The 57,671-nt window shown below is 38.9% G+C and carries 56 protein-coding genes and 1 riboswitch (1 of these 57 running past the window's edge); of the genes, 32 read left to right on the plus strand and 24 right to left on the minus strand.

Annotation, left to right across the window (positions count from 1 at the left end):
- Positions 1-97 precede the first annotated feature (97 nt).
- The 7 genes from IEW69_RS16225 to IEW69_RS16255 all read right to left on the minus strand — a co-directional run bounded on the left by IEW69_RS16225 (position 98) and on the right by IEW69_RS16255 (position 6,138).
- Positions 98-1,456, minus strand: a complete 1,359-nt coding sequence (locus IEW69_RS16225) for an MBL fold metallo-hydrolase (RefSeq protein WP_188627936.1) — start codon at positions 1,454-1,456, stop codon at positions 98-100.
- 75 nt (positions 1,457-1,531) lie between these two features.
- Positions 1,532-1,945, minus strand: a complete 414-nt coding sequence (locus IEW69_RS16230; RefSeq protein WP_037440937.1) for a DUF6691 family protein — start codon at positions 1,943-1,945, stop codon at positions 1,532-1,534.
- 18 nt (positions 1,946-1,963) lie between these two features.
- On the minus strand, positions 1,964-2,521 hold the full coding sequence (locus tag IEW69_RS16235; protein ID WP_037440934.1) for a YeeE/YedE family protein: 558 nt from the start codon (positions 2,519-2,521) through the stop codon (positions 1,964-1,966).
- Positions 2,522-2,629: 108 nt separating this feature from the next.
- Positions 2,630-3,421 (minus strand): sulfite exporter TauE/SafE family protein, encoded by a 792-nt coding sequence (locus IEW69_RS16240; RefSeq protein WP_037440931.1) that lies wholly within the window; start codon positions 3,419-3,421, stop codon positions 2,630-2,632.
- A 68-nt stretch (positions 3,422-3,489) separates the two neighbouring features.
- Entirely contained in the window at positions 3,490-4,131 is a 642-nt protein-coding gene (locus IEW69_RS16245; protein ID WP_051759900.1) for a Crp/Fnr family transcriptional regulator, read from the minus strand.
- A 397-nt stretch (positions 4,132-4,528) separates the two neighbouring features.
- Positions 4,529-5,545, minus strand: a complete 1,017-nt coding sequence (locus IEW69_RS16250; RefSeq protein WP_188627937.1) for a nucleotidyl transferase AbiEii/AbiGii toxin family protein — start codon at positions 5,543-5,545, stop codon at positions 4,529-4,531.
- On the minus strand, positions 5,545-6,138 hold the full coding sequence (locus IEW69_RS16255; protein ID WP_188627938.1) for a DUF6088 family protein: 594 nt from the start codon (positions 6,136-6,138) through the stop codon (positions 5,545-5,547). The genes IEW69_RS16250 and IEW69_RS16255 overlap by 1 nt, the downstream gene beginning before the upstream one ends.
- A gap of 262 nt (positions 6,139-6,400) precedes the next feature.
- Between IEW69_RS16255 and IEW69_RS16260 the strand changes: the two genes are divergently transcribed.
- The 7 genes from IEW69_RS16260 to IEW69_RS16290 all read left to right on the plus strand — a co-directional run bounded on the left by IEW69_RS16260 (position 6,401) and on the right by IEW69_RS16290 (position 14,605).
- Positions 6,401-7,420, plus strand: a complete 1,020-nt coding sequence (locus tag IEW69_RS16260; RefSeq protein WP_188627939.1) for a replication initiation protein — start codon at positions 6,401-6,403, stop codon at positions 7,418-7,420.
- Positions 7,421-7,985: 565 nt separating this feature from the next.
- Positions 7,986-8,591, plus strand: a complete 606-nt coding sequence (locus IEW69_RS16265; protein ID WP_188627940.1) for a nucleotide-binding protein — start codon at positions 7,986-7,988, stop codon at positions 8,589-8,591.
- Positions 8,592-8,633: 42 nt separating this feature from the next.
- Positions 8,634-8,882, plus strand: a complete 249-nt coding sequence (locus IEW69_RS16270; RefSeq protein WP_188627941.1) for a hypothetical protein — start codon at positions 8,634-8,636, stop codon at positions 8,880-8,882.
- A gap of 618 nt (positions 8,883-9,500) precedes the next feature.
- Positions 9,501-11,672: an ATP-dependent endonuclease gene (locus tag IEW69_RS16275; protein ID WP_188627942.1), complete on the plus strand. Its 2,172-nt coding sequence runs from the start codon at positions 9,501-9,503 to the stop codon at positions 11,670-11,672.
- Position 11,673: 1 nt separating this feature from the next.
- Positions 11,674-13,575, plus strand: a complete 1,902-nt coding sequence (locus IEW69_RS16280; RefSeq protein ID WP_188627943.1) for a UvrD-helicase domain-containing protein — start codon at positions 11,674-11,676, stop codon at positions 13,573-13,575.
- Between the two features lie 7 nt (positions 13,576-13,582).
- Entirely contained in the window at positions 13,583-13,990 is a 408-nt protein-coding gene (locus IEW69_RS16285; RefSeq protein WP_188627944.1) for a hypothetical protein, read from the plus strand.
- Between the two features lie 24 nt (positions 13,991-14,014).
- Positions 14,015-14,605, plus strand: coding sequence for a hypothetical protein (locus tag IEW69_RS16290; RefSeq protein ID WP_188627945.1), 591 nt, complete (start codon positions 14,015-14,017; stop codon positions 14,603-14,605).
- 87 nt (positions 14,606-14,692) lie between these two features.
- On the opposite strand, the gene IEW69_RS16295 is transcribed toward IEW69_RS16290, so the two are convergent.
- Entirely contained in the window at positions 14,693-14,920 is a 228-nt protein-coding gene (locus IEW69_RS16295) for a DUF7695 domain-containing protein (protein ID WP_188627946.1), read from the minus strand.
- A 359-nt stretch (positions 14,921-15,279) separates the two neighbouring features.
- Between IEW69_RS16295 and IEW69_RS16300 the strand changes: the two genes are divergently transcribed.
- The 7 genes from IEW69_RS16300 (at position 15,280) to IEW69_RS16325 (ending at position 26,049) form a co-directional block, all read left to right on the plus strand.
- Entirely contained in the window at positions 15,280-15,570 is a 291-nt protein-coding gene (locus IEW69_RS16300) for a plasmid mobilization protein (RefSeq protein WP_188627947.1), read from the plus strand.
- Positions 15,551-17,113, plus strand: a complete 1,563-nt coding sequence (locus IEW69_RS16305; protein ID WP_188627948.1) for a relaxase/mobilization nuclease domain-containing protein — start codon at positions 15,551-15,553, stop codon at positions 17,111-17,113. The genes IEW69_RS16300 and IEW69_RS16305 overlap by 20 nt, the downstream gene beginning before the upstream one ends.
- 371 nt (positions 17,114-17,484) lie before the next feature.
- Positions 17,485-17,793 carry a DUF6660 family protein gene (locus tag IEW69_RS17110; protein WP_373284103.1) on the plus strand — a complete coding sequence of 103 codons (309 nt, stop codon included), beginning with the start codon at positions 17,485-17,487 and terminating at the stop codon, positions 17,791-17,793.
- An 81-nt stretch (positions 17,794-17,874) separates the two neighbouring features.
- Entirely contained in the window at positions 17,875-22,245 is a 4,371-nt protein-coding gene (locus IEW69_RS16310) for a CusA/CzcA family heavy metal efflux RND transporter (protein WP_188627949.1), read from the plus strand.
- The gene (locus tag IEW69_RS16315) at positions 22,245-23,495 is read left to right on the plus strand and encodes an efflux RND transporter periplasmic adaptor subunit (protein ID WP_188627950.1); all 1,251 of its coding nucleotides are present in this window, start codon (positions 22,245-22,247) and stop codon (positions 23,493-23,495) included. The genes IEW69_RS16310 and IEW69_RS16315 overlap by 1 nt, the downstream gene beginning before the upstream one ends.
- Before the next feature lie 56 nt (positions 23,496-23,551).
- On the plus strand, positions 23,552-23,971 hold the full coding sequence (locus IEW69_RS16320; protein WP_188627951.1) for a Fur family transcriptional regulator: 420 nt from the start codon (positions 23,552-23,554) through the stop codon (positions 23,969-23,971).
- A gap of 146 nt (positions 23,972-24,117) precedes the next feature.
- Complete coding sequence (locus tag IEW69_RS16325) at positions 24,118-26,049, plus strand: heavy metal translocating P-type ATPase (protein WP_229663661.1); 1,932 nt, start codon at positions 24,118-24,120, stop codon at positions 26,047-26,049.
- Between the two features lie 138 nt (positions 26,050-26,187).
- Here the strand turns inward: IEW69_RS16325 and IEW69_RS16330 are convergent, their stop codons facing one another.
- Entirely contained in the window at positions 26,188-26,517 is a 330-nt protein-coding gene (locus tag IEW69_RS16330) for a YnfA family protein (RefSeq protein WP_188627953.1), read from the minus strand.
- Positions 26,518-26,911: 394 nt separating this feature from the next.
- Between IEW69_RS16330 and IEW69_RS16335 the strand changes: the two genes are divergently transcribed.
- From IEW69_RS16335 to IEW69_RS16345, 3 genes are all read left to right on the plus strand, one after another.
- Positions 26,912-28,108, plus strand: coding sequence for a sulfite oxidase (locus IEW69_RS16335; RefSeq protein ID WP_188627954.1), 1,197 nt, complete (start codon positions 26,912-26,914; stop codon positions 28,106-28,108).
- A gap of 158 nt (positions 28,109-28,266) precedes the next feature.
- Positions 28,267-28,797 carry a DUF305 domain-containing protein gene (locus IEW69_RS16340; protein WP_373284104.1) on the plus strand — a complete coding sequence of 177 codons (531 nt, stop codon included), beginning with the start codon at positions 28,267-28,269 and terminating at the stop codon, positions 28,795-28,797.
- Between the two features lie 3 nt (positions 28,798-28,800).
- Entirely contained in the window at positions 28,801-30,192 is a 1,392-nt protein-coding gene (locus IEW69_RS16345) for a beta-propeller fold lactonase family protein (protein WP_188627956.1), read from the plus strand.
- Positions 30,193-30,198: 6 nt separating this feature from the next.
- On the opposite strand, the gene IEW69_RS16350 is transcribed toward IEW69_RS16345, so the two are convergent.
- The 5 genes from IEW69_RS16350 to IEW69_RS16370 all read right to left on the minus strand — a co-directional run bounded on the left by IEW69_RS16350 (position 30,199) and on the right by IEW69_RS16370 (position 34,566).
- Positions 30,199-31,194 (minus strand): YeiH family protein, encoded by a 996-nt coding sequence (locus tag IEW69_RS16350; RefSeq protein ID WP_373284105.1) that lies wholly within the window; start codon positions 31,192-31,194, stop codon positions 30,199-30,201.
- 107 nt (positions 31,195-31,301) lie between these two features.
- Positions 31,302-32,051, minus strand: a complete 750-nt coding sequence (locus tag IEW69_RS16355) for a substrate-binding domain-containing protein (protein WP_188627957.1) — start codon at positions 32,049-32,051, stop codon at positions 31,302-31,304.
- 11 nt (positions 32,052-32,062) lie between these two features.
- A complete protein-coding gene (locus tag IEW69_RS16360; protein ID WP_188627958.1) occupies positions 32,063-32,983 on the minus strand; it encodes a molybdate ABC transporter substrate-binding protein in 921 nt (306 codons plus the stop codon).
- A gap of 19 nt (positions 32,984-33,002) precedes the next feature.
- Complete coding sequence (locus IEW69_RS16365; protein WP_188627959.1) at positions 33,003-33,458, minus strand: DsrE family protein; 456 nt, start codon at positions 33,456-33,458, stop codon at positions 33,003-33,005.
- Positions 33,459-33,477: 19 nt separating this feature from the next.
- The gene (locus IEW69_RS16370) at positions 33,478-34,566 is read right to left on the minus strand and encodes a c-type cytochrome (protein WP_188627960.1); all 1,089 of its coding nucleotides are present in this window, start codon (positions 34,564-34,566) and stop codon (positions 33,478-33,480) included.
- Positions 34,567-34,710: 144 nt separating this feature from the next.
- Between IEW69_RS16370 and IEW69_RS16375 the strand changes: the two genes are divergently transcribed.
- From IEW69_RS16375 to IEW69_RS16385, 3 genes are read left to right on the plus strand one after another with little or no spacing between them, the layout of a single operon-like run.
- Positions 34,711-35,610 carry a LysR substrate-binding domain-containing protein gene (locus IEW69_RS16375; protein ID WP_188627961.1) on the plus strand — a complete coding sequence of 300 codons (900 nt, stop codon included), beginning with the start codon at positions 34,711-34,713 and terminating at the stop codon, positions 35,608-35,610.
- Positions 35,603-36,109, plus strand: a complete 507-nt coding sequence (locus IEW69_RS16380) for a hypothetical protein (protein WP_188627962.1) — start codon at positions 35,603-35,605, stop codon at positions 36,107-36,109. The genes IEW69_RS16375 and IEW69_RS16380 overlap by 8 nt, the downstream gene beginning before the upstream one ends.
- A 40-nt stretch (positions 36,110-36,149) precedes the next feature.
- Positions 36,150-36,539, plus strand: coding sequence for a YidH family protein (locus IEW69_RS16385; RefSeq protein WP_008245456.1), 390 nt, complete (start codon positions 36,150-36,152; stop codon positions 36,537-36,539).
- Between the two features lie 160 nt (positions 36,540-36,699).
- On the opposite strand, the gene IEW69_RS16390 is transcribed toward IEW69_RS16385, so the two are convergent.
- From IEW69_RS16390 to IEW69_RS16405, 4 genes are read right to left on the minus strand one after another with little or no spacing between them, the layout of a single operon-like run.
- Positions 36,700-37,992, minus strand: a complete 1,293-nt coding sequence (locus IEW69_RS16390; protein WP_055910878.1) for a voltage-gated chloride channel family protein — start codon at positions 37,990-37,992, stop codon at positions 36,700-36,702.
- Positions 37,993-38,010: 18 nt separating this feature from the next.
- Positions 38,011-39,291: a phosphopyruvate hydratase gene (eno, locus tag IEW69_RS16395; protein WP_008245454.1), complete on the minus strand. Its 1,281-nt coding sequence runs from the start codon at positions 39,289-39,291 to the stop codon at positions 38,011-38,013.
- A gap of 58 nt (positions 39,292-39,349) precedes the next feature.
- Positions 39,350-39,730, minus strand: coding sequence for an EamA family transporter (locus IEW69_RS16400; protein ID WP_308420601.1), 381 nt, complete (start codon positions 39,728-39,730; stop codon positions 39,350-39,352).
- Positions 39,731-39,768: 38 nt separating this feature from the next.
- Positions 39,769-40,323 carry a phosphatase PAP2 family protein gene (locus IEW69_RS16405; protein ID WP_188627963.1) on the minus strand — a complete coding sequence of 185 codons (555 nt, stop codon included), beginning with the start codon at positions 40,321-40,323 and terminating at the stop codon, positions 39,769-39,771.
- A 42-nt stretch (positions 40,324-40,365) separates the two neighbouring features.
- Positions 40,366-40,434, minus strand: a riboswitch (Fluoride riboswitch).
- Between the two features lie 227 nt (positions 40,435-40,661).
- Between IEW69_RS16405 and IEW69_RS16410 the strand changes: the two genes are divergently transcribed.
- Together IEW69_RS16410 and IEW69_RS16415 are read left to right on the plus strand one after the other, a co-directional pair.
- The gene (locus tag IEW69_RS16410; RefSeq protein WP_008245450.1) at positions 40,662-41,000 is read left to right on the plus strand and encodes a four-helix bundle copper-binding protein; all 339 of its coding nucleotides are present in this window, start codon (positions 40,662-40,664) and stop codon (positions 40,998-41,000) included.
- Between the two features lie 290 nt (positions 41,001-41,290).
- Entirely contained in the window at positions 41,291-41,821 is a 531-nt protein-coding gene (locus tag IEW69_RS16415) for a MepB family protein (RefSeq protein WP_188627964.1), read from the plus strand.
- A gap of 278 nt (positions 41,822-42,099) precedes the next feature.
- Here the strand turns inward: IEW69_RS16415 and IEW69_RS16420 are convergent, their stop codons facing one another.
- Both IEW69_RS16420 and IEW69_RS16425 read right to left on the minus strand, forming a co-directional pair.
- Positions 42,100-43,623, minus strand: coding sequence for a TlpA family protein disulfide reductase (locus tag IEW69_RS16420; protein ID WP_188627965.1), 1,524 nt, complete (start codon positions 43,621-43,623; stop codon positions 42,100-42,102).
- A gap of 358 nt (positions 43,624-43,981) precedes the next feature.
- Positions 43,982-44,386 (minus strand): hypothetical protein, encoded by a 405-nt coding sequence (locus IEW69_RS16425; protein WP_188627966.1) that lies wholly within the window; start codon positions 44,384-44,386, stop codon positions 43,982-43,984.
- Positions 44,387-44,856: 470 nt separating this feature from the next.
- On the opposite strand from IEW69_RS16425, the gene IEW69_RS16430 reads away from it, so the two are divergent.
- The 10 genes from IEW69_RS16430 to IEW69_RS16475 all read left to right on the plus strand — a co-directional run bounded on the left by IEW69_RS16430 (position 44,857) and on the right by IEW69_RS16475 (position 51,845).
- Positions 44,857-45,435, plus strand: a complete 579-nt coding sequence (locus IEW69_RS16430; RefSeq protein ID WP_188627967.1) for a recombinase family protein — start codon at positions 44,857-44,859, stop codon at positions 45,433-45,435.
- 52 nt (positions 45,436-45,487) lie between these two features.
- Entirely contained in the window at positions 45,488-46,030 is a 543-nt protein-coding gene (locus IEW69_RS16435) for a hypothetical protein (protein WP_188627968.1), read from the plus strand.
- 317 nt (positions 46,031-46,347) lie between these two features.
- Complete coding sequence (locus IEW69_RS16440) at positions 46,348-46,974, plus strand: ATP-binding cassette domain-containing protein (RefSeq protein WP_188627969.1); 627 nt, start codon at positions 46,348-46,350, stop codon at positions 46,972-46,974.
- Positions 46,975-48,069, plus strand: coding sequence for a hypothetical protein (locus IEW69_RS16445; protein ID WP_188627970.1), 1,095 nt, complete (start codon positions 46,975-46,977; stop codon positions 48,067-48,069).
- Positions 48,070-48,243: 174 nt separating this feature from the next.
- Entirely contained in the window at positions 48,244-48,573 is a 330-nt protein-coding gene (locus tag IEW69_RS16450) for an ArsR/SmtB family transcription factor (RefSeq protein WP_188627971.1), read from the plus strand.
- Positions 48,574-48,624: 51 nt separating this feature from the next.
- A complete protein-coding gene (locus IEW69_RS16455; protein ID WP_188627972.1) occupies positions 48,625-49,095 on the plus strand; it encodes a DUF6428 family protein in 471 nt (156 codons plus the stop codon).
- 10 nt (positions 49,096-49,105) lie between these two features.
- Positions 49,106-49,591, plus strand: coding sequence for a GNAT family N-acetyltransferase (locus IEW69_RS16460; RefSeq protein ID WP_188627973.1), 486 nt, complete (start codon positions 49,106-49,108; stop codon positions 49,589-49,591).
- A 6-nt stretch (positions 49,592-49,597) separates the two neighbouring features.
- The gene (locus IEW69_RS16465; protein ID WP_188627974.1) at positions 49,598-50,023 is read left to right on the plus strand and encodes an arsenate reductase ArsC; all 426 of its coding nucleotides are present in this window, start codon (positions 49,598-49,600) and stop codon (positions 50,021-50,023) included.
- Positions 50,023-51,108: an ACR3 family arsenite efflux transporter gene (gene arsB / locus IEW69_RS16470; RefSeq protein WP_188627975.1), complete on the plus strand. Its 1,086-nt coding sequence runs from the start codon at positions 50,023-50,025 to the stop codon at positions 51,106-51,108. The genes IEW69_RS16465 and arsB overlap by 1 nt, the downstream gene beginning before the upstream one ends.
- Complete coding sequence (locus IEW69_RS16475) at positions 51,108-51,845, plus strand: metallophosphoesterase family protein (protein ID WP_188627976.1); 738 nt, start codon at positions 51,108-51,110, stop codon at positions 51,843-51,845. The genes arsB and IEW69_RS16475 overlap by 1 nt, the downstream gene beginning before the upstream one ends.
- Positions 51,846-52,034: 189 nt before the next feature.
- Here IEW69_RS16475 and IEW69_RS16480 read toward each other — a convergent pair whose 3' ends face one another.
- The 4 genes in view from IEW69_RS16480 to IEW69_RS16495 are tightly spaced (at most 27 nt apart) and all read right to left on the minus strand, a layout consistent with a single transcriptional unit that may run on beyond the window.
- Positions 52,035-52,667 carry a TlpA family protein disulfide reductase gene (locus IEW69_RS16480; RefSeq protein ID WP_051760163.1) on the minus strand — a complete coding sequence of 211 codons (633 nt, stop codon included), beginning with the start codon at positions 52,665-52,667 and terminating at the stop codon, positions 52,035-52,037.
- A gap of 1 nt (position 52,668) precedes the next feature.
- Positions 52,669-53,781 carry an efflux RND transporter periplasmic adaptor subunit gene (locus IEW69_RS16485; protein WP_074964088.1) on the minus strand — a complete coding sequence of 371 codons (1,113 nt, stop codon included), beginning with the start codon at positions 53,779-53,781 and terminating at the stop codon, positions 52,669-52,671.
- A gap of 27 nt (positions 53,782-53,808) precedes the next feature.
- Complete coding sequence (locus IEW69_RS16490; RefSeq protein ID WP_229663660.1) at positions 53,809-56,976, minus strand: efflux RND transporter permease subunit; 3,168 nt, start codon at positions 56,974-56,976, stop codon at positions 53,809-53,811.
- 10 nt (positions 56,977-56,986) lie between these two features.
- On the minus strand, positions 56,987-57,671 hold the end of the coding sequence (locus tag IEW69_RS16495; protein WP_083401144.1) for a TolC family protein. 692 nt of this gene lie beyond the right edge of the window; 685 of the gene's 1,377 nt are visible here — the last part of the coding sequence; its start codon lies beyond the right edge, outside the window — the gene reads right to left on this strand; it ends in the stop codon at positions 56,987-56,989.

A 57,671-nucleotide genomic window follows, 5' to 3' on the forward strand; every position in this document is an offset into this window, starting at 1 on the left:
AAAAAAAAATATGGTCTCATGCGGTCATTGTTTTATAAAGACATCAAGGTATAGTTGTAAATATACCTTGATGTTTTGGAATGCGAACCTAATTGGATTAGTGCTTGCCGATAAATTCTTTGATTCGGTCACTTAAATCAAACACATTAGCATTTAGCTTATTTTCCAGTAAACTGCTTCCTGCAGCACTTCGATAGCCACCGGCGCAATGAACAACAATAGGCTTATTAGTTGGAATCTCGTTTGACCGGTTGCTCAGCTCTGGCAATGGGATATTGATTGAACCTTGGAAAGCAGGTTGGCTTTCAGCCTCTGGCTGATTTCGAATATCAACAACCGTATACGCCGAAGGGTGTTCCTTAAAATCTTCAAAGTCTAATTCAGCTGATTGTTCAGTTCCAAAATCCAGCACAAATGCCTCTTTGATAAATGGTTCATATCCAATTTTAGCGGTCCTTTCCTTCAAGAGTTTTAAAGCATTTTCGTTTTCTGCTGCAAGGTAGAATTTATCACCAGGGGCAACCAATGCACCTAACCATGTTTCAAATTTCTCACCATCCATGATGTTAATGGAATTTTTCAGGTGTTTCCTTTTATAGGCTGCAGAATTTCGTGTATCCACAATGGTTATGTGATTATCAAGTAGAGCTGCTTTTTTCAGATCATCAACTTTTTGCCCCACTATAACCTTATCCAAACTATTCTTTAATACAGGAGCGCCTGTTTTATTTAAATCAACGTTGTAAGGAAAATACTTTGGTATAAATGGTTGATCGGCAGTTAATTCTTTAATGAATTCAGACTCAGGCATATCCTGTAAAGACCAGTTTGCTGCTTTTTCAGCGCCAATAGAACTGCTACTAGCCTTGCTTAAGGCCTTTCCACACAATGTGCCAGCTCCGTGAGCGGGATATACAATTACGTCATCATCAAGCAACATCAGCTTGTTTCGAAGCGAGCTGTACATTTTTTTTGCAAGCTCTTCACGTTTCAAATCTAAATCTTCACCTTTTTCTCTCAGATCAGGTCTTCCACAATCGCCAATGAATAGCGTATCCCCCGTAAATACGGCTTTGTCTTCTCCCTGGTGTTCCAGGACAATAGAGATGCTGTCTGGAGAATGTCCAGGTGTATTCATTGGTTTAAATTTGACTTTGCCAACTTCAAGCACAGCACCTTCATCAAACGGTATAAAGGTATAGTCGGGATTCATCAATTTGCTCGCAAATATCTTTGCGCCGGTTTCCTGTTGAATCTGAAGGTGACTACTTACAAAGTCTGCATGTGGATGTGTTTCTATAACTCCGATAATTTTTGAAGCATGTCTATCTGCATAGTCATAATATGGCTTAGGATCGCGGGCAGGATCAATCAATACAACCTCACGCTGACACTCGCTCAAAACGGCATAACTGTAATGAGCAAGATTCTTATCTTCAAATTGTTCAATTTTCATGTTCTTCTGATTTGATATACAAATTTCTAACAATTACTTTTTCTATACGGTGATTTAAGTCACCAACCCTGATCCTTAGTGAGGAAGCCGATTTTTTATTACCCCATAAAGGTATGTCCCTGCTAATGCTCCAAATATTACAATCAACATTCCAAAATAGCCATGGCCAATATTTACGAACATTGGACCCGGGCAAGCGCCTGTTAGTGCCCAACCTAACCCAAAGATGGTCCCTCCCAGTATATATCTTGGAAAGCTTTTATCCTTATCTTGAAAAGCAATGGGATTACCTTTATAATCATTGATTTTAAACCGTTTAATGAGGAACACAGCAAGAGAACCTAATACTACAGCAGTCCCCATAAGCCCATACATGTGAAAAGATTGAAAACGGAACATTTCCTGAATACGAAACCATGAAATCGCCTCAGATTTACTCATTATTATGCCGAACAAAATGCCAGCTACTATAAATTTTAAAGACTTCATTTTTTTGAATTTTATAGATTAGAAGAGATATGGAAGTATTAAATAGGTTGTGGCAAGCCCACCAATAAAGAAACCGATAACTGCAATCAGAGATGGTACCTGCAGATTAGTTAAGCCTGAAATTGCATGGCCTGATGTACAACCACCTGCATAGCGGGCCCCAAATCCCACCAGTACGCCTCCAACTAACAGAATTAAAAAACCTTTTATTGAAAGTATTGCATCAAGACTGAATAATTGCGACGGATTTAGGCCACCTTCAAAACCTACCCCAATGGTCTTTAGATCAGCTATGGTAGCTTCTGAGAGTTGTAATGGTTGATCATTTTTTAAGAGTGTGGAAGAGATCACCCCGCCCAATACTGCACCAAATATGAATAGCAAGTTCCATTTTTGTGTAGTCCAGTCAAAGTCAAAAAATTTCACTTTCTTACCTGCACCAGCTATGGTACAAATCGTCCGCAGGTTGGAGGAAACACCAAACGATTTTCCAAAGTATAAAAGTAAAACCATGATAAAGGCAATGGCGGCACCAGAGGTATACCATGGCCACTGTTGTTTGAGTAGTTCTAGCATATGTTGTATGATTAATTTAAGTTAACTTGTTAATTGAACAAATTTCGGAAGATTCAGGCCCTTATAACGGTGACTTCTGTCACTCAACAGATTAAAATCCTTCAGCCTTTAGTGTAAAAGTTCCTTTATCAAGATAAAGCCACCCATGATTAGAACAAACCAGCCAAATCCCCTCTTTAGTTTTGATCCGTCAACCTTTTTACTTAAAAATATTCCAAAAAAGAGCCCGGCCAGCGCTATTCCGGTAACTTTAAATAAAAAGAGCCAGTCAATTTGAAAGTGTCCCAGGTCACCTGTAAAACCTACTAAGGAATTCATGGCGATAATCATTAAGGACGTTCCAACAGCCTCTTTCATTGGCAAGCCCAGCAGAATCACAAGAGTAGGTATAAGTAAGAAGCCACCGCCTGCCCCCAGAAGTCCCGTAGCAAAACCAATTCCTACACCATAAATCAATAGCCTCAGCGTATGTCCCGAATAGGCAGGAGATTTTGTTTCTATGATTGCTTTATCCTTGATCATGGAGAAGGAAGCTACTAGCATTAGTAGCGCAAAAAGCACCATGGTCATCATATTTAAGGTAACCTGAAAGCCACCAATAGAAAACAATTGTGTAGGTAAGATAGGGACTAAGAACTTCCTTATAACAAATACGGTGATTATTGAAGATAGACCAAATAACAGGGCGGTTCTGATGCTGACCAGATTATTCCTGAAGTTTTGATATGCACCTACCAAACTTGTTGTACCTACAATAAACAAGGAGTAGGATGTGGCAAGAAGGGGATTAACGCCAAAAAGATATACCATTACAGGGACTGTGAGAATTGACCCACCACCACCAATAAGTCCGAGCGATATACCAATTAATGCAGAAGCGAAATAAGCAATGATTTCCATATTGTAAAGTGTAGTACAAATATGGGCTGTAAAACATACCAGAATGGTGACTTGAGTCACACTGGAGCTTATTTGAGATATTCGATGTAGCTGCGATGAAGGATAACCTTTTTTTGCTGTTCCATTTTCTTTAGAAGACGGGAAATTACCTCTCTTGAGGAATTTAAATCATTTGCAATCTGGCTATGTGTTAGCATTAATGCCCTCGTATTGAGATCATGATGTTGCTTTTCAAGGTAGAATTCTAGTCTTTCGTCCATCGCTTTAAAAGATATATGATCAATAACAACTAGTAATTCTTCAAATCTTGATCTATAGGTTTCTAAAACAAAGTAGTACCACGTCTTATAATTTTTCATTAGTTCGTCCATCAGCGTAGTAGGAACTGCCAGGACAGTAGTTTTATCTACTGCACTTGCCTTGATTTCACTAGTTTGTTGCTTTGTAGAGCAAATCATAGACAGCGCACAAGCGCCTCCAGGATGAATATAATACATAAAGAATTCACTCCCATCCTCACCTTCACGGTACAGTTTAACCAATCCCTCAACGACCAGCATTGTAAAACGCATGTTCTGCCCGGTATTCATCAATAAATCACCTTCATTGAATTCTTTCAAAAAGGCATTATCAATTAGCGTTTCAATTAACCGCGCTTCAAACTGAGGAAAGGATGCAAGTAAGTATTGTTTGATTAGGCTCTGATCCATGCGTGTAAGTATCTAATAAACCAAAATTGCTGATTAATATTCACTTATGAGATTGAATGTAAATATTATTAGTCAATGGAGCTAAGTATCTGTTTAAGAATATCAAGGTCTTGCATTGATGGAGATCAGCATAATTATTTTATTCAACATGTGATGAACTGATAGTAAACATATTATCTAAATGGTTACTAATTCCTTGACTTGGTTTAGGCGTATAATAGGGAACATTCTAACTAAAAGCGAATCAAAAACCCGTCTCATTATACATCAAAAAACGGTCTATTTCTTGGAATGTACGAATAGGCTGTTCATGATTTCATTTTGGCCAAATTCATGAATTCGTTTTAACGTTACCAATTCTTAAATACGAGTTTTACCGGTAACGGATCTGGGCGGCCTATTCGAAAGAATTAAATCTTTTTTGCAGCTCCGAAATTCTTTCAAACAGTTTAATTGGTTCTAGGGACTCTCCATAAATCATATGTTCTCTCATAGTCGCATAGTCACTGAGATATCCTTCAACAAATTCCTCTGGTGGCACAAAGCAAATAGTTATTCTATTTAATAGCGTGTAGTCGATGCCATTCAATTTGTTGTATTGCGCCCTGTGATGTATAATGGTTGCATAAAGGTCCTGGTCAGCAAGTGCTTTTTTGCATGCTTCGGTATCCATTAGTTTCTCCAGATCATAGAAATGACGGGACATTCTTTCTGTACGTATTTTATGTCTGTTTGGCTTTTTAAATTCTTCATGTAGAAGGAATGCCTTTTCCAAGAACGTCTTATGGGTTTCTACCACTTGAACCGTAAATGGTTTTTCTGGGTAAACATCATTAGGATATACTTCTGTTAAAATAGATTGTACTTCCTTTCTAGTATAGGGTTCAATTTTGGAACGTACACCAACCTCAACTTTGACCTGGTCAGCCAAATAGGGATTGGGATCGTATAGTGATTTATATTTAATGAATAAGGTTTGTGGATCTTTATCGGTCATAGTTGGATCTACGTCCTCAGCTATGATTTCTAATGTTCCTTCGGTAACACCGAGTTCTATAAACTGCTTTTCTATTGCTTTTTTTAACTCGTTGCTGGTAAATTTGCAACCCTTCTTTTTTAGTCTGGATAAATAACTCTTGGTCGGTTCATCTACATACGGTATACCAAACAACTCAGTGTCTATAACGATATCAATATCTTCTGAGAATCTTTGAATCACCTTCCAGCATTTACTTAATGACGTTCCTCCTTTAAAAACTAGGAATTGAGCATATTCAGTTTGAAACAGCGCTTTCAGCGTAAGCGTTACCCACCAGTCTTTTTCTATGGATTTTGAATTTATTCCACTAGTAATTGCAGCCTGATCTATACTTGTTTTGCGCTGTGCGTCTGTAAGGTTTAACCAATCTGTCATTATAGGAGCTTAATTATATAATCATTAATCTTTGCCGGCGCCAGTTTTAAATCATTCAGGAGCAGGGCCGGACTTTCTTTCCTTAACAAGGCTTTAATTTTACTTTCGGTTTGTTCATCTATATTGTCTGTTCCAAGTTCTTCTAGAGCCTGGATAATGAGGCTGCTATACGGCCCTGCCATAGCTAATTTCTTAGAAGTAGTGGCTTTAAATTTAATAATAGTCTTACCCATTTTGATCTCTCGTGGTGACCCATCTGTAAGGTAAACGAGTTTTGTTGGAACCTGAGTAGTCAACCCGAGCTTGTGCAACGCATATGCACCAGTTGGCTTGATATTAACTTTTTCCTTTTTTGCCAGCGCTTCTGCTACTTCCTCCGGAGATGGTGATATAGCACCGAAAAGCGGATCAATCTTAGGTATAAGATATATGCCATGAGCAATCCTTTTAATAATGTTTTCTTTATTTAAGCGGTTTAGTGCCATTTTAATTGCGGCCTCACTTCCCATTCCCCTAAAGTCAGTAGGGAAAATAAGATTTCCTTTTTTCTTTCTTTTGAGAGTATTCTCAATTTCTGAATGTGTTTTACCCATGTTGCCGTTTGTGTAAAGATAATAATTTAAGTAAGTTTATGTGTTACCAAAATTCAAAAAAAGGTAACAAAAATGATTATATTAAACGATATAACCGCCTTTAAACTAGAGGCCCTCCTCCTATTCTTTGACTGGTCTAAACATATAGTAATAGGATTTTAAAAGTTTAGGATTGCTGTTATCTAGATTTTACATATTTACATAAATATGTAAATATGTATTTCAACAATTAAATATAATCCCTATATTCGGAATCGATATTATGGCGATAAGCGAAGAAATCCTTAACTATAAAATTATCCGGCAGCCCTATCGTATTACGATGGCTAAATGGGATTTTACGGTTACGCAGAAACGTATCCTAACTAAAATAATTTCTTTGCTACAAAAGGAAATCTCTTTGGTGGCGAAAGGCATGCCTATAGGTCAACTTGAAATATTCTCCAACTTGGACGATAGTATCAAGCTCACATTTTCATTAAATGATATTGTCAAGAACTCCAATAATTATACCCACGTGAAAAATGCGTTGCAGGAGTTACGAAGCTTTAACGTTCAAATTGTGCTACCCGCCACCAAAAGTAAAAAAAGCAAACACCCTGAGGAAGAAACAATATTGACCGGGCTGATAGAGCGTGCGGTACTAACCAAACACTCTCGGACTGTAACCGTGGTAATCCACAAGGCGACTGCTCAGGAACTGGTAAAAGCAACTAATGGGTTAACGCAATTTGCAGAAAACATCATGTACCTGACTGATAATAGTTATACCCAAAAGCTATACGAAATGATCTCCCATTGGAAAGATAAAGAGGTGTTTTCTATTAGTCCGGAGGAATTTCGCGAAAGGCTCTCTCTTGTTGATAAGTACCCGCAGACCAAAGATCTTATCCGACGTGTCATTAAGCCTGCTGAGGAAGAATTGAAAGAAATAGCAGACGTTTTCTTTATTTTTAACACCACCCTCACTGGAAGGAAAATAACAAAATTTAATTTTGTCATAAAACATAAAAAGACGTTGCATGAAGAAGACGTGCAGCTAATCCGCTTGAAGGAAGACAACATTCATCTACTAAAGGCACATTTAGGATTTCGGACCGAACATATAAATTCCATTGCCCACATTATCTACAGAGACGATATTATAGGCGATCTAAGGAATAAAATCATTGAAGTATACACTTTTATTCATGAAGCAGGAAAATCGTCTAAGACTGCGATTAAAAAGGTGCCGGAATATGTTATACAAGCATTAAAAAATGAATACGGCAATCAAGATTAGTTGGGTATGCCCTAAAAAGTCGTTATATCTGTCCCCCATAGGAAAATTAGCCGTTATATTTGTCCCCTATAAGTCGTTATATCTGTCCCATAAAGTCGTTATATCTGTCGCTTTTAATCGTTATATCTGTCCCTATGTATCTCTGTATATTGTTGTAAATCAAGAATATACAGAGGCTTCAATATAATCAATTTGATTAACAATTATTAATCAATAAAAAAGCATTTACGGAAAAGAAGTCCTTCACAGCTATTATAAACAAGAAAAGGCAGTTTGAAATTGAAAAACGGAAAGAAAATCTATCAATCCAAGGATTTTATATCGCGGGCGGCTTAAAGTCGTTAATTTTGTACACCATAGCCTTCTCCGAAAAACTATCCGGGACAAATTTAACGAAATTACGTCTATCATATTTAATCATAAAGAGTATCATTAGGCTTACTATGGGTGACATATTTAACGAATATGAGAAGTGTCTCTCTATTAAATAATACTTAGTATATATGTATTTACATAAATACATATATATATAAATGAATAAATACAAAATTATGTATATTTGTATATGGCAAAAATAATTACCATAGCACATCAAAAAGGCGGCGTAGGAAAAAGTACATTAGCTCTAAATCTAGCCATTTGTTTTCAGGATCAGCTAACAGTAGCCCTGGTGGATACCGATCTACAAGGAAGTATAGCAGATCTCAAGCATGATCTGCCGGAGCTCTCTATCATTCAGGAAGATAATTTTGAAGCTATCCGTAATTTGGCACATCAGCTAGTCATTATTGATACCCCCCCGTATCTTTCCAACCGCTTGCCGGAATTATTCTTGATTTCTGATTATGTACTCATACCTACAAAGGCAGGATTTTTTGACGTGATGGCCATACGCTCTACTGTCGCCTTAGTTAGGGAAGCTCAAATTAAACATGCCGGGCTTAAGGCGGGCATTGTATTAAATATGATCAAGCCCCGGTCAGGGGTAACCTCTGAGGTACAAGAACTCTTAAAAAACTTTGATGTGCCTTTATTGACTACAGTTATCCATGACCGGGTAAGCTTCACCAGATCGCCAATAACGGGAGGGGTATTAAATGGAGTAGATAGTAAAGCCAAAGAAGAAATAACCGCTTTAGCTGAAGAAATAGTAAATTCGATTAGTGCATAGATACATAAATATGTAATTTTGTATTTACATAAATTTAAGATTATGACTAATTATAAAGATAAGTTGGGCAACCTTGCCGACCGATTAAAAAAAGAAGAACCAAAAACGCCCATCCAAGAAGTAAATCCCGTTAAGGGTAGGGTAGAAGAAAAAGAGCCTGAAGGGCAGCTCAACGTTTGGATTCCAAAAAAACTGCTCAAAAGAATGAAATCATTTGGTGTAGAAAAAGAACTTACGCAAAAAGATATCGCCATTTTAGCATTGGATAAATATTTATCTGAAATAAAGTAACGGAATTTTCTATTATACTGTCATCTCACTATTATAACATAAGGTAATAATGGATGAAGTGATATTCGTTAAATTTGTCCTTCTTAGAAATCGTGCAAACCGGCAGATATTTGATAGAGCTATCTTTCAAGCAAAAACCGAGTGAAATTATTCGTAATAGAAGAACAGACATACTGATCTGCTATTTTACGTACGAATCATTACCTATTGATTACGAAGGAGACGGGTACTCTCAGCAACCCTACCCCATATAATATAACGCCTGGATATATTGTGCTTGCGGGCACATCCTCTTAATATTTAATATAAATCTTATTAACCTGTTAGCCTATTATGCTGATGACTTAATATCAGCTAGGATCAAAGCTTGAACTCGGTTTCCTGAATGGACAGCATCATTGCTAAGAGCTACTATTATATCAAAAGTATGTGTTTTATCTAATTATTGTTACTGTAAATACGAAGGTTTAAATAATAATATAATTCATTAAAGTGTTTATTAGCCTTAATAATTTATTCAAGATTCTCATCGTAGATAAAATCTGAAAGAAGCCTAGCAGTATCAATTAATATAGATGAGAAATAGTATATTTATTTTTTAAATTAATGCTTCTCAGAATGCAAATAAGCTTTGTACATGTACAGAATTTTCGAAAACTAAAGGATTGTCGAATTGATTTCTCTGAAAATCAAACATTATTTGTTGGTGCAAACAATAGTGGAAAAACGACGGCTATGGATGCTCTCATACTTTTTTTTAAGTATAAGAGCAAATTCACTACACGAGATTTTACACTATCTAATTGGACCGCTATAAATGAAATTGGCAAAAAATGGCATCTTGCTACTGAATTCGATGAAATAGACTTAAGCCTAGACTCATGGTTACAGAGTTTACCATCTTTAGATATCTGGTTAAAAGTTGAAAATTCCGAACTCCATTATATCCATCATTTAATTCCTACTCTCGATTGGACTGGGGGCTTATTAGGAATAAGATTACGGTATGAACCATCAAATATGGAGGAATTATTTAAAGAATTTACTTCATCATACAAAACTTCAAGCGCGCTCTTAGAAAACGATGTTGTTGACGATTTTAAAATATGGCCAACTAGTTTGTGGGATTTTCTTGACGAAAAAAGTAATTTAAATAGGTATTTCTCTGTTCATACATATTTACTTGATCCAGATCAGCGAGAAGTACCGCAAGTTCTAAGCGAATTTGATTTGCCTGTGGAAGGAGATGCTTTTAGTGGTTTGATTAAAGTAGATATTATCAATGCTCAAAGGGGATTCTCTGACGTAAATTCTGATAGTTCGGAGAATACTGCCACTGTCAAAAATCTTTCAAGTCAATTAAGAAATTATTACGACAAACACTTAAACCCTACAGTAAACCCATCTAGTGATGACATCAAAGCACTTCGAGCGATAAATGATGCAAAAAAAATATTTGACCAAAATTTAAAAGAATGTTTTAGCACCTCTCTTAAAGAACTCGAACTCTTAAACTATCCTGGATTTGGAAATCCTACAATTAATCTTTCAAGCCGTTTTAACACGTTGGATGGGTTGAATCACGAATCTGCAGTGCAATATGCTCTTGATGATGGTTTGTCTCTTCCAGAGAAATACAATGGATTAGGTTATCAAAATTTAATATCAATCATTTTCAAACTCATCCGTTTTCGCGATGAGTGGATGCAGGTAGGTAGAAATTATATCAATAATGCAAGCAAGGAATCAGCTGACTTCGAGCCTCTTCATCTAGTATTAATAGAGGAACCGGAGGCACATTTACATGCTCAGGTACAACAGGTTTTTATTAATAAAGCATATGATGTGCTTCGTAACCACAAAGAACTCCGCAGTTCCAAATTTAGAACTCAATTAGTAATTAGCACACACTCTAGCCACATTGCACATGAAGCAAGTTTTACTTCACTACGCTATTTCAAAAGAGCAGAAGCTATTTCAGGTAAAAGTACTACGTCTACAGTTGTAAATCTTTCGAAAACGTTTGGAACTGATGATGCTACAACACGTTTTGCTAAACGCTATTTAAAAACCACCCATTGTGATCTGTTTTTTGCTGATGCAGTAATTATGGTAGAAGGTCCAGCTGAACGAATGCTGGTTCCGTATTTTATTAAGCACCATAGTAAGTTGGACAACTGTTACTTATCAATTTTAGAAATTGGTGGTAGTCATGCACATACATTACAACAACTGGTAGAAAACTTAAGTATATTCTGTTTGATCATTACTGATATAGATTCAACTGAGGGAAAATCAAAAGTACAGCCGGATTTAGGTAAAGGACTTCTTTCTGGAAATAATACGCTGAAAAACTGGATACCGAAAATTTCTAGCATTGATAAACTTTTGAAACTAGATGTAGGGGGTAGAGCAGACGCTAGGTCCTTTGTAAAAGTTTCCTACCAACTTCCAATTAAGATAAAGGGTGAATTGGGCGTAGTAGAAGTTTATCCTTACACATTTGAGGATTCATTAGTTATGACTAACCGTCAAATATTTGCTGAATTGAGTGAATGTACGGGTTTGTTGAAAAAAATGACAACTGCAGCTAAAGACACTGATATAGCAAACTCTGCTAAGCAAATGTATGAGGCAATAACAGCTAGTAGTGCTAAAAAGGCTGAGTTTGCTTTAGAACTTCTTTACTTAGCAGAACCGATAAAATTAACTGCTCCTGAATATATTGCAGAGGGGCTTAGTTGGCTTGAAAAAAAGTTGGTTGCTGATAAATCTATATTGACAATCTGAAATGGGTGAATTCAATGCAGGTAATGATCGGGATGCCGGGGTAGACGATCAAATCTTTAGTTGTTTAAACCCGGATTCTCCAAAGAGTTTTTTTCTCTTCGCAGGAGCCGGATCAGGAAAAACGAGATCCTTGGTGAATGTGTTAACTCGTTTTAAGGAGTTATATGGTGAATACTTCAAACTTAGACGCCAAAAAGTAGCTGTTATAACGTATACGAATGCAGCCTGTGATGAAATTATTCACCGCTTAGATTATGATATGGCTTTTCATGTAAGTACAATCCACAGCTTTAGCTGGGAACTTATTAGCCACTTAACTTCAGATATAAAAGCTTGGTTAAGGATAAATTTAACCAAGGAAATTGCAGAAATTGCTATTGCTCAAGGTAAAAGCAAGAATTTAATGAACAAAACATCTGTTGAAAGAGCCCGCAAAATTGAATCAAAAACTAGAAGGCTTAATTCATTGCCTAATATTCTAAGATTTACGTATAATCCAAATGGAGATAATCTTACTAAAGATTCATTGAATCATTCTGAGGTTATAGCAATTACAGCTGATTTTATAGAAAATAAGCATCTAATGCAGGATATAGTTGCCTGCCGGTTCCCTATTATTCTTGTTGATGAAAGCCAGGATACAAAAAAAGATTTAATAGACGCATTGTTTGCACTACAAAAGCGTAAAAGCAAAATTTTTTCCTTGGGTTTATTTGGTGATACTATGCAACGCATTTATTCCGATGGAAAAGAAAATCTTGACAAAAATCTACCTACTGAATGGATTACACCTTCAAAAGTGATGAACCATAGGTCAAATAAACGAATTATTAACCTTGTAAATGATATTCGTAAAACAGTAGATAACCAAATACAAGTTCCAAGGCCAGAAAAACAAGAAGGTATAGTTAAATTTTTTATATCAACCCGGGATGCTAATAAGGCTTTTATAGAAAGTGAGGTAGCAAAAAAAATGGCCATAGCAACTAATGATCCTCTTTGGTCATTAAGTTCTAATCAAGTAAAAATGCTGATCCTGGAACATCATATGGCTGCTAGGAGAATGGGTTTTTTTGAGTTTTTTGAACCACTATATGAACAGGATAAAATAAAAACAGGTCTTCTCGATGGATCAAATTCTACTATTGGATTTTTCACCAGAATAATACTGCCACTTATCAAAGCTCACCAGGATGGAGACAAGTTTACTCTTGCTAAAATTGTAAAAAGCCATTCGCTTTTGTTGCAAAGAAATAAACTGATAGAAAGCAATGACCCAAGTGAAACATTAAAGTTAACAAATCGAGCATGCCGGGACTTATGTGCCTTATGGAATGGTAACCAAGATCCCAGTCTTATGCAGATAGTAAGAAATATTGAAGATTCAGGCTTATTTCCTATACCAGAGGCACTTTATCCGTTAGCAAGCAATAATGTAAGTTCTATTAAAAGTTTGAATGAAGAAGATGAAGAAATCAGTACTGATACTACTTTAAAAGCATGGGAAAGGGCATTAGAGGTTCCATTTTCACAGATAGTTTATTATGAGAGGTATTTAAGTGAAAAATCAAATTTTGGTACTCATCAAGGAGTTAAAGGCCTTGAATATTCCCGGGTAATGGTTATTATAGATGATGAAGAGGCAAAAGGATTTCTTTTCAGCTATGACAAATTATTTGGTTCTCGTGAATTAAGCCCTGGAGATCAAAAAAATATGGATGAGGGAAAGGAGACTGGAATAGACAGAACAAAAAGACTTTTTTATGTAGCATGTTCAAGAGCAAAAGATAGCTTAGCTATAGTTGCATACTCAGATAATCCAGTCACCGTCAAATTAAATCTACTTAAATATGGTTGGTTTAAAGAGAGTGAAGTTGAGATTATTAATGATAAAATAGCATAATTATTATATGTTAACCTTTATACTTGACATTAATCTATTCAATTTTAATTCAGGATCCGATGCTCCCTTTTGGACCTTATCTGGTGTTCTTATTGGTGCTATAGCTACTGGATGTATCAACTATCTACTGCAGAAGGGTCAGTTTAATCATAACATAGAAATGCATCGCCTTCAGAATCTTAGTAAGGAGGAAGCAAAAAGCTATCTATTAGAACTTTTAAATCACAAGACATATACAGATCGGAAATTTTCGACCTTGCGTAAAAGAACTGGTGCGTTTACTGATGATGAATTGCGCCTTTTATTGACTGAATTGGGAGCAATAAAAGGCATAAGTAAGAACAACAATGAAATATGGTACTTACGAACAAGAGAGGATGAGCGTCCAAAACCAGCTCGTAAGGGATATCAGTAGTAACTTGATAAATTAAATTCGAATATGAGCGAAATCCAGGAAGCTTTAGAAACTAAAATAAATTTAGACAAAGCATTAAATAGAATTATTGAAATAGATCAGTTTTTATCTAAGATCGATATTGAACTAGATGAAATTGCAGGTAAACTCGAATTTGTAACTATACAAGAGTTTGAATTATCCGAGCAAATTTCCAAAATATGTGATTCTACATATAATCGCAATGGCCTTTATATTTTTGAATTGCATTACCATGATACAAGTTTGAGTGTTAATGATTGGATGTCACAGTTCTCAGATGACTGGAAAAAATTCCCAATTTCATGGGTTCCTGGTATCAAAAGAATACGTGTATCAAAACATAAAAGTTTAAAAAACTGGATACCTATATACATAGGTAAAAGTAGAAAAGTAGGAAATAGGATCAATGAACACATTATTAAGAATATTGATGCTACTACCTTTGCAATGAAGCTTAAAAGCCGAACTAATTTATATGGAAGGAAATTTAGAGTTAGATGGATTCCATTAGATGTTACTAACTATGATATGATTGCTCCTGCATTGGAATCTAAACTTCGTGAGGTTTACAATCCTATTATTGGAAGACAATAGATGAAGGATTTGTGTTTTGACTTACCAGCAATTAGTATGATAATAATTAAGCGCAGCTGCGTTTAATTATCGGATAAATAAGACAAGTTAAAATTTCATTATAAATCCATTTTTAGCCAAAGGTGGTAAGCCACCATTATGAGCTGGATTTTCTTTGATTTCTATAATCCTTAAATGGTATTCCCCATCCACAGCCATAGCTCCACATGAGCATAAAACCATATCATACTGGTCCTTGCTTGTAAGTACATTTTCGCAGTTAAAACACACCGCCTGATTTGAAGCCAAATCAGGCTTATCAGTTAAGATATCCATATATACGAATATACAGATATTCGTATATATGGATAGTTGACCTTCAACCCAAAATGCCCTCGACGGGCATTTTTTGTTCTCGGTCTGCTCCAAAGACATAACCTCCCGGTTATGCTTTTCCGCCCCTAAGCCAGCTTCGTCTTTAGGATTTTGCCAAATCCTAAATTCTCCCTACCTTAGGGTTGAGCGTAAAGAAGCGAGGGGGGGCAGATGTATATACATTTCGTTTCACTCCATTATATCCACCACCAACCCTCGCCAAAAAGCTTAACGCTGCGCTACTTTTTGGAAGTGCAACGCAAGGACAAAACGCGCTGCTTATGTCCAAGCGAAGCAAACAAAAACCAAAGTTTTTGAAGATGGAAAAAGAGACCAACATTATCCTTCGGGTGTCCCCTTCGGATAAAAGAATCATTCAGGACAAAGCCAAAGAGGCCGGCATTTCGGTGAGCGAATATGCCCGCAAGGTGCTGCTTTCGGGCAGTATTATAAAGGTAGATGGGGAAGAAAAAAAGACTTTGAACGGGATTGCAAATAACCTCAACCAGCTGACACGGCACGCCAATTCCACCGGCATTATCCCAGCCGAGGTGAGTGGTACATTAAAAGAACTTATAGAAAAAATTCGCTATGCCTACCGCAAACGCTAATACTGGAAACGGATTTTCCAAGGCGATATCTTACGCCCTTCAGGAAGCTAAAAAGTATCCGGAGCAGATGCGCGCGAAAGTGCTCGACTTTAACCAGGTTTACGGCTCAAGCAGGGAAATGGGGAAGCAAATGCGAGAGCTAGCCGATGAGCGGAAAACGGTTCAGAAACCGGTGCTTCATGTGCAAATTAATTTTCATCCGGATGAAAAATTAAGCCGCGTTCAGGCGGAGCAGGCGATCGACAGTATTTTAAAAGATATCGGCATTGAAAAAGATAATCACCAGTACGTAGTGGTGCAGCATAAGGACAAGGCCCATGACCATTATCATGTTGTTGCCAACCGGGTGAGTATGGACGGGGAGCTACTCAATGATCACCGGATCAAGGACCGGCTGCAAGTTGCCTGTGACAAGGTAGAAAAGGAGCAGGGCCTAAGACCAACGCAGGGCAGAACGGTTGTCTATGATGCAAGGGAGGAGAAAGGTTTCCGGTATGTAAATGAACAGGAAAAGCAGACCAATAAACAGCAAAAACAAAATAAGGCAGTCCGAGATAAAAATCCGATAATCCAAGAACAGAAAAATGAAATCCGCAAGCATTTGCAGGAAGTACTATCTAAAAAAGAGATTGATAGTCCTGAAAAATTGAAGGTGGAACTAGAGAGGCGAGGAGTAGATGTTCAACTTTCAGAGAATAAAAACGGGATATCGGGTATCAGCTTTAAAAAAGATAATATTTCTGTAAAAGGCTCCGCTATAGACTATAAATGGAGCGAGATAAGCAAGGCACTAGAAGAAAACAGGGTAAAGGTTGAGCTGCTTAGAAATGTTAATCCACATCTCCTTAAATCGGCCCTGAAAGAACATGTACAAAAGCAGAAGGATGCAAGCCTTTTCAAAGCAGACGCACCAGGTAAAGGAAACATTGAAGCTCCGAAATTTGAGACACATTCAGCCGGGGTAAAAAAGGAAAGTTTACAGCCAACTCCAGAAGAAAAGAGAGAGCACGATTTTGTAAAGGATTATAACCTCCGGATAGAAAGTGCCATTAAGGAAATTAAAGCTGAACTGCAACGGGGAAATATGGGAGGCAATGTTTCTGGTATCATGGAGAAAAATGGGTTCAAGGAAGAAAAGGACCGTTTCATCTATTCAAATGCCGGGCTTCAAATAGGCATCAAAAAAAGCACTTTTGATTGGTCTGTAAAAGATGTCAAAGAGCAATTTGAACGGTTTAAGGACAGCGAAAAGCGGTATAGTCAGCTGATGCAGCAGGAGCCTAAAAAGATTAATATGCTTGATAAACTGACAGGGGCCGCTAAGGAGAAGGAAAAAGCTAATGATAACCTAAAAAGGGAGCAGCGGGAAGCCATTAAGCCGGAATTTAAGCCGCAAGTACGAGGAATGGAAAGCCGGGATCTTACGCTTCTTTCAAAATTTGAACATAGGGTATATGAGCATAAAAGGCAGGAGCAGTTAAGAGAAATGTTTTCTAAGAAAAATGAACAGGACCAGAATCGAAAAAACGGATTAAAAAGATAGTCCCCTTTAAAGCCAATCAACCAGGTCACCAAAAGCTATCACGTCTCTTTATGTTTAAAAAGATCATTCCTTACTGGTATTTAGCCACCGCCAAAAGCACCTTAACATTTTTTCTTTTTTAGTCCGCTTTTTTCCTGGGCACAGGTATTAATTCTTCTTTTTGCTGTCTGAGACGGTGGTTATCTGCCGCCCAGTGTTCATATTAGTGACTTAACACTAATTTCTCATAAATAGACCCTTTTTTGATAATACAATATGCAAAATTCAGAAGTGATATTTATTTGCAATATCATTGCATACCACATGCCCTTACTTTTGTTTACTGTTGAAGAACATAATTTGTGAGCATTAAATTTTATATTTGCTACCGAGTGAGGATACTTAGCTACATATTAAGTTTTATGGTACTGGTTTTATGCCTGATGCCATGTACGGATTTGGACCTTTCTTCTGATGAAGGGAAGGTTGAAATTAGTAGTACTGATAATACAGCAAAGCACACATTAGATATTTGTTCTCCTTTTTGCCAGTGCTCTTGCTGTACAAGCCCGACGCTGACATTATTTAATACTTTTACAATTAAGTCACCTCAAGGTCCGGACCGCTTGTACGGAAAGCACCTTCCCGGAAAAGTAATAGAAAGTATGTTTGCCGTATGGCAACCTCCCCGTTTGAGCTAAACTTCTGCTCTGAATTGCTTAGGCCATTCTCTTGATGATCTCTTTTTGAGATACTTTCTTATTTACTAATCATAACTATTCATGTTAGATAAAATTATTCTTTATTCCATCCGGAATAAGGTAGTGATTGCTGTGGGTATACTGCTGTTGATTATTTGGGGCGTTTATTCAGCTCTAAAGCTACCTATTGATGCTGTTCCGGATATTACAAATAACCAGGTGCAGGTAATTACCCAGGCACCCAATCTTGGGGCTCAGGAAGTTGAGCAATTCATCACAAATCCTGTTGAGCTTGCTTTGAGCAACATTGCCAATGTTGTCGAGCAGCGCTCCACTTCTCGTTCAGGTATTTCTGTTATCACTGTGGTATTTACAGACGATACTGATATTTATTGGGCAAGGCAACAAGTTTCCGAACGACTAAAGGAAGCTGAATCACAAATTCCTAATGGAATGGGAGAACCCTCAATGGGGCCGATAAGTACTGGCCTTGGAGAAATTTACCATTACGTTGTTCATACCAAGCCTGGTTATGAAACCAAATATTCGCCAACTGACTTAAGAACCATCCAGGACTGGATCATCCGCCGACAGCTAACAAGCACCAAGGGCCTGGCTGAAGTTAGCGCCTGGGGTGGGTATGTTAAGCAGTACGAGGTGGCTGTTAATAATGACCAGTTAAATGCTTTTGGACTTACTGTTACAGACATCTACAATGCCTTAGAGAAAAATAACGCAAATACCGGAGGCTCTTATATTGAGCAGCAAAATAGTGCTTATTTCATCAGAGGTCTTGGCCAGGTTAAAACCCTTACAGATATAGAAAAGATAGTGATATCCAATACCAAGGGTGCTCCGGTGCTCATTCGTGATGTAGCGAAGGTACAGTTTGGAAGCGCTACCCGATATGGGGCTGTCACTCGAAACGGAGAGGGCGAAGTTGTAGCTGGTATTACTCTAATGCTTAAAGGCGAAAACTTCAATGAAGTAATAAAGAATGTTAAAGATCGAATGGCCCAGATTCAAAAGTCTTTGCCAGAAGGTGTGGTTGTTGAACCCTTTATTGATCGAACTGAACTGGTTGGACGGGCTATTGGAACAGTTGAGAAAAACTTAATAGAAGGTGGTCTGATAGTAGTTTTTGTACTCGTGCTGCTCCTTGGAAACTTTCGAGCGGGTCTGGTGGTTGCCTCAGTTATTCCCCTGGCACTGCTGTTTGCCCTTGCCATGATGCGATTATTTGGGGTGTCGGGAAATCTAATGAGTCTTGGTGCGATTGATTTCGGATTAATTGTGGATGGAGCTGTAATCATTGTGGAAAGTATCGTTCACCGGATATCTACAGGGAATTTTCACCTGAATGGTGTTGCAAAGCTTAATCAAAGGCAGATGGACGAGGAGGTCTATACGGCATCCTCTAAAATTAGAAATAGTGCAGCCTTTGGCGAAATTATCATTCTGATTGTTTATCTCCCCTTATTTTCCCTGGTTGGTATTGAAGGGAAAATGTTTAAGCCTATGGCGCAAACAGTGGCCTTTGCTATTCTAGGGGCATTTATTCTTTCGCTCACTTATGTGCCAATGGCGAGTGCTTTATTCCTAAGTAAAAAGACTGTACATAAGCGCAATTTATCCGACCGGATTATGGATCTTCTTCATCGGATCTACAGACCAGTGCTAGATCTAACGCTAAGGATGAAGCGTATTGTGGTGTTGATTTCGGTTGTAATTCTTGCTATAAGCATCTGGGTATTCAGTCGTATGGGCGGAGAATTCATTCCAACACTTGAAGAAGGGGATTTGACGGTGGAAATTAGCATGATGCAGGGTACTTCATTAACCCGTACAATTGAAACCTTTAGCAAAGCAGAAAAAATATTGATAGCAAAGTTTCCGGAAATAAGGCAAGCTGTAACCCGTATTGGGAGCGCAGAGATTCCAACAGATCCTATGCCTATTGAACGGGGAGACATGATGCTTTCTATGAAACCAAAAGAGGAATGGACAAGTGCTGAAGATAGGGCTGAGATATCTGAAAAAATTGAAGAAGCACTATCGGCAATACCAGGTATTAATGTGGAGGTTACACAACCAATGCAAATGCGCTTTAATGAGCTAATGACTGGAATTCGGCAGGACGTAGCAATAAAGATTTTCGGGGAAAACATTGAAGTGCTATCGGAAAACGCGAATAAAATTGCATCCCTTATTAAAGATGTTGACGGCGTAAGTGAGCCGATCGTAGAAAAGGTAAGTGGTCTTCCCCAGATTTTGGTCACTTATAACAGAGACATGATAGCCCAGTATGGACTATCGATTGAAGCGGTCAATGCTGTTTTACAAACAGCTTTTGCAGGAAATGTAGCAGGAGTGGTTTTTGAAGGTGATCAGCGCTTTGACTTAGTGGTGAGACTGCAACGCAATCTTCGAGAAGATATCAGCAACATTGAAAATCTTTACATTTCGCTACCCTCCGGCAATCAGGTTCCATTGAATCAGGTTGCAAAAATAGAACTTAAGGATGCACCCGCTCAAATCTCCCATGAAGATGGCCGCAGAAGAATTTATGTCGGATTCAATGTGCGAGGAAGAGATGTCGAAAGCGTTGTAACTGAGATTGAGCAAAAGCTATCAAGAGAGCTGAAGTTACCTTCGGGATATTATACCACCTATGGTGGTCAATTCGAGAATCTAAATAAGGCAAAAGAAAGACTCACAATTGCTGTACCTGCTGCGTTACTTTTAATTATCGCGCTGCTCTATTTTACTTTCCGGTCAGTAAAAGAGACCTTGCTTATTTTTACTGCCGTGCCATTATCTGCTATTGGTGGTATTTTTGCATTAACCTTAAGAGGTATGCCCTTTAGTATTTCCGCAGGTGTTGGCTTCATTGCCCTGTTTGGTGTTGCTGTTTTAAATGGAATTGTACTGATTGGATATTTTAATCAGTTAAAATCAGAAGGTATTACTGACATCTATGAAAGGGTACGAAAAGGAACTTTTGTGCGCCTGCGACCAGTCATATTGACTGCGTCAGTTGCATCCCTTGGATTCTTACCAATGGCCCTTTCCAATACAGCGGGAGCCGAAGTTCAAAAGCCACTTGCAACTGTTGTCATTGGTGGGCTGATCACTGCAACCCTTCTGACTTTAGTTATTCTTCCAGCCCTGTATGTGCTGATTTTTGAAAAACAGGAGCGTAATCTTAAGACGGGCATTAAAGGTGGCTTATTACCATTATTTTTGCTGTTGGCTTTCAGTATGGTGACAGAAAACGCATCTGCGCAAACCCCGAAGTCCTTACAGCAGGTCATTGACATAGGATTAGCAAATAACCCAGGTTTAAAGGCAGGAAACCTGGCTGTAAATCAAGCGCGGGTTCTTCAGGGTACTGCTTTCGATCCGGACAAAACCCAGCTGAGCATATCACAAGACCCAACAGCCGGGGGAGGAAATGACAACAGCTTAAACATAAGCCAAACCATAGAATTTCCTTCAGTTTACTCAGCCCAGAAAAGGGTACTGAATGGAGAACGCAAGGTTGCAGAAACGAACTTTGATTTAGCAAAACTAGTCCTGATTCGTGATATTAGTTTAGCCTACCAGCAGCTTGCTTTTATTCAACAAAAAGGATCACTACTTAAGTCACTAGATAGTATCTACAGCAACTTCGATCAAAGGGCAGGTATAAGGTATAAAGCAGGAGAAACTTCTTATTTGGAAAAATTGGCTGCTCAAAGCAGACAGAAAGAAATTCGAATGCTGCAAAAGCAGGCTGCAAGCGACTTACAAATTGCTCAGGCAGAATTGCACAAGCTAACTGGCAGCGTAGAATTGATTATAGCTGAAGCACTAAGGCCATTGAAGCCAAGTGTACTAATGCTGGATTCTTTAAAGTCAAATTTATCGCTGTTAAAACAACAGCAACAAATCGGGCTAAGTAATGATCGCATTCGCCTGGAGAAAAGAAAGTTGCTGCCTGACCTTGTGGCTGGCTACTCTCACCAATTTTTAGTAAGTGGCTTTAACCCCGCTAATATAAACCGGGAATATTTTCCTGGGACACGTATCGCTGGATTTCAGCTAGGTGTTGGTATTCCTTTAATCTCAGGCGCACAGCGTGCCAGAGTCAAGGTTGCTGCTATTCAAAAAGAGATTGCAGAAGCTGATCTTGCTAATCTTCAAAACACGCTAGAATCAGATTATCGAAAGCAGGGCAATGAAGTATCTAAACAGCTTGCCGCATTGGAATATTATCAGTCTTCAGCGCTTGATGAAGCTGCTGAAATATTAAGAATATCTCAGTTTGCTTTCGAAAAAGGTGAGATTGGGTATGTCGAACATCTTCAAAATTTGTCCCATGTTATCAATATTCGAATGGGATATCTGGAAGCGATTCATCTTCTTAATCAAGCAACACTTCAACTCAACTATCTAAAAGGAAAATTATAATGAAAGCCGTAACTATTAAACTATATAAATACCTGATCAGTTCGCTATTGATGCTAGCTGTGCTATTAATAATCTCATGTAAAGGTAGTAATCCAACAACTGAGGTTGAATCTGAAGAGGAGGAACATACAGACGCTTTATCTTTAACTGAAAAACAGATGCAAGCTGTAGGAATAACCCTTGGAAAGATTGAATTAAAAAATCTGAAAAGTGTGGTCAAGGCTAACGGGCACCTGGAAGTTCCTCCACAAAACAATGCGGAAGTTCACCCATTAATAGGTGGGCTGATACAAAAGATCCACGTGCTTGAAGGTAATTACGTTAAAAAGGGTCAAACATTAGTGACGCTGGAGAATCCTGAGTTTGCCCAGGTGCAGCAGGACTATCTCGCTTCGAAAAGTGCACTTTCCTTTGCTGAGAAAGAGTATGAACGGCAAAAGGAACTGATGGATGCAAAAGCCGGTACTGGCAAAGTCTTTCAACAAGCTGAGGCTACCTATTTTGCAGAACAGTCCCGCTTTAGGACACTGAAGCGTCAACTTGGACAAATGGGAATAAGCTTTAAAGCCTTGGATAAGGGTGCTGTCATCACCCAGATTGCAGTTCCAGCTCCAATAAGCGGTGTAGTTGGTCATATCATGGCAACTACTGGAAGCTTCGCCGATATAAATAAACCTTTATTGAACATCACTGATAACAGCCGAATACATTGTGACCTTCTGGTATATGAAAAGGACCTATTTAAGGTTAAGTCCGGACAGCAGGTTGATTTTGTTTTAACAAATCAAAATAACCAGCAAATCACAGGAAAGATCTATGGCATTAATAAAACCTTTGAAAATGATAGCAAAGCGGTGATTGCCCATGCACGTATTGATAACCGGTCAAATAGGAACCTGATACCGGGCATGTATGTTTCCGCATTAATTGATGTCGGAAATCAAACTACCCAAGCTGTCCCGCTTGACGCAGTAGTAAGTGCTCAGGGCAAAAGCTATATTTTCATAGTAGATAGTTCAATGATCAAAAATGAAGAGCATGCTGAAGGCGAAAAAAACGATTCAGAAAAGGAAGAAGTGCGGGACAAAGAGTTTCATTTTAAGATTATTGAAGTAGCCACAGGCGTTTCCGATTTAGGCTATATAGAGATCATCCCATTGACAACTATTCCATCAAATGCATTAATTGTAACTAAAGGTGCTTTTTATATTCAGTCCAAAGCTTCAGGAGGTGGCGAGGAGCACCACTAATGTATTTGGCCTGCTGAAAACCAGTCTCAATCTGTATTGCAAATAAACTAATAAATATGAGTCCCAATATTGAAACAATGCTGATCGAAAAGGGAATCCAACCCACTGCTATGCGCATGCTGGTATTGGATTGTTTGCTTAAACAATCATCGGCCACTCCTATGACTGAATTGGAAAGTGAACTCCACCCCGCTGATCGAATCACCATATACAGAACACTCAAAACCTTTGAAGAGAAGGGAATGGTTCATGCAATTGATGATGGAAGTGGCGCAACTAAGTATGCGATTTGCGTAGAGGATTGCAGTACGACAGGTCATCATGACCTCCATGTACATTTTAACTGTAACATTTGCAAACAGACCACTTGTCTGCCTAATACAAGTGTACCGGAATTAAAGCTTCCTGAAGGTTTTGTCCCTGCAGAGTTAAGTCTTATTGTTAAGGGTGTGTGTCCTGGCTGTTCAAATAGATAATGCAATCCTATTGCATGCAATGCTTAGGTAACTTTGTGAATTAGAATACTTCATAACTACCCCCTGTTGACTTAGATCATGGAGGAGTTTTTAAAACAACAATAATGGAAGAAATTAAAAATAAGCAGCTTAATGATTTGGCAACTATGCCAAATCCAATTAACCAAGAAAGTGCACATTCTCAGAATGACGGGCATGATCACGGGCAACAAGACACTGAAACAAACGGAGTGCTTGCACATTGGGATTTAATCCTTGCCCTGTTAATGTTGGCCACCGAATTGATTTTGGAATTTGGTTTTAATTATAAACTAAGCAACCCCATTGGCTTCACTGTTAATTCCATTGCTTATCTGCTGGCTGGCAGAAGCGTACTTAATCTTGCATTTCGCAAAGCACGGAGGGGAGATATCTTTAATGAATTTGTCCTAATGAGTGTAGCTACCCTGGGAGCATTTTATATCGGTGAATATTCAGAGGGTGTAGCAGTAATGGTTTTTTACCAAATCGGCGAGTGGTTCCAGGATTCGGCTGTTAGTAGGGCAAAACGTAATATCAAAGCGCTACTGGATATCAGACCAGATGAAGTTACCGTACTTAGAAATGGAGTTGACCAGATAGTAACGCCCTCACAAGTGTCACTTGGAGAAACAATACAGGTCAAACCCGGAGAACGGGTGGCTTTAGATGGTATTTTAGTTTCCCAGAATGCATCTTTTAATACAGCAGCTTTAACTGGCGAGAGTAAACCAGACACCAAGTACAAAGACGAACCAATTTTAGCGGGAATGATCAACTTAAATACTGTAGCGCAGATTAAAGTTAGTTCCCTATTCAAGGACAGTAAGCTTAGCAAGATCCTTGAAATGGTACAGGATGCTACTGCTCGCAAGTCTCAGACACAGCTTTTTATTTCACGCTTTGCCAAGGTTTATACTCCCATTGTATTTTTTCTTGCTTTAGCGTTGGTTGCACTTCCCTATTTTTTTGTAGAAGGTTACGTTTTTAGAGACTGGTTGTATCGGGGACTTGTATTTCTAGTAATAAGCTGCCCTTGTGCATTAGTGGTGTCAATTCCCCTGGGATACTTTGGTGGTATTGGCTTAGCCTCCCGAAACGGAATTCTTTTTAAAGGGGGAAACTTTCTTGATGTTATGACCAAAGTAAATGCTGTTGTGATGGATAAAACCGGAACACTCACCAAAGGGGTATTTAAGGTTCAGCAAGTAGTTGCCCAAAGTATTAGCGAACAGGAATTGGTAAGAATAACAGCGGCTTTAGAAAAAAATTCTACCCATCCGGTTGGAAAAGCAGTGGTAGAGTATGCAGGGGAGGACTTAGGCACTTTAACCGCAAGTGAGGTTGAAGAGATAGCTGGTCATGGTTTAAAAGGAAAAGTTGATGGCAAACAAGTGCTTGCAGGGAACTTGAAACTCCTCAAGAAATTTGACATTTCCTATCCACCAGAAATTGAGCAAATCGTGTACACCATTGTTGTGATAGCAATTGATAATAGGTATGCCGGTTACATCACTATTGCTGATGAAATTAAAGAAGATGCAGCTGCCACTATCAAGGCAATGCACGACTTGAATATAAAAACAATAATGTTATCTGGCGACAAACAATCGGTAGTGGATGCGGTGGCAAAACAAATTGGAATCGATGCAGCATATGGGGATCTTCTTCCTGAAGGAAAAGTTGAGAAAGTACAATCCTTGAAAGATCAGGGTTTACAAATTGCGTTTGCCGGAGACGGTGTGAATGATGCTCCAGTAGTTGCTCTAGCTGATGTTGGCATAGCCATGGGTGGGCTAGGAAGCGATGCAACGATCGAGACTGCAGATGTTGTTATTCAAAATGATCAGCCCTCTAAAATAGTTTCGGCTATTAAAGTAGGTAAGATTACAAGGAACATCGTTTGGCAAAACATCATTTTAGCAATGGCAGTAAAAATTATTGTTTTAGCACTTGGGGCTGGAGGGGTTGCAAATCTGTGGGAAGCCGTAATTGCTGATGTTGGTGTTGCGTTGCTTGCTATTTTAAACGCGGTAAGGATTCAAAAGATTAGCCTGTAGCAATCTGATCTGGATACCGTTTAAAGGTGTTTACTCATTCTAAATTCAATGACGGCTTCATGATAATGCTTTAAGACACATTCCATGCAATGGTTGCATTAATAAATAAGTCTCGAGAGAGTTGAATACAATTTGCGATTAATTTCGCGGAGCGTAGATTATAATACAGGCGCCGATCAAAGCAATTGAAGCGCCTACTATATCATATTTATCAGGTTTAAATCCGTCTACTTTCCACGCCCATATTAAAGCTAAAACTATAAACACACCTCCATATGTAGCATATACCCTTCCAAAGTTGGCTGTTTGCCAAGTGGCAACGACTCCATAAAGAGCAAGAATTATCCCACCAAGTATACCGTACCAAAATGGCTTATCTTCTTTTAGCCATTGCCAAATTAGGTAACCACCCCCAATTTCAAATATGCCAGCGATTATAAAATAACATAAAGACCTTACTATATCCATTGGACTAAAATACCATTAAAGTTTAGCTGTTCTCCAACAGTGACATATCTAACATAAAAACTTATAAGCGGAAATATCATTAAATCCTCTTTTAAGAAGACGGCCTGGCTGTCTGACCTCAATAGAAGCTTTACGGCAAAAGAGAGAAATTGCGGTTTGTTCGACGCCGATCTAGCTTTCGCCAAATATTGAATACTCCAGTATTCCACCATTTTTTGATAGAAATTGAGATGAGTATTTGATAAACAGTTATAGAATTATTGTGTCTTTTCTAGCAGGCCAGCGATGAAGTAAAGTCTACAGTTGTTTCCTCTCAACCATCAAGAAAATGGAAGAATACAAGTTATCCTATGAGAGATTTTTGGCTATATTGTAATCACCTACATTTATTGAAATGAAAAACGACAAAACATCACAAAACTACACGTTAAACAGACGTAATTTTGTTACTGGAATTATCCCGGTGATAGCTGGCGCAACAATACCATCCTGGGCTTCGGCGAAGGAGAGTCAACAAACCAGAGAAGACAATGACTTTCCAGGACTTATCACGCGAGAGAAAAAGCCATTAAATATGGAGTTTCCATTTCCTACGTTAAAAAACAGGATTACTCCAAATAACCAGTTCTTCATCAGGAGTCATTTTAACATTCCCAATATTGATGCTGCAAATTGGGAATTAGAGATTGGCGGCAACACCAATCGTGTCATAAAAATCAATCTGAGCGAACTTAAAAAGCTTCCTGCAAAAAAGGTAATGGCTACTATAGAATGTGCCGGAAACGGACGTGCTAACCTCGCCCCAAAAGTGAAGGGTTTAGGATGGGAACAAGGTGGGATCAGCAATGCTGAATGGACAGGAGTACCTTTATCCGTATTGTTAAAAAAGGCTGGGATAAAGGTGGGTACGGTAGACATTATTTTGGAAGGGAATGATGAGGGGATGATTACAGAAGAGCCGAAATCACCAGGAAAAATCAAATTCGCCCGGAGCATTCCGTTAAATATAGCAATGCAGGATCACATCATCATCGCCTATGAAATGAATGGAAAACCATTGAGTGCTGAACATGGTTTCCCGGCAAGGGCAATTATTCCAGGATGGTATGGTATGGCATCTGTGAAATGGCTGATGAAAATTACTGCATCTGAAAAGCCGTTTGATGGCTATTGGCAGACGATTGAATATGCTTACTGGAAGCGTGTTGAAGGACTACCTACCTTGACGCCCGTAACCACTACATTGGTTAAGTCTGAAATATCAAGGCCGGTATTGTTTGAAGCGGTGCCGGCTGGAAAACCTTATCAAGTAAGGGGTGCAGGATGGTCAGGTGATAGTAACCTATCGAAAGTAGAAATAAGCACGGATAAAGGCAATTCATGGCAACCAGCAAAATTAATTGGTCCTGCTATCCCTTTCGCCTGGCAGCTATTTGAATTTGAATGGGTGGTTCCTGCTAAGACTGGAAGATATAGTTTAATGGCTAGAGCGACAGATCAAAATGGCAAAACGCAACCCATGGAGCATGATTTAGACAGAAGAACTTACATGGTTAATTTTATCTCGCCAATTGATGTAGATGTAATATAGCTCAATAAGAACAAATTTCAGGATCTTGCGGTTATCGCATAAGGCTTGTCTGCCATAAACAGTTTATCACATTTAATATTCTACATCAAACCATGATCAGATTCACGTCTATACTTTTACTATTTGCTAGTTTCTCTGCACGAGCACAACATGAACACATGCAAATGGCAACTAAAAAAAATGTCTTCCTTGGGCAAATGGACCATATGATGATGAAGATGGATGAAATATCAGCTACCACATCTGCAGACAGAGATTTCATACAAATGATGATCCCACATCACCAGGGAGCTATTGATATGGCAGAAGAAGAGATTAAGGCCGGAAAAAATAAAGAAATGATTCAGCTAGCTAAAAGTATCAAAGCTGAGCAACAAACTCAGATTCAGCAAATGCAACTCCTGCTTAGCCATCCTGAAGGATTTATCGCTACAGGCAACCAACATCAAAACGCTAACCAGAAGATGATGAAAGTGATGATGGAGCAAATGCCTGAAGAAAAACAATTGTCGGATACTGATCTGTCCTTTGCAAAAATAATGCTTCCTCACCATCAGGCTGCCATCGACATGGCTAAAGTTGAGTTGCGGTATGGAAAAAATAAAAATGTAAAAAGACTGGCCGAGAATATTATCTCAGATGAACAGATAGAAATCCAACAAATGAAGACATTTACAACCTCCCATTAACATATGAAAAAGATATCCTTGTTTACGATATTTATATCCAGTTTTGCCCTACAATCAAAAGCACAATCAATCTATGCCCAAGACAGGGTTTATACAGGCAATCAGATATCTAATACGGTTTCTGTCTTAGATCCCTCAACACAAACTTTATTAGGAAATATTGTTCTTGGTAAACCCCAACCTGATATCTTAAGTCCTCTATATAAGGGACAGGCCCTGGTTCATGGCCTGGGTTATTCCCCTAAAAAGCAATTACTAGCAGCGGTTTCCATTGGATCAAATTCAGTAACCTTTATTTCAACAGCAAAAAATAAAGTATTAAAAACTGTTTATATCGGACGTTCACCGCATGAGGCAACCTTTAACCCTTCAGGATCACAGGCATGGATATCGGTAAGAGGAGAATCGTATATCAGCGTAATCGATGCAAATAAACTGATTGAAATCAAACAAATTCCAGTAGCCGACGGCCCGGGAATGGTTGCTTTTACTCCAGATGGAAAATGGGCTTATATTTGTTCCAGCTTTACTGCAGAAGTGGATGTAGTGAATTCAACTTCCTATGCTATTGTAAAGCGTATTCCAGTAGTTAGTCCATTTTCTCCAAATATATTCTGTAGTCCTGACGGGAAATGGATTGCATTGACACATAAGGATGTAGGGAAGATCACTGTCATCAGCACGGAGACAAATACTATACATACAGTACTAAATACAGGTCCAATTACCAACCATGTCACTTTTACTTTAGTTAATAATTCACCTGTGATGCTGGCAACCATTGGCGGAGAAAACAGCTTAAAAGTATTTAGTGTTTCACAAGATTTCAAGCTTACTGATAGCATTGCGACAGGATCATTGCCACATGGCGTCTGGACTTCAGCAGATGGTAAATTTGCATATGTCGGATTGGAAAATGATGACCAGGTACAAGTGGTTGATCTGGTAAAAATGGCCGTTGTAAAAACCATTGCTATTGGACAATGTCCGCAAGCATTGTTGTACGCTGCTAATGCCAGCCCTGCAAATGCCTCAAAAGAAAATTTAACCCCGCTTAATCTTGCAGACAAAAGTCAGGTGATTAAATTGATGAATAAGGATAATTCAATGTCATCAGGCATGCTAAACGTAAGAAGCGTAGGCTTGACTGATCTTGTCGTACAGGACTTTAAAAAACTCGAGCCAAATACTTCGTATACTTTAGCGTTAACCAACTCCTCAAATGATACGTTTAACGCTGATTATGTCATCAATTCTTTTAAGACCGATGAAAAAGGAGCTTTTAGCGGTCAATCCTCGGGGATTATTAAGAGTGTAGGAACAAGTGGCGCCGATTATAAACATGTGATTCTTATTGATGATCTTTCAAAAAAGCTGGTGATGATCAGTAACTAATGTAATTTAAACCAAAGATATTACTGCCCACAATGCAGCACTTGAAATTACTATCCATAAAATTACGCCTTGTAACAGTGGCATTACCCCCACTGCTTTCAAGATAGTAAATGAGAGTCCGCTTCCTATCAGGAACAATGTTAAAGTTAAGCCTACTTTTGCTAATGCTACAAAGTAGGGCGCAAAAGGCTTAATAAAGGGTAAGTAGGTGTTGGCGATCATTGCCAGGATAAATAGCCCTATAAAATAGGGTATACTAACTTTGCTATTGTTGCTTTTGAACAGGAAAGATGTACCAAATGCTACAGGAACAATCCATAGTGCTCTGGCTAACTTAACAGTTGTGGCTATCTGTAGTGCTTGTTCACCATATTTACTGGCTGCCCCAACAACAGAACTGGTATCGTGGATAGCAATGGCACACCACATACCAAATTGTGACTGTGACAAGTTAAGCGCATGTCCGATAGCAGGGAAAAGAAATAAGGCCACCGAGTTGAGTATAAAAACAGTACCCATTGCAACGGAGATCTGTTTTTCTTCTGCGTTCATTACAGGCGACAATGCAGCAATAGCACTTCCACCACAGATCGCCGTTCCAGCTGATATCAAAAAAGATGTTTTACGTTCTATTTTAAATACTTTTCCCAGGATAAAACCAATGATAAGTACTCCGAAAATAGAGACTACAGTAAACATTACGCCTTCTTTTCCTGCTTTCATTGCACTGAATACATTCATTCCAAATCCTAGCCCGACAACAGAAATTTTTAGCAGCAGGTTTGTAGCCTTGTGATTTAAATGCAGATAGGGATGTTCCATTAGTTGCGCCAATACTAATCCTAACAATAAGGCTAAAGGAGGCGACATAAATGGAAAGAGGCACAGCAAAACTGCCAGGGTGAAGATAATTTTACGGGTGTATAAATTTAAGTTTAGCAGGTTACTCGCTTTTATTTTAGAAGAATTTGAATTGTCTTTGATTTGTGTTATGGTTTTCATTGTCTTTGTTTTCTGATTCAAAGATCCATAACTAAAAAACCCGGATCAAATTACTAAAACTTATCTTCCATAACTTCATGTTATAGAAGATAAGTTTTAGACATTATTTATTCCCAACCCCATTTTTTGAAAATGAGATGTCCTTTATCGGATTGCATAAACTTGATAAAACGCTCAGTTTCCGACTTATGCGTACCAGTGCTACTCTTCACTACAGGTGTACCTCTATAGACTGTTTGTGTAACAGGAATCTTAACCATTGAGGTGAGGTCTGGTAAACGGTTATGCCAGGAGCCAAATGTTATCCAGGCATCATATTGAGGATCATTTTTCCAGGCAGCAATACCCAATGCCGAATTTGCAAATGTACCTGCTATACGCTGCTGTATGTTTGCAATCAGATCTTGTCGACCTGCTAAATCTTCCCAAAGCCCCATTTGCCCAGCCCCATTCACATCAAGAATTTTCACACCTGGTTTACAGAGATCGCCCAGATTTTTGATGTTTTTAGGATTGCCGGGCCGTACCAGGATCGCTGCAGCACGTTTATATAACTCTGTCCGAGAGTTCGCCACTATCATGTTTGGGTGGTCAGACATGAATTTTGAAAGCATGTATTCTGCGCCTCCAAAGAACAAATCTGCATGTTTCATTGCATCCGGCATCCATTCATTATCTGGCCCGGCAGTGACTTTAATTACGATATCATGCTGCTTTCCAAAAACCTTCGCACATTCATTAATCGGTCCGAGCGGCCCACCGGGACCATAGACATATAAAGTATCATTTGGAATTTGTGCATTCCCAATGGTCACTACAGCAACGACTGACAATATGGTTAAAAATATATTTTTCATTGTGTTTATGTTTAAGGTAAATCAAAACCAAACTTTTTGTAGATGGCAGCAGCCTGCGGACTGATCAAAAAATCCATAAAATCTTTTGCAGCGGCCGGATGTGGCGCATCTTTTAACTGTCCGGCTATATATTGCGCATGGATATTCTCTTTTTCAGGAATTTCAATGAGCTCAACAGGATGGCCAATCATTTTCTGATAGTAGGCCTCAGTATACCATACTGGAGCGGCGTCACTTTCGTTGTATAGTATCCTCATTGGTGATTGGCGATGATGGATCATGGTAAGATAAGTAGTCTTATCTTTAACTTTATCTTCCATGATGGTAGATTTTAATGTTTCTCCTCCAGCTTTCACATAGGCTTCTTCAATACGTTTACCGATCCCTTCATTCTCTGGATTTGGCATACTGATCCTCAGCTCTTTATTTGCTAAATCTTTGAGTGACTTCAATGCCTTCGGATTTCCTTTTTGGACCATGATTGCCAACCTGTTTCTAGCATATAAAGTCGTTTTGCTAAACCATTCAGGGGTCATGTCTATCCGGTTCTTACCAGCTGTATAAACATCCGGCTTTAAGGTAATTCTCATGTTGCCCACCACAATGCTACCGGTTTTTATTTGTTGGGCTAAAATGCCTGGGGGAAGCGTTTCGGCAAATACCCGCAGATACTGTGGATATGACTTTTTAAAGGCTGCAATTAATTCGTCAATGCACATAAACTGGTTACCGGCAAAGAAAACCACCAGTTGGGGATCATTAATGTCTCCAAAAAGATCAGGCACATTGTCTACTCCAGGTACTGTGAACTGAACTTTACTTTCAGGTGGAGTATTCCAGGGCGGATCAAAGCGATGATCCTGGGCCTTAACATTTCCACAAAGCAATAAAAATGCAACTGTGGCTAAAAAGGTGTGATTTATATATTTCATGATTTTTTAATTATTTGGTTTAAGGATGTACAACTGCCCATCCCTGATATTGACGGATGATGATTTCACCATTGCCGCTGGGCACATAACTGATAAAATCAAATAAGGTATTTTTTTCGATCTTCCTTTCTCTGACGGTATTTTCACATTGTGCAAGAATTACTCCTCTGGACTGCAGTTCTAATAATGTTTTTTCAAAAGATCCGTTCTTCTGGTAAACAGCTACGCCATCTCCAAAGGCAATAAGTTCTGCATTGATTTTCCCTTTTAACCTGGGATCGTCGAGTGCATTTTTTAGGTTTCGAAGTGTTCCTGCAATCTTTTTTTCATCACCGTTATTGATTACATACAGTGCCTTATAATTTTTCAGGGTGGCTTTTGCACCTGTAAAATTAGCAGGTGTAGTTTGGGCAAAAGTGGCCGAGGTTGCTGTGATCAGCAAAAATAGTGTACAGATTAAGGTTATTTTTTTCATGATTTTAGATTTTGACAATTTATTTAGTTGTTAATTTTACTTGTTTTTCGGAGTTTACAATTGGTGCAAATGGACCATATTTATGTTGATTTTCAGAAAAGTTGTCGGCATATGGTCCGTATGGCGCATCAAAAGGTTTTTTTAACAAATCAGGGTAATCTTTTCTTTGATCTTTATGTGGTCTTGGCTGTGAGTTCACAAAAGCAGCTAGATCCCAGGCCTCCTCATCACTTAACTGCACATCTCCATATCTGGCACCATATGGCATATTGTTCTTTACGAACCCCGCAAAGTTACTGAGTCTATACATCCCTGCGCCATCATTGTAGCTGTGTTTGCCCCATAATGGCGGATAAACATAAGTTAGTTTGTCTTCTTCGAGTATTCCCTCACCAGTTGCACCATGACAACTTTGACATTTACTGGTATATAAAATCGCTCCATGTTTGACATTCGCTGCCCTATCCAGGTATTTTAATTTTTCGGTTCCCGTTCCAAACACTTTCTCCCCTTTTTTTACACCTGTTCCAAGCCATTTCATATAAGCCAGCATTGCCTGTATCTCTTTACCAGATTCGTCTGGTACTTTGCCTGCAAGACTTCGATTGAAGCACTCTGCAATACGTGCCGATGCAGGTTCAACCTTTCCTGATCTGCCACTCATTTTAGGAAAACTGGAAATAAAACCAGCATAATTATTTCCGAACAGTTTGGTTCCACCGTCGAGGTGACAATTCTGACAATTCATACCATTTGTAATACGGGCTATGGATCCATTTGGCCCAAAATATTTGCTCGTATGTGCTATTAATTCTTTGCCATACCTGATCATCTGGCCGTACTTGGTATCCGCCGGAATCGTATTTTCATCAGGCGCTTTCCAGGCATCAGCAGGTACAACCTGGCTTTTGACGTTAACAGCAGCTATACCGGTTTCCACATCCTGTTTGGTTTTTGCTGTCAATTCTACATCTGGCTGCCCATTAAAAAATAAAGTGCAGATGAAAATGGTTCCACAAGCAACAAATAGAAACGCAATGATAGCCGTTGTCCTGGCTGTATATATAAGTGCTTGTTTGATTTCTTTTTCTGTTGATTCCTTATTCATAATCAATGTTTTTCTGTTACAAATGTGCATTTAGTCTACACATCAGAAAAAGCATAAAAAGTTATTGATGATAACATAAGGTTATGATGTCAGTACCTGTTGAAACAAATTGTTTTTATTTTAGCTTATCTACTAAAACTGTGTATGATAGATTTCCGTTTGCAAGTATTTTATGCTGTCGCTAAAAGGCTGAATTTTACAAAGGCTTCGGCAGAGTTATTTATCAGTCAGCCTGCTGTAACCAAACACATTAAAGAATTAGAGCAGGAGTTCAAAATGTCATTATTTGAACGCAGTGGAAACAAAAAAATCAGCCTCACCCCAGCCGGCGAATTATTGGTGCATTACGCAGAACAGATTTTTGGAACCTACCGGGAACTGGAATATGATATGAATCTACTTACTAAACAGCATAAAGGAATATTAAGGATTGGTGCCAGCAGTACTGTGGCACAATATATCATTCCACCTGTATTGGCACAGTTTCACAATAAGTTTAAGGATATACAAATTCAACTGGTTACCGGAAACACAGAAGATGTAGAGCAGCGTTTGATTGCTAGGGAAATAGATTTTGGAATCATTGAAGGCATCTCCCGGAACCCACAGATTAAATACGAACAATATCTAAAAGACGAGCTGGTGCTGGTGTGTTCTGGTCACAATTATGCCATGAAAAAGGAAATGATCAAACCGAATGAGTTGAAGGATTATGATTTATTACTTCGTGAACCTGGTTCTGGTACACTAGATGTTATTGCATATGCTTTAAAAGCACACCAGATAAAGGTGGGGGACTTAAATATAGAAATGCAGTTAGGTAGTACCGAAAGCATTAAATCCTATCTGATTCACAGCAAATGCCTGGCTTTTTTATCTATCCACTCCATATTGAAAGAGCTCAAGAATAATGAATGCCGCATCATAGATATCAAGGATATGGTTATCGAAAGGCCGTTTCATTTCATTCAGCTTCATGGTCAGCAGGACGCTCTGGCGGAACTATTTATGCGCTTCGCTAAAAGCTACAACTATAATGTATAGTGTTACCGAAATTTCGAGGCAATATCAGCCAGCTAAAGTGCTGCTGCTCTTTGTTTCTGAAGCTCCTGGAGGTGGCGATAAACATTTTTACCTGGGAAATACTAATCTGTTTCGAACAATTTATCTTGCATTTAGTGAGGTATTTGGCGATTTTAAATCTGTAGAAGATTTTTTGCAGTTCTTTAAAGGCACTGGATGCTTTTTGGAACATCTAACTTGTACACCTATTGATAAATCGTCAGTTAAAATCAGAAAGAACCAGAGGCAGGGGGGAATAGAGCAATTAGCTCATAAAATCAGAACATATCAACCCCGATTAATCATGATCCTAATGAAAAGCATTGAACAAGAGGTTAAAGAATCTATTGACCTATCAGGCTTATCGTTTATCGAAGAAATTGCAGTTACCTGCTATCCTGCCGGCACTGAATCAAACAGGCTTACTTGCATCCGGGATACCAGGGTTATCATCTCCAAACTGGCATCGATATTGACATAACATGCAAATATATTGCTGTAATATACCGATACAGAACAAGATGAAAATTCAAGATCAGGAAAACACCAAACAGCATGCAGGAGACCATTTGGCTAATGAAAGAACATTTTTGGCCTGGATCAGAACCAGTATTGGTATCATGGGATTTGGCTTCGTGGTGATGAAATTCTCGCTATTTATCAAGCAGATCAGTGCCGCACTGGGGAGTAAAGTGCCCCTGCACCAAACCGGAGATTCCCGCATTATCGGGATTTTTCTAGTTGCCCTGGGAGCAATTACTATCATTTGTTCTTACTTAAGATATAATTCAACGAAAGAACAATTGAATCAGGGGGTGTATTACCATTCAACACTTTTTGTTAAAGTTTTAACCGCTTTAGTTTTCATAGCTAGTATACTTTTACTGCTCTACCTTATTAAAACAACATAGGCAGTTAAATCATCTGTACTTGATGCTTTAGAAAAGAGAGGAAGGAAAGCGGTCGATATAGCGTTGTTTTTTGATATAAATTGCTGATTGCATTGGTCAAGGATCTTATAAAAATTTCACCTCTTTATGATAATCCACAGGAACAGGATAAGTCAATATTTTATGTTCCCGTAAATATTTTGGGTACCGCAATACGCTGTGAAGAATATATACCTGAATGGCCACTGAAAAAATAGGCTGTAAAACAGGCTACCGCAAAAAACATGGTGTATTCACTACCAAAAAGTTCTATACCCATAATCGTACAGGCAAGGGGTGTATTCGTTGCACCAGCAAAAACAGCAATAAATCCAAGGGCAGCAAACAAACTAACTGGAGCATTTAATAAGGTCGAAAGTGCATTGCCTAATGTTGCGCCAATATAAAACAAAGGCGTTACCTCACCACCTTTAAATCCAGTTCCTAATGTTAAAGTTGTGTAAATGGTCTTCCATAACCAGCTCCAAGTATCTGCTCCGCCAGGCTGAAAAGCAGAGGGAATTGTAACGGCTCCTTGGTATTCGCTATCCACGCCCAAACTTAAGTAATCCGGTTTCCCGATGGCGTAAGTCAAGCCTATAATAATCAGACCACCGATAACAGGAATAAGCCACTGGATCTTACATACTTTAGAAAAAAAGGCCTTGATCTCATGCACCATTACAGCAAACAGGTAGCTGGCCAGACCAAACAATGTGGATGCTAGAATAACCTTACTAAGCAGGAGTAGGTTTACCGGCAGGTATTCAGATAGAAAGTAGGCACTTTTCTCTATGAGATCGATGTGATAAGCGGTATGATGGATGCCCCAGGCAGAGACAGTAAGATCACCAAGCACGCTGGCAATTAATGCGGGAAGTAAAGCCTTGTACTCTATTCTTCCAATGGCCAGAACTTCCATTGCAAATATGGCACCGGTGAGCGGTGTTCCGAACACCGCCCCAAACCCGGCTGCAATTCCCGCGGTAAGGAGCATCTTGGTGTCTACCTCATTTAGCTTAAACCAGCGGCTAAACATTCCTGCGATGCTTCCTCCGATTTGTACCGCGGTTCCCTCTCTTCCAGCCGATCCGCCAAACAAATGGGTAATCACTGTAGTTATTAAGATTACTGGCGCCATCTGCCTGGGCACTCCACCACCCGGCCTATGGATTTCATCCATGATCAGGTTATTTCCTTTTTCTGAGGACCTACCAACTGACTGATAAATCAGGTGGATCACAATACCTGCTAAAGGTAGCAGAAAAATGAGCCAGGTATGCTGAAAGCGAAAGTGAATGGCCCAGCCTAGCAGCCAAAGGAACAAGGCAACCATACTTCCTATTGCAATGGCAACAGGAAGTATAAGCAGCGTCCATCGAACCGCATATTTAAAAACCGAAAGGTGTTCAAATAAAAATTTATTATGTTTCATTGTAGGTTAGCGGCTGATTTATAATTTTTTATAAAAAGTATTGATTCCTGCAAATGATGCCCTATCACCAAGTTCTTCTTCTATCCGAAGCAACTGGTTAAATTTAGATACCCTTTCAGAGCGGCAGCCACTTCCTGTTTTGATGTGCCCCGCACCGGTAGCGACAACCAGATCCGCAATTGTCGTGTCTTCAGTTTCACCACTGCGGTGAGAAATAAAGCAATTGTAACCGTTTTTTTGGGCTAGTTCTACGGCCTTTAGCGTTTCGGAAACTGTACCGATCTGGTTCAATTTAATCAGTACGCTGTTTGCAATGCCCTGGTCGATTCCCTGCTGGATAATACTCGGGTTGGTGCAGAATATATCATCTCCAACCAATTCCACTTTGTCTCCCAAAAGGCTGGTCAGCTTTTTCCATCCCTCCCAATCGTTTTCGCCCAACCCGTCTTCCAACAGGATAATTGGGTACTCTTTTAACCATCCTTCCCAAAAGCCAATCATTTCATCTGTTGTGATCCGTTCTTTAGAACTTTTATAAAATTCATATTTTCCATTATTCCACATTTCGCTGGTCGCTGGGTCAAGACAAAGGGAAATATCCTTGCCTGGAGCAAAACCGGCAATATGTATCGCTTCCATGATGATTTGGACGGCTTCCTCATTAGAACTCAGATTTGGCGCAAACCCACCTTCGTCACCAACTCCGGTATAATAGCCTTTCGCTTTTAGCAGACTTCTCAGGGAATGAAAAACAGCTTCGCCCATACGGATACTTTCCTTAAACGAGGGGGCGTTATGAGGGGCAATCATAAATTCCTGAAAATCGATGTTGTTATCAGAATGCCTTCCCCCATTAATGACATTCATGCACGGTACGGGCATTACGTAACCTTCCCTTTCCACTAGCTGCCTATACAAGGGAATCCCTTTTGCAACGGCCGAAGCCCGGGCGAAGGCGATTGAGGCCGCAAGCATCGCATTTGCGCCGAGCCTTGATTTATTCTCGGTTCCATCCAGACCAATTATATGATCATCGAAGGCCTGCTGACCCTCAAAGGATAAGCCGGTGACTGATTTGCCGACTTCGACGTTAATCCCTTTTACTGCTTTTTCCACGCCTTTACCATTATAGCGCTCTGGATCACCATCTCTAAGCTCTACGGCTTCTTTTTCACCCGTACTTGCCCCGGATGGAGAAATACCCCTTGCTGTTGTTCCGTTAAGAGTGACTTCTACTTCTACTGTCGGATTGCCCCTGGAATCCAAAATTTCACGGGCATGAATTTTAGTTAATTTCATAGTTTTTTGTTTTATATTGATTTTTAGTATTTCGGTTGCTTACAAATAATTGAGTTTCTCAAAAGATCAAAACCAGTGTTCCCCCAATGATCAGCAGGGCACCAAAGAATACTTTCAGGGTAAGGGCTTCTTTCAGGAACACCATTGCAAGTATAATAGTTAGGGCAACACTCAACTTATCAACAGGGGCGACCTGGGACACTTTCCCGATCTGCAAAGCCTTGTAGTAGAATATCCAGGACAAGCCGGTGGCAAGGCCAGATAAAAAAAGAAATAGCAGGTTATGCTTTGACAGTTCCGTAATTCCTTTAAGTTCGCCTCTGGCCATTACGATCCCCCAGGCTACAATCAGTATTACCACCGTTCGTATGGCAGTAGCCAAATCAGAATTGACATTGGTTACGCCGACTTTTGCAAAGATGGCCCGTAAGGGAAGCAAAGAAAGCTGATAATAGCGCGTAGATCCACCACATAGTTTTATGTTAATTTTCCGTTATTGAATAATTCCAAAGTAAATGAGTACAAGAACCGTTGCTCCGGCAATGATCCGGTAAATGCCGAACCAGCGGAAAGAATGCTTTTGAAGATAGGTGATGAAAGAGCGGATGGCCATCCATACATCCCACCCGCACCTGCTTTACTTAAATGAATGATCGTAGTTAGATTCGGTTCATGGGAAGGGCGTAGACGCTTAACGGTGTTTTTAATCAGTCCTGAAGCAATCTGATCTGCACTAGCAACTAGTAGCGCAATGGTAATAAGAACCTGCCAATTTTTTTTGCAGAAATTCTGGAAGAGGCAATAAATAATGAAGGCATAAAAAGGAAGCCAAAAACGCTTATCACTGGCCCAGTACATGATCGTATCCCAGAATGCATTATGGTGCTGATTTATCCACAAGAACCATTCAGTTTCAACCGGCAGGACCATTGCTAACACTGACCTCACTTTGGCAGACAGACAAAGTAAGACAAGCGCAATTAAGATAGCTGCCAGCAATAAGAGTTGAGAATTTATTTTTAATTTTTTCACCTACAATACTTTGACCGGCAGATTTTATCACCTGCTGGAATTTCTATTGTAGGCGCCATCAGCTTTTGAAAAAAGCGGTTGAATCGGAAGGACACCATTTCCGTATTGCAAATATAATACTAATAAAATGATGTGCAAAATCTTAAAGTAGGTGTTGAGAATTTAATTTATCACTATTCCTCCTTATTTGAATACGAGAACCAGTTTCTTATTCTTCTACCGTTTAAACAAGCATCATATCACGGGATTAAAGCTTTTCTTAAACAAAATGAAACCGCCTGGAAATAACCATGTTATCTATATAGGAATTTTTTTTATAACCCTAAAAAATTAAAGTTATGGGATACCATGAATGGAAAAACTGTATTGATGCATGCTTAAAGTGTGCTTCAATTTGCAATCATTGTGCAAGTTCATGCACTCAGGAAGAAGACGTGAAAATGATGGCGCGGTGTATTGAGCTTGATATGCAATGTGCAGCCATCTGCTACTCTGCCGCTCAATTGATGAGTATGGGTAGCTCTTTTGCTCAAGACATTTGCCGTATTTGCGCAGATATTTGCCAGCAATGCGGAGATGAGTGTAGTAATCATCATACCCAGCATTGTCAGGAATGTGCAGATGCTTGTAAGGCTTGTGCGGAAGAATGCAGAAGAATGACAGGAGTAGCTGCTTAAGTTGCCAATCACCGTGAGCATTAATTGATTAAGGGCAGCATTCTAGTTGCCCTTTCATTTTTATAAATAGGCAAATTTATTCCATTCATTTTATTTTCATTATTCCCTCCTTTAAAAAGACGGTCCTCGTGATCTACCTTAATTAAAGCTAATGCTCCTATTCTTAGTAATTGACAATGTTTTATTAATTTCTTCAAACAGTGATAGTGTGTCGCCTTTAAATGATTACACTGACGGGCAAATCAATAAAGCAGGTATATTTGGAAACAGCGAACATATCCTAGTAAATTATGAAAAGTGCCAATACATCAACAAATGTAAACACACTTCCAAACGAGCTAAAAACAGTTAAGGAATTAATTTATGACAATCACGGGTTGAACTTGACAAACCTGAAGTTTAGTACTGAAAGTTTAGAATATGGAGCTTGTTCCTTTGAACTCAATAATAAGAAAATTCAATACCGGGTGGCAAAAATCACTCCATTAAAGTCCGGTCATTTTGTGACCATATGGCAAAGAAATAAGAACGGAATAACTGAACCATTTCACATATCCGATGACCTTGATTTTATAATAATTGCAGCGAAAAGAGGAAATAACTTTGGCCAATTTATTTTCCCAAAATTTGTCTTGGCAGAAAAGGGTATTATTACTAATAATAACAAAGAGGGAAAACGTGGAATTAGAGTTTATCCACCTTGGGACACTGTTGCAAGTAAACAAGCGGAGAAAACTCAAACCTGGCAGACAAAATACTTCTTCACAATTGATGATGGAAACTCCTCTAACAAAGATCTGATAAGAAGGCTACTTTTCTAAGCTGTAACAGCCACCACCTCATTGAAAAATATGTGGGACAATACCGGGAAGAACGCATAGCTCGAAAATTAAAATACATTCTCTAATATTCCTCATATAAAAAGACGGTCCTGGCTGATCTTAATCAAGGCTTTACTGCTAAAAGAAAAATTTCGGTTTGTGCGACAAATCTGGCTTGTGCCAAATCTTAGTTCTCCATTATTCGACCGATTTTTGATAACATATTTATCAATGCATGCGCATTGATTTTCATATACTGAACAGCCAATTCAGGTTAACTAATTTAAGCCAACAGATGCTTTTAAAGTTTCTCTATTCAAATTTTCCATCCGGGTTATGATTTTTGGGTTTATCTGTCCATTTATATCGATTGTTACATAAGCGGGATATCCCCCAGTAGCATTAAACATGCTTTTTAGTTGGTTAATGATTTTTTCACTAGCAAAAAAGTGAGCACCTGGAATTTGGAGATCAGCAACCTTGTTTTTCCACTTATCCAAGTTAGATCCACTTGACGTGCAGATGTAAATATATTCAATAGCTAGATCCTTATTCTTCTCGTGCAACTTTCTACTAGATGGCAAATCTGATAGGCAAGGCCCGCACCAGGTTGCCCAAAAATCAATGATTAATGCCTTGTTAGGGAATTTCCTTTTGAGACTCAAGACAAAATCGTCGATATTTTTAAGCTCATCAATTTGATACAGCTCAGCGTCAAAAGGCATCTTTAAAAGAGGTGTTCCAATTGTTGCATTCTTTATTTTTGTAGACAACGCAAACAAGCTGTCAACCCTTTTTTGGTTGATATTTGCTTTACTTAGCTCATCGTTTGCTGTTTTAATTGCCCATTGGGTTCGGATATTATTGATGATTTTGGAATAAGACTTAGAAAAAATGTCTTTCTCAATGCCCAAAAGCATTAATTTTAAAATATCGGCTTTCTCTTGACTATATAAACTGTCTAATTGCACCAAATGGTGATCAAGGCCATATTGCTTAGTACTAACACGCGTGTAGGTATTCAGATAACTATAAAATAAAACCCCATCGTTACTGGTGAAATAAGGTTGATGATTTTTGATTTCGTTAAAAATGGGGCTCGGCATTACGTCTCCCCAATACGCAGTGCAAACATTTCCATAAAAATCTGATAAAGTTTCATTAGTAACAGCCCAGGCATAATTTTTAAAATTAGCTGTGAACTCATGATCTATTCTCGTCAATTCCTTCTTAACAGAATCTACCTTCTTGGTGAAAGTTTCAGGAGCATATTTCTTCCTTGACTGACATACAGTTCTAAGCGTATCGAAAAGGGTCTCTCTCTCGTTTTTTTTAAATAGTACGTTTTTATTCAGTACGGTATTCAACTCTCCATCTTTACCTGAATAGACTACTCCCTCATCTATCATATATGCACCATCCTTTGGCAGCTTACTCACATCAAGCGAAACAGTCAAACCTGTATTCACGTAAACTCCAGCATATAAATACGCTCCAACATTTAACCAAACTTGCTGGTAAGGAAAATTCTGCTCAAGAACAATGTTGGCCACACCGGCCTTATTAGTTTCGGCAAAATGGTCAGCTTGAATTGTAGATCCTAATTGCACAAGTGTATAGGTGATTCCTACTTTCTCCACGCTATCTGGAAGATTCTTAAGGGTAATGGTCAAGGTTGCCGGTTTTCGGTTCACCAGCTGAGTATTCATTTTCTTATTCTCTATACTCAAAGGTGCATTTTGAGCATTTAATTGAATCGCAAAAAACCAAATACAGATTAAAGAGATGAATAAGAGTTTCATTTAGATGTTTTGCTTCATGTGAAGATAAGTAATACATTAAATATATTTTCTTTTCCCACCTGAATGATAGAATATAGTGCTAAGTTTTTCGGAAATATTTGCCAATATTAGTTATCATTATCCCCTCCAAATTTGATGATGCGCACGACAGTGTCCAAGAATTCCACCCATTTTTTGGTAATGCAGGTAAAATACTCAACGTTTATTCTCAAGTTGATGATAAATGTAATTCAAATAGGTTGATTTATTAAGCTCTTGAATAAGCACTTTGTAAAAAACTTTATTGATGCTTTAATAACGAAACAACATATTTAGTAGTTGGCCAAATAAGAAGCGAAGCTTTAACCTGGCTTTCTTGTTATGGAGCAATTTGTGTCGTATAGTTTTCTCTTATAAATGTATATGAGCGGTTGATTGTAGGCCTTTTTTGTAAGTATATAACGTATAAGGTATCACCAGTATCATACCTTTCATTTGTAGTTTCCCCTGTATACTCTACATTATCTACGTGAAACTTATAATTCATACTTATTGTTCCTTTCGCGCCTACTTTCATTCTGGAAGTAACTACACCTTTGCTAAGCTTACCATTATTAGCTAGACGATAATTCTCAATGGTTTTTTCGCTTGCTCCATAAATAAATCGCCCTACTAAAAGCAGTATCAACACTGTTCCTAAACGGATTTTCCATTTTTTAACATGTAAATACCAGTCTGATATTTTTAGAATTGGTGTATCATGATTTTCCTGCTTTTTGCTCATATGACCTTGTTAGTCTATTCTCATGTCAATTTTTGGTCTGGCCTCTTCACTAGGTTATCCTAGTACCGGTAACCAATCTGTAATTCTTTTTTGTTTCAGGATATTGTAATTCGAGCCATCTGGAGTAACCTGCGTCTGCCAGCAGGACCATCATTGCAGATAATAAAGATTCCAAAAATTAACAATTCTAAGATCTTGAATGTCACAAGTGACCACATATCGAATTTTAAAAAGATATTCCATTTTCAACATGCTGTAATTGGCACTACTCAGTTACGTTCGTGCATTTCAATATTCCCTCGTTTTTCGATAATCTATCTTAAGCATAAACCGATGCCCTTAAACAAATCAAACCTATCCTCATTAACCCTGAAATATCTTTTCTCTTTTTGCAGATTATCATAAACCCATTCCATTAATCAAAATGATTTTTCTATTTTTGATAATGAGTTTTTGATAATAAAAATAACATGAAAATAGGCTACGCAAGAGTAAGTACCGCAGACCAAAATTTAGATCTTCAATTCAATGCGCTGACAGATTATGGATGCACGACAATATACCAGGAAAAGATATCCGGCAAGAATACAGACAGACCCGAACTAAAAAATCTTTTGGCGACTCTTCGTAAGGGTGATCGGGTGGTCGTTTGGAAATTGGATCGTCTTGGTCGTTCTCTTCGTGACCTGGTAGATCTGGTTGCTGTGTTCAATGAAAAAGGAGTTAATTTTGTTAGCCTATATGATCACATTGATACTACAACAGCTACAGGTAGATTTACATTTAATATTTTTGCTTCATTAGCAGAGTTTGAAAGGGAAATTATCCGGGAACGTACTAAAGCGGGGCTCGTTGCAGCAAGAGCAAGAGGTAAAAAGGGAGGCCGTCCTTCAGGCTTATCCCCTGAAAAGCTTCAGTTGGCAATGACTGCTTTGGATCTTCATGATACGGGGAAATATTCCATTTTGGAAATATCCAAAAGGCTACAGATACCCATCGCTACCTGCTATCGATACATTAAATATGCGAGAATGGACACGGTTAATTGATTTTCACGCAAAAACATGCACAAGATCGCGGACTAGAACCTATCTTATAATTATGAAAAGTATAATCTTTATTCTGCTTATTTTGACTTGTAACGTTAACCGCGTTAAAAGTCAGAATATTATTCCTGAGACCCCAACACAGGTTAGTGTCTTTCCTCCAACCAAGCAAATTGACTATAGAATTCCAATCATCAAAGCTCTTGGAAAGCATATGGATATTGATCGTCTTTTAAAAAGTCCGAAAAATCATGCACATGTGTTTTCTATTAGCCTTGCGTTTAATGCAGAAGGGAAAATTGACTCTATATACTTCAATGAAAACATGTCTAGCAATTTAAAAGAAATTATTAATTCAGGTTCAAACCTTTATAACCTCTCCAAAGCACTCAATTCCATAAAATTTAACAATGAATTTACTAATAAGATAGCTTTATTGCCTATCGTGCTTAAAAGATGGGAAGACCAGGAAATTGACAATGCAGGTGAATTTTTAAGTGATTTATCAGCATTATGGCCTAGATTAAAATTAAAAGACAAATCCAAGCAGGTAGTTTTCCTTGAACCATTCGTTAATCATTATTCGACGATTAATTAGCATTACACTCGTTTGAGTAGAGACACCACTCATAGCTTGACTTTTTTAGGAATTGTTCATAAACAACACTACATTCAATAGCTAATCTAAACCTTTAATGAAAATGGTGGGAATAATGGAGAATGCAAAAAATAGTCACAAGCTAGAATTGTCTACAAAGGGAAGAACTCTCTTTTTGCCGTACGCTGGTACGGGCTATTAATAAGTACCATCTTAAAAAACGAGGGAATATTGAGAATGGTTCTATTGACTTTATTCCAGTTTTCATAAATTAAGTAACAAATGATGCTTTAATTGATCATAACCTAAAATCCGATTTGCTTAGACTAACTAACATTAACAAGAGATACGGTAGCCACGAGGTACTAAACTTCAGTGAGTGGAATATCAATAAGGGAATTTACTGGTTAAAAGGAGGAAATGGCACCGGCAAGTCAACCTTATTCCGAATCATTTCTGGGCAAATACCATTTATAGGTGAAGTACAATTGAATGGAGTTAGCTTAAGAAAAGAACCGGTAAAATTTCGCTCTAAGATTAGTTTTGCTGAGGCTGAGCCACAATACCCCTTATTTATCAAAGGAAAAGAACTGATTGATTTTTATACTGAAACCCGAAAGACGGATAGAAAACAAGCTAAAGATCTTGCTGACCATTTCGAAATGACACCTTTCCTCGACAATGTAGTAGGAAGTTATTCCAGCGGCATGCTAAAAAAACTTTCATTGATCTGTGCACTTGTCGGTGATGCTGATTTATTCATTTTAGATGAACCGCTAATAACAATTGATATTCTATCAGCAGGTAAGCTGAATAAGCTGATTACAGAGAAAGCCTCACAAGGAAAAAGTTTTCTTATTTCCTCACATCAGGAAGTTAGCAATGATCAACTAAAATTAGATAAGGTATATCAAATCATTAATAAACAAATTTTTCAACTTTAAATGTTGAGGTTATTAATAAACAGTTTAGCGAAAGAGTTCTATCAGCAGCATGCGGGCTTTTTCCTCATGGGATTTTATGTTCTGTTTGGAGTAGTCGAACCCTCACAATTAATCAGTTACCATAAAGCTTTATTATTGGCCGGGGTTTCATCTCCAGTCGGACTTGCAATAGTATTTGTTTCCTGGATATTATATTGCGTTAAAGTTCATTACTTTATCAAACAAAAACTAGCCTTAGCTCAGTATAATTTCATTAACGAAGTAGGCACCCTGGACAAGAAGCCTCAGTTAAAATTATGGCTGGCTTTATATTGCGTAATTCTTTTACCCATCATTATATATGTTCTTGCTTTAATTGGGATAAGTGTTTATAACCGCTTTTTTCTCAGCCTGATTTTTATTTTGGCCGTTTTTGCTGCGCTGGCAATTGGCTTATCATTCCTTTCCTATCGATCAGTAACGTTTGGTTTTTTAAAGGAAGAAAGATACCAAATCAATCCATTTATTAAAGTTAAAAGGCCATTCTTCAGCTGGCCGTTATTTTATTTACTGAATGAGCAGCCATTGATGCTATTGATGTGCAAAGCTTTGTCATTGGTTTTTTTTAAATGCATGCTCTGGATGTTCGCAGATGTTGGCCATGACACGCGAGTGTTATTAGTGGCTTTATTAGCATCTGTTTTATGCCATGCTGTATTGGTCTTCACATTGTTGAAATTTGAAATAGCGTATCTGAACTTCAGCAAAAGTCTGCCAATATCAACTTATAAAAGATTACTCGGCTGGTTATGGACTTTATCGATCATTCTGTTACCCGAATGGACGTTTTTGATTATATCATCGGAGTACGACGTATATGCAATTATTAATGGCTTCGTATTTGGTCTGGCTGGATTACTTTTTCTGTTAACCTTGTTATATTTCGTAAAGTTAAACATGGATATTTATCTAAGGTGGCTTCTATTTTTCTTCTTTATTTCAATGTGGTTAATTCTTGCGCACTATTATTTGTTATTCAGTTTAGTCTTGTTGGGCAGTTGCGCACTATATTATTTGATAAATTTTGATAGGATCGATTTAAAAGTTGAGGAATAGTAAGCATGTAATATCAGGTGGCATCATCAGGCGATTATTAAAAAAACGGTGAAATTTTGGTAAAACAGTGGTCCTTCCCAAAAATCGAGGATATAATGAGAATGGTTCATATGGCATAATTAGAAATTACTTGCAGGCTTTAATTTATATATCGTAATATTGCAATACATAGTTATGGGACTTACTAAAACAGAAATATTCAGCACCGAACAAAACCAATTGGCGACGTTATTAAAAGCATTGGCCCACCCTGCCCGTATTGCAATTTTGCAGAGGATTCTTGCTTCTAATACCTGCATCTGTGGCGACCTGGTAGAAGAACTCGGTCTTGCTCAGGCAACTATATCTCAACATTTAAAAGAGCTTAAGAATGCCGGAATTATTCAGGGTACCATTGAAGGGGTCAGTGTATGTTATTGTATCAATCCGGTAACCTGGAAACTAATAGAGACCCAAATGGGCGCATTTTTAGGCGCTTACAAACAAGAAGCTGACTGCTGTTAGTTTTTTTAAAGGCTAAATCAATCGTTAAATTGCAATATTAAATAGACCATTATGAAATTATCAGAAATTAAAGGAATCCTGGCTGAAAGAGAAAGTGTTAATTTTAAATTAGAGAACGGGCAGGTTGTGCCTGAACATTTTCATGTTACCGAAGTTGGTGTGATCACAAAAGACTTTATCGACTGTGGCGGTACTGTACGCCATGAGAAAGTAGCAAATTTCCAGCTTTGGGACGCCAATGACTATGAGCACCGTTTGAAAGCAGGAAAACTTTTAAATATTATTTCCTTGTCAGAGCAGGTTATTGGTATGGAAGATCTGGATATAGAAGTAGAATACCAATCGGAAACCATTGGTAAATATGACTTAGCCTATGATGGAGATAACTTTGTTTTAATCTCTAAAACCACTGCTTGCCTTGCCATGGACAAATGCGGTATTCCAGAAAAAAAAGAAAAACTTGAAATGGTAAACCTGGCAGGCGCTGCAAATACATGCACTCCAGGAGGTGGCTGCTGCTAACTAAAAGAATATGGGTATTAGGAATTTATATCCTTCAGATTGGGAGCAGATTAAATCAATTTATGAAAAGGGCATTGCAACCGGTAATGCTACTTTTCAAACCACGGCCCCGTCCTTTAAGGAATGGGACGATTCACATTTAAAAACCTGTCGCTTTGTTGATGATCATGATGGTGTTGTGCGTGGATGGGCAGCATTAACTCCTGTTTCTTCCAGATGCGTTTATGCCGGGGTTGCAGAAGTGAGTGTGTACGTTGATCCGGCATTCAGTGGAAAAGGTATTGGATCTAATCTACTCCATGAGTTGGTCAAAGCAAGTGAACAGGAAGGCATCTGGACGTTGCAAGCTGGAATTTTTCCAGAAAATGCAGCAAGCTTAACAATCCATGAAAAAGCTGGTTTCAGGATTCTTGGTGTCAGGGAAAAGATAGGAAAACAACATGGCATTTGGCGGAATACCGTACTATTAGAAAGAAGAAGTCAAACTATAATTTAAAGAAAATTGAAAAATATATTAGTCCTGTGTACAGGAAATAGCTGCAGAAGCCAGCTTGCTGAAGGTTATCTGCGTCATTATGCAGAAGGTAAAGCCAATATCTATAGTGCAGGAATAGAAACCCATGGTGTAAATCCAAAAGCGGTGCAGGTGATGGCAGAAGACCATATTGACATTTCATCCCATACCTCCAACCACGTGGATGAATATCTATCTATTCCCTTCGACGCAGTGATCACCGTATGTGATAATGCAAACGAGGCCTGTCCTTATTTTCCTGGCAAGGTGGAGCGCTTTCATCAGAACTTTCCGGATCCTGCAAAAGCGACTGGAACTGCGGAAGAAGTCATGGACGAATTCAGAAGGGTAAGAGACCTGATCAAAGTTTACTCGGCTGACTTTATCAGCGAACATATAAACCAAAAGATTTAATGAGCGCAAATAATTGTGCCCCTGTGGCCGAAAGAAAAAAACTTGGTTTCCTTGACCGGTATTTAACCTTATGGATATTTATTGCAATGGCTCTCGGGGTGAGCATAGGATATTTCGTGCCTACATCCTCCGGTTTTATCAATTCCTTTTCTAGTGGCACTACAAACATTCCTTTAGCCATTGGACTGATCCTGATGATGTACCCTCCGCTTGCAAAGGTGAGTTATGAAAAAATGGGTGAAGTATTCAAAGACACTAAAGTATTAAGCGTTTCGCTGATATTAAATTGGGTAGTTGGGCCAATACTGATGTTTTTTCTAGCCATTATTTTCTTAAAAGACTATCCGGAATATATGGTGGGACTGATCTTGATTGGCCTTGCCAGATGTATTGCCATGGTGGTAGTCTGGAATGAACTTGCCGAAGGAAACCGGGAATATGCAGCAGGCCTGATTGCATTGAATAGCATTTTCCAGGTATTATTATACAGTGTATTTGCCTATATCTTTATTACGGTATTGCCTCCTTATTTTGGATTGAAAGGCTTGGAGGTTAATATTACGATTAGTGAAATAGCTAAAAGTGTTGCGATTTATTTAGGGTTGCCTTTTGCGCTTGGAATTTTTTCAAGATATGCGCTGATCAGTCTTAAGGGAAAAGAATGGTTTAATAATGTCTTCGTACCTATAATTTCGCCCATTACCCTTATTGCTTTACTTTTCACCATTGTGATCATGTTCAGTTTAAAAGGAGAACTAATTGTAGACATCCCAATGGATGTAGTTAGAATTGCCATTCCACTGGTCATTTATTTTTCCATCATGTTTGTCATGAGTTTTTTTGCCGGACGTTATTTTGGGGCAGATTACTCCAAGAGCGCTTCTATTGCCTTTACCGCGACAGGAAACAATTTTGAACTTGCTATTGCAGTAGCCATCGGCGTATTTGGAATCAATTCAGGTCAGGCATTTGCCGGAGTGATTGGACCTTTAGTAGAAGTTCCTGCACTGATCGCCCTGGTGAACCTTGCTTTTTACTTCAGAAAAAAATACTATCCCTCTAAGACATTGGAAATAATACAATAATGAAAATTGCACTTTTTTCAGATGTACATGCTAATCTACCGGCTTTTAAAGCCATGTTGGAAGACCTGGACAAGCAGGCCCCTGATGCTGTATACTGCCTTGGCGACCTGATAGGTTATAACGTGTGGCCAAATGAAGTCATTGCTGAAATTCGTAGGCGAGGTATTGCTACCCTTGCCGGAAACCATGACTTAAAAGTCGAAAACCTAATTACCACGCCCCAGAGCTTAACCGAGTCAGGTAAAAAGTATGCTTATCACTTAGTTGAACAACATCATCGGGAATACTTGTTAACACTTCCTGCACACATCAGACTGGAATTTAAATCAGATAGCGAAAAACTAAATATCGTAATGGCCCATGGAAGTACCCGGAGCGTAGATGAATATACCTTGTTTGACACCGAGGAGAAACATGTGCTGGAAATGATGGAAGAAGCAAGTGCTGACCTTTTATTTGTTGGACATTCCCATAAACCCTATCACAGGATCATGGAAAGCAATGCCGGTGTTTCTAAGCATGTAATCAATTTAGGCTCGGTTGGAAAACCAAAGGATGGGGACACGCGCGGGTGTTATGTTATGCTAACTATAAATAAAAGCAGTTCTCTTTTAAATCTGGAAAGTATCAAAGTCGAATTTAGAAGAGTCGCTTATGACCTTGACAAGGCTACTAAGGGAATACTGGAAAGTCCTTTGCCAGATGAATTTGCGCAAGTATTAATAGAAGCTAGATAATAAGTAAGCTTATAAGAACTGTGAAATAATGATAGTTCCGGTCATATTCGCAACATTCCAGGGAATAATGATAAAAGCAAATACCTTATTTGGTCTAGCATTAGACGCTAAACATAGTTACGAATTCTGATATACAAAAAAGATTAAAAATCCAGGTAATGACATACCTGGATTTCCAAACTTATTACATTACTGCTTTACAAGTTGATCTATGAACTCTGAAATCTTAGGATTACTATAATCTGCACCGCCAACATGATGAAAGGCAATGTTTCCTGATTTGTCAAGGATGACTGTGGTTGGCATGCTTCCGGCAAATAATGCTTTGGGCATTTCACTTGCAGGAATATGAACCGGAAGATGGAAGCCTTTATCTTTCATAAAGGTGGTTGATTCGTCAACCTTCCCATCTACATCAACCATCAAGAACATGATATCACTTTTATCTTTATATTTTTCATGCAGTTGATCTATGGTTGGCATTTCAGCGATGCATGGGGGACACCATGTAGCCCAAAAGTTTATAAAAACCACCTTACCTTTTTGATCAGAAAGGTTGATGGTATTACCCTTGCTGTCCATAAATTTTACATCTTGAGTTGGTGAGGTCGTATTGGCAGCTGGAGCTTTTGACTTGGACTCTACCTTAGGTACATCAGGTTGGAATAGCCCGATCTTCATTAAGCCCTCAATTACCAGGCCTTTTGCATCTGCACTAAATACCAAAGTTACTACCAGTAGTAACACCACTATATTGCTGACGTTTGAAAAGGTGATATAACTTTTCAATGTTTTGCTGTTTTGCTGATTACTTGTCTTCATTTTATTTCTTAATTTTTACGTTTGTTCCGTTTATTAGTTCTTCAGAACCAATTTTTACGTACTGATTGTCAATGTTTAACTCGCCAAAAACTTCTTGTAAATTGCCCTGTTGAATGCCCAAACTGATATCAACCCGTTCAATTTTTCCATTAATCACTTTCTGAACAAAAATCCCGGATTGTGATCGTATAATACTTGTCATAGGTAACCACAATGTTTGATATGGTCTGCGTAGATTCAGTTTGACCTGCGCATATTCACCTCCCCGGAGTTCATTTTTTGCATTCGGTACATCAAATTCTGCGTTCACTGCTCTGGATTCTTGCTTTACAAAATCACTTTTTCGGGACAGTTTAGATTGATATACTTTTCCTGGCAAGTTGCTTACGGTAAAAGATACCGGAGTATGCTCGCTCAATGATTGTGAATGTTTCTCTGGAATGGCGACAGTTAAGCGTAGTTGGTTTGTCTGTACGATGGTGATCATTGGTATCTGAGAATTGTCGCCAACTAAAGCCCCATTTGATACATTTTTATCGACTATAATTCCATCGAACGGCGCTGTTATCCGTAGATATTGCTTTTGCTGAGCAGAAATACCCGTGTTGGCTTTGGCAGAAGCATAAGCGGCACTGTCACTTTTGAATTTACTTCTTGCTTTATCAAGTTCAATCTCAGCTACAGATCCTGCCTTCAGGGCCGCTTTTTTAAAGCGTTCATAAGATTGCCGGCTATACAGGTAATCTTCGTAAAGTTTGTTTTCTGATGATTTCTCTGATAGGTACTTTTGACTTACTTCTGGTGCTTCTAATATGGCTAATAGTTGCCCTTTTTTTACGCGAGTACCCCGATCGACTAATATTCTTTTCACAAAGCCTTTCACTTTTGGGTACAAGTCAGTATGTTCAAAAGGGTGCAGTTCTCCAGGGAGATTCAGTACATAATTTGGTTGATCAAGAATAGGTTGGACTACCTCAACCTGCGGTGCAGGGGCGGGCTTTTGATCAGCTGTAACCTGCTTGCTCGGCTTTTTCTGGCTGCAGCTCGCCATAATCAGTAATAACGGGATGGCAAAATTGGCAACCTTCATGTATTTAAAATTTATCATTTTCATAATTCTAGCGAATGGGTCTGGTGGGAATTAGTATTGTATTATCAAACTTTTGTTTTCAGGATCATCAGGATCCAGAGTTGGGCTAAACCTTGATTTGTTTTTCATAACAAGAGCATAGATGTGTGGCAAAATCAGCAGAACTGTTAGAGTAGACAGTAATAGTCCCCCAATTACGGCCTGACCGAGTGGCGCGACTTGGTCACCACCATCTCCCAGGCCAAGCGACATTGGAATCATTCCTGCAATCATCGCTAATGTGGTCATGATAATTGGCCTTAACCTGGAAGAGGCAGCAAGAAAGGAAGCTTGACGTGCCGACAATCCATATTTTAGACGATTGACCTCTGCCTGGTTGACCATTAATACAGCATTGGAAACGGAAACTCCGACCGACATAATGATTCCCATGTACGATTGTAAGTTTAATGTGCTTCCAGAAAGCAGTAGTAGTAGTAGACTTCCCCCAATTACAGCAGGGACCACAGATAGAATTAGTCCTGAAACGGCAAACGATTGATAGTATGCAGTCAGCATTAAAAAGATAACGACCATCGCTACCACCAGGCCGGTCTGAAGTCCTGAAAGGGTATCATCTAACAGTTGCATTAAACCCTCAGTGGATACTCTTACTCCACGTGGAGGTTCTCCTACATTTTTAATTGCTTCGGTTACCGCTTTTGAAGCGGCACCTAAGTCTGTTTGATAGGTATTTGCAAGCACGCTTACATACCTGTTTGGTCCCTGCCTGTTTACTTGCGCAGGCATCTTTACAGATCGCAGTTCAGCAACATCCTCGAGTACCGGTCGAGGCTGTCCAGCCTTTAAAGGCAACGCACGTAAATTCTCCAGAGATTGCATATCCGATTCAGGTATCTGTACCTGCACCTGGAAAACTAAACCCGATTTCGGATCTACCCATAGGTTTTTGTTTGTAAAACGCGTGGATGAAGTGGCCATAGTCATTGTTCTGGCTACATCTTCCATAGTTAAACCAAATTGAGCGGCCAGCTCCCGGTTTACGTTAATTTGAATTCCTGGGGTATTAACGGGTTCAGCAATACGAACGTCACGCAGAAATGGCATTTTTATTAGCTCTGCCTCCAATTTCTTTGCAAATTGCTCAGCAACTTTTAACTGGCTACCTGCGACCTTAAGCTGAATAGGCGTCATAGCCCCTTGGCTCATGATCTTTTCGACCATCTCAATAGGCTCAAAGTTTATCTTTAGCTTTGGCAATTGTTTACCAATTTCATTTCGGATATTTTCTTTTAGTAAGGTCATGGAACCTGTATAAAGATCCTGATCTACAGAGACCTGCAAGACAGATTCATGAGAGCCACTGGTAAATAGAAATATTGGGTTAATTGCCGTAGCTGAAGGCTGTAAACCTACATATGCAGATGTGATCTTTATCGCATTTCCAGGTAGCTGATCTGAAACAATTTTGGTTACCTTTTTTAGGTAATCCTCAGATTTCTCAAGCCTGGTGCCTTCTGGGGCAACAATCCTCATTTGCACATCGCCATTATTGCTTGCCGGTAGAATGTCGGTTCCTATAATTAGGCCTCCGGCAACTAGAATTGTAAGGGAAAGTAGTGTATATATACCAATAACTTTCCAGGTTCTGTTTTGGCTGTAACGGGTCAGTATTAGATATTTTCGTTTGAATTGCTCAAATCTGGTTAGTTTCTTTTTTTGAAAGCTTACTTTTTGATGGACAAGTAACTCAGGCTTCATTAGCCAGTTAGCCATAATCGGGACAAATGTTTGAGAAGCTATAAAGGATGCAATCATCGCAAATGCAACGGCTAGTGATAGTGGCATGAACATGTCCTTTGGTATCCCGCTCATCATAAATGAAGGGATCAGTACTGCCAGTATACAAAGAAGAATAAGAATTTTCGGAATGGAGATTTCCAAAAGAGCGTCTAAAATAGCCCGTTGCTTTGGCTTTTCCATTTCAAAATGCTGGTGGATATTTTCTATCGTTACCGTGGCCTCATCGACGAGTATACCGATTGACAATGCAAGTCCACTTAGGGTCATGACGTTTATGGTCTGTCCGAACAGATATAACATAATAACCGCCGAGAGTATGGCAATGGGTATGGTAAGTACCACAATCAGCGCCCCTCTTGAATCGCCTAAAAACAGGAAAATCATCAGGCCAGTTAAAACCGCCCCTAATATGCCTTCATGTATCAGGTTTTCTAAAGAACTTTCAATATAACCAGATTGATCAAAAACGTACTTGATATCAACATCCTCGGGCATGGCAGCTTTAAGTTTTGGAATTGCTGCTTTCAAATTCTCTACGACCTTTAGTGTAGAGGCATCGGCCTTTTTAATGACTGGCAAATAGACTGAGCGCTTACCATTTATAATGGCATAACCTGTTGTGACATCCGCTGCATCTTCTACAGAGGCTATATCTTTGACAAAAATGGTATTTGCCGAACTTGACTTTATTGGAATATTAAGAAAGTCTTCAGGTCCGGTAGCAATGGAGTTAACCGGGCTCATCAAATTTTGATCGCCAATCCTGATGTTTCCGGCAGGCGAAGGAAAATTGTTTTTTGCAATAGCCATAGTGACCTGCTCTGCAGAAAGTCCATATGACTGCATAAGGGTTGGATCAACCTTAACGACCATGGTTCTAACATTACCACCAAATGGTGCAGGCGCAGTTACCCCGGGAATAGTTACGAACATAGGCCTGATTTTAGTCATGGCGAGGTTTTGGAGTTCAGTAATGGACCGCTTAGGGCTTTCGAAGACCAGCTGACCAATTGGAAGAGAACTGCCATCAAACCGAACAACCTGAGGCGGAACTGCACCAGGGGGGAGGAACCCCATAGCTCTTGAAACCTGGGTCGAAACTTCTGCAGAGGCCTGGGCCATGTCAGTACCCGGATAGAAAGATAGTTTCATCAGGGTAAAACCCTGAACACTTTTAAAATCAATTTCGCTTACTCCGCTAACAAATATGAGTACCTTTTGAAACTCATTTGCCATAAATCCATCCATATATGCCGGCGTTAAGCCGCCATAGGGCATCGCTATATAGATAACAGGAAGTTCGACCTTTGGGAAAATATCAACATTGATATTGCGTATTGCTGTAAAGGAAAAATAAGTGATAGCTATAACAGCTACCATAATTGATAATGGCTTCTTTAATGCAAACCTGATCATATTCATAATGTTAGTTAAATTGAGTAGCCAAATAGTTGAAATTGCCAGATACTTCTGCTTGTGTAATCAGCAGATTCCACAAGACCTGCTGGGCCTCAATGAATTCCTTTTCGGCTATTTGCAGGAAAGATTGAATTTGTAGCAATTCTGTTAAGCTAATTAATCCGCCCTCATACCTAACCAGGTATAGATCGTAAGCCTTTCTTGATTCCTGTTCTGCCAACCTATTTTGAATCAGCTGTATTCTTTGTTGATTGATTCGTGAATTAACCGACGACAGGGCCGTTTCCATTTGCAGTTTTTGCATATCGTACTTAGCCTGCACTCCCTTAATGGTTTGCTTAACACGCCTTTTTCCTAATGAACTCGTGTAAATTCCGGAGATATTCCAGCTAAGTCCTAAGCCAATCAAGTAGTTGTTTGCATAATTGGAAAAGCCAGATGTAAGTCCCGGTGTCATGGATCCATCCGGATTGATACTATTTCCTCTTGTTGACAGCCCACCCAGAACTGAAAGTGAAGGAAATGCCTCCTTAGTAATTAAGGTTTCCTGCGTTTGCTCATAGGATATCTGGTCATTAATGACCTTTAGATAAGGATGAGTAATTGGCACCGAATCTGTTTTTAGATGCTGTATATCAGATTTAAGAAATCCATTTTCGGACAGGTTGAAGCTTTGCACCGGCACCACTTCA

Source organism: Pedobacter quisquiliarum, from assembly GCF_014642175.1.
GTDB classification, from domain to species: domain Bacteria; phylum Bacteroidota; class Bacteroidia; order Sphingobacteriales; family Sphingobacteriaceae; genus Pedobacter; species Pedobacter quisquiliarum.

Bases quoted from the DNA above. Each gene is read 5' to 3' on its own strand.
- IEW69_RS16260 (WP_188627939.1), top strand. From the start codon at position 6,401: ATGGCGATAAGCGAAGAAATCCTTAACTATAAAATTATCCGGCAGCCC.
- IEW69_RS16365 (WP_188627959.1), bottom strand. From the start codon at position 33,458: ATGAAAAAAATAACCTTAATCTGTACACTATTTTTGCTGATCACAGCA.
- IEW69_RS16430 (WP_188627967.1), top strand. From the start codon at position 44,857: ATGAAAATAGGCTACGCAAGAGTAAGTACCGCAGACCAAAATTTAGAT.
- IEW69_RS16235 (WP_037440934.1), bottom strand. From the start codon at position 2,521: ATGCTAGAACTACTCAAACAACAGTGGCCATGGTATACCTCTGGTGCC.
- IEW69_RS16380 (WP_188627962.1), top strand. From the start codon at position 35,603: ATGTATAGTGTTACCGAAATTTCGAGGCAATATCAGCCAGCTAAAGTG.
- IEW69_RS16255 (WP_188627938.1), bottom strand. From the start codon at position 6,138: ATGGGTAAAACACATTCAGAAATTGAGAATACTCTCAAAAGAAAGAAA.
- IEW69_RS16455 (WP_188627972.1), top strand. From the start codon at position 48,625: ATGAAATTATCAGAAATTAAAGGAATCCTGGCTGAAAGAGAAAGTGTT.
- IEW69_RS16445 (WP_188627970.1), top strand. From the start codon at position 46,975: ATGTTGAGGTTATTAATAAACAGTTTAGCGAAAGAGTTCTATCAGCAG.
- IEW69_RS16435 (WP_188627968.1), top strand. From the start codon at position 45,488: ATGAAAAGTATAATCTTTATTCTGCTTATTTTGACTTGTAACGTTAAC.
- IEW69_RS16485 (WP_074964088.1), bottom strand. From the start codon at position 53,781: ATGAAAATGATAAATTTTAAATACATGAAGGTTGCCAATTTTGCCATC.
- IEW69_RS16340 (WP_373284104.1), top strand. From the start codon at position 28,267: ATGCAAATGGCAACTAAAAAAAATGTCTTCCTTGGGCAAATGGACCAT.
- IEW69_RS16375 (WP_188627961.1), top strand. From the start codon at position 34,711: ATGATAGATTTCCGTTTGCAAGTATTTTATGCTGTCGCTAAAAGGCTG.
- IEW69_RS16325 (WP_229663661.1), top strand. From the start codon at position 24,118: ATGCCAAATCCAATTAACCAAGAAAGTGCACATTCTCAGAATGACGGG.
- IEW69_RS16330 (WP_188627953.1), bottom strand. From the start codon at position 26,517: ATGGATATAGTAAGGTCTTTATGTTATTTTATAATCGCTGGCATATTT.
- IEW69_RS16265 (WP_188627940.1), top strand. From the start codon at position 7,986: ATGGCAAAAATAATTACCATAGCACATCAAAAAGGCGGCGTAGGAAAA.
- IEW69_RS16290 (WP_188627945.1), top strand. From the start codon at position 14,015: ATGAGCGAAATCCAGGAAGCTTTAGAAACTAAAATAAATTTAGACAAA.
- IEW69_RS16350 (WP_373284105.1), bottom strand. From the start codon at position 31,194: ATGAAAACCATAACACAAATCAAAGACAATTCAAATTCTTCTAAAATA.
- IEW69_RS16280 (WP_188627943.1), top strand. From the start codon at position 11,674: ATGGGTGAATTCAATGCAGGTAATGATCGGGATGCCGGGGTAGACGAT.
- IEW69_RS16275 (WP_188627942.1), top strand. From the start codon at position 9,501: ATGCAAATAAGCTTTGTACATGTACAGAATTTTCGAAAACTAAAGGAT.
- IEW69_RS16425 (WP_188627966.1), bottom strand. From the start codon at position 44,386: ATGAGCAAAAAGCAGGAAAATCATGATACACCAATTCTAAAAATATCA.
- IEW69_RS16420 (WP_188627965.1), bottom strand. From the start codon at position 43,623: ATGAAACTCTTATTCATCTCTTTAATCTGTATTTGGTTTTTTGCGATT.
- IEW69_RS16475 (WP_188627976.1), top strand. From the start codon at position 51,108: ATGAAAATTGCACTTTTTTCAGATGTACATGCTAATCTACCGGCTTTT.
- IEW69_RS16450 (WP_188627971.1), top strand. From the start codon at position 48,244: ATGGGACTTACTAAAACAGAAATATTCAGCACCGAACAAAACCAATTG.
- IEW69_RS16225 (WP_188627936.1), bottom strand. From the start codon at position 1,456: ATGAAAATTGAACAATTTGAAGATAAGAATCTTGCTCATTACAGTTAT.
- IEW69_RS16370 (WP_188627960.1), bottom strand. From the start codon at position 34,566: ATGAATAAGGAATCAACAGAAAAAGAAATCAAACAAGCACTTATATAT.
- IEW69_RS16390 (WP_055910878.1), bottom strand. From the start codon at position 37,992: ATGAAACATAATAAATTTTTATTTGAACACCTTTCGGTTTTTAAATAT.
- IEW69_RS16295 (WP_188627946.1), bottom strand. From the start codon at position 14,920: ATGGATATCTTAACTGATAAGCCTGATTTGGCTTCAAATCAGGCGGTG.
- IEW69_RS16315 (WP_188627950.1), top strand. From the start codon at position 22,245: ATGAAAGCCGTAACTATTAAACTATATAAATACCTGATCAGTTCGCTA.
- IEW69_RS16245 (WP_051759900.1), bottom strand. From the start codon at position 4,131: ATGGATCAGAGCCTAATCAAACAATACTTACTTGCATCCTTTCCTCAG.
- IEW69_RS16460 (WP_188627973.1), top strand. From the start codon at position 49,106: ATGGGTATTAGGAATTTATATCCTTCAGATTGGGAGCAGATTAAATCA.
- IEW69_RS16230 (WP_037440937.1), bottom strand. From the start codon at position 1,945: ATGAAGTCTTTAAAATTTATAGTAGCTGGCATTTTGTTCGGCATAATA.
- IEW69_RS16345 (WP_188627956.1), top strand. From the start codon at position 28,801: ATGAAAAAGATATCCTTGTTTACGATATTTATATCCAGTTTTGCCCTA.
- IEW69_RS16240 (WP_037440931.1), bottom strand. From the start codon at position 3,421: ATGGAAATCATTGCTTATTTCGCTTCTGCATTAATTGGTATATCGCTC.
- IEW69_RS16355 (WP_188627957.1), bottom strand. From the start codon at position 32,051: ATGAAAAATATATTTTTAACCATATTGTCAGTCGTTGCTGTAGTGACC.
- arsB (WP_188627975.1), top strand. From the start codon at position 50,023: ATGAGCGCAAATAATTGTGCCCCTGTGGCCGAAAGAAAAAAACTTGGT.
- IEW69_RS16410 (WP_008245450.1), top strand. From the start codon at position 40,662: ATGGGATACCATGAATGGAAAAACTGTATTGATGCATGCTTAAAGTGT.
- IEW69_RS16490 (WP_229663660.1), bottom strand. From the start codon at position 56,976: ATGATCAGGTTTGCATTAAAGAAGCCATTATCAATTATGGTAGCTGTT.
- IEW69_RS16310 (WP_188627949.1), top strand. From the start codon at position 17,875: ATGTTAGATAAAATTATTCTTTATTCCATCCGGAATAAGGTAGTGATT.
- IEW69_RS16335 (WP_188627954.1), top strand. From the start codon at position 26,912: ATGAAAAACGACAAAACATCACAAAACTACACGTTAAACAGACGTAAT.
- IEW69_RS16300 (WP_188627947.1), top strand. From the start codon at position 15,280: ATGGAAAAAGAGACCAACATTATCCTTCGGGTGTCCCCTTCGGATAAA.
- IEW69_RS16320 (WP_188627951.1), top strand. From the start codon at position 23,552: ATGAGTCCCAATATTGAAACAATGCTGATCGAAAAGGGAATCCAACCC.
- IEW69_RS16480 (WP_051760163.1), bottom strand. From the start codon at position 52,667: ATGAAGACAAGTAATCAGCAAAACAGCAAAACATTGAAAAGTTATATC.
- IEW69_RS16285 (WP_188627944.1), top strand. From the start codon at position 13,583: ATGTTAACCTTTATACTTGACATTAATCTATTCAATTTTAATTCAGGA.
- IEW69_RS16305 (WP_188627948.1), top strand. From the start codon at position 15,551: ATGCCTACCGCAAACGCTAATACTGGAAACGGATTTTCCAAGGCGATA.
- IEW69_RS16415 (WP_188627964.1), top strand. From the start codon at position 41,291: ATGAAAAGTGCCAATACATCAACAAATGTAAACACACTTCCAAACGAG.
- IEW69_RS16250 (WP_188627937.1), bottom strand. From the start codon at position 5,545: ATGACAGATTGGTTAAACCTTACAGACGCACAGCGCAAAACAAGTATA.
- IEW69_RS16360 (WP_188627958.1), bottom strand. From the start codon at position 32,983: ATGAAATATATAAATCACACCTTTTTAGCCACAGTTGCATTTTTATTG.
- IEW69_RS16385 (WP_008245456.1), top strand. From the start codon at position 36,150: ATGAAAATTCAAGATCAGGAAAACACCAAACAGCATGCAGGAGACCAT.
- IEW69_RS16270 (WP_188627941.1), top strand. From the start codon at position 8,634: ATGACTAATTATAAAGATAAGTTGGGCAACCTTGCCGACCGATTAAAA.
- eno (WP_008245454.1), bottom strand. From the start codon at position 39,291: ATGAAATTAACTAAAATTCATGCCCGTGAAATTTTGGATTCCAGGGGC.